The 56,994-nt window shown below is 65.2% G+C and carries 55 protein-coding genes (2 of these 55 cut by a window edge); 29 read left to right on the plus strand and 26 right to left on the minus strand.

The features are described 5' to 3' along the window. The 4 genes in view from kdsA to KDG50_11160 are tightly spaced (at most 23 nt apart) and all read right to left on the minus strand, a layout consistent with a single transcriptional unit that may run on beyond the window. Positions 1-262, minus strand: the start of a protein-coding gene (kdsA, locus tag KDG50_11145; protein ID MCB1865978.1) for a 3-deoxy-8-phosphooctulonate synthase. It extends 581 nt beyond the left edge of the window; 262 of the gene's 843 nt are visible here — the first part of the coding sequence; it begins with the start codon at positions 260-262; its stop codon lies off the left edge, out of view. Beyond that, positions 262-2,103, minus strand: a complete 1,842-nt coding sequence (locus KDG50_11150; GenBank protein MCB1865979.1) for a CTP synthase — start codon at positions 2,101-2,103, stop codon at positions 262-264. Before KDG50_11150 ends, kdsA begins: the two co-directional genes overlap by 1 nt. A gap of 23 nt (positions 2,104-2,126) precedes the next feature. After that, complete coding sequence (tilS, locus tag KDG50_11155) at positions 2,127-3,440, minus strand: tRNA lysidine(34) synthetase TilS (protein ID MCB1865980.1); 1,314 nt, start codon at positions 3,438-3,440, stop codon at positions 2,127-2,129. 2 nt (positions 3,441-3,442) lie between these two features. Beyond that, entirely contained in the window at positions 3,443-4,402 is a 960-nt protein-coding gene (locus tag KDG50_11160; protein MCB1865981.1) for an acetyl-CoA carboxylase carboxyltransferase subunit alpha, read from the minus strand. A 171-nt stretch (positions 4,403-4,573) separates the two neighbouring features. Here KDG50_11160 and KDG50_11165 point away from each other — a divergent pair, with 171 nt between their 5' ends. Genes KDG50_11165 through KDG50_11175 form a run of 3 tightly spaced genes read left to right on the plus strand, consistent with a single transcriptional unit; the run spans position 4,574 to position 7,265 of the window. Then, entirely contained in the window at positions 4,574-5,845 is a 1,272-nt protein-coding gene (locus tag KDG50_11165) for an HlyC/CorC family transporter (protein MCB1865982.1), read from the plus strand. After that, the gene (gene galE / locus KDG50_11170) at positions 5,842-6,831 is read left to right on the plus strand and encodes a UDP-glucose 4-epimerase GalE (GenBank protein ID MCB1865983.1); all 990 of its coding nucleotides are present in this window, start codon (positions 5,842-5,844) and stop codon (positions 6,829-6,831) included. Before KDG50_11165 ends, galE begins: the two co-directional genes overlap by 4 nt. Further along, positions 6,825-7,265 carry a VanZ family protein gene (locus tag KDG50_11175; GenBank protein ID MCB1865984.1) on the plus strand — a complete coding sequence of 147 codons (441 nt, stop codon included), beginning with the start codon at positions 6,825-6,827 and terminating at the stop codon, positions 7,263-7,265. The genes galE and KDG50_11175 overlap by 7 nt, the downstream gene beginning before the upstream one ends. Positions 7,266-7,367: 102 nt before the next feature. Here the strand turns inward: KDG50_11175 and KDG50_11180 are convergent, their stop codons facing one another. Genes KDG50_11180 through KDG50_11190 form a run of 3 tightly spaced genes read right to left on the minus strand, consistent with a single transcriptional unit; the run spans position 7,368 to position 10,590 of the window. Continuing rightward, positions 7,368-8,501: a sodium ion-translocating decarboxylase subunit beta gene (locus KDG50_11180; protein ID MCB1865985.1), complete on the minus strand. Its 1,134-nt coding sequence runs from the start codon at positions 8,499-8,501 to the stop codon at positions 7,368-7,370. Between the two features lie 12 nt (positions 8,502-8,513). Continuing rightward, on the minus strand, positions 8,514-10,322 hold the full coding sequence (oadA, locus tag KDG50_11185) for a sodium-extruding oxaloacetate decarboxylase subunit alpha (GenBank protein ID MCB1865986.1): 1,809 nt from the start codon (positions 10,320-10,322) through the stop codon (positions 8,514-8,516). A 22-nt stretch (positions 10,323-10,344) separates the two neighbouring features. After that, on the minus strand, positions 10,345-10,590 hold the full coding sequence (locus KDG50_11190; GenBank protein ID MCB1865987.1) for an OadG family protein: 246 nt from the start codon (positions 10,588-10,590) through the stop codon (positions 10,345-10,347). Positions 10,591-10,848: 258 nt separating this feature from the next. Between KDG50_11190 and maf the strand changes: the two genes are divergently transcribed. Next, positions 10,849-11,439 (plus strand): septum formation inhibitor Maf, encoded by a 591-nt coding sequence (gene maf, locus KDG50_11195; GenBank protein ID MCB1865988.1) that lies wholly within the window; start codon positions 10,849-10,851, stop codon positions 11,437-11,439. Between the two features lie 7 nt (positions 11,440-11,446). Here maf and KDG50_11200 read toward each other — a convergent pair whose 3' ends face one another. From KDG50_11200 to KDG50_11225, 6 genes are all read right to left on the minus strand, one after another. Then, positions 11,447-12,268 (minus strand): sterol desaturase family protein, encoded by an 822-nt coding sequence (locus KDG50_11200; GenBank protein ID MCB1865989.1) that lies wholly within the window; start codon positions 12,266-12,268, stop codon positions 11,447-11,449. Positions 12,269-12,311: 43 nt separating this feature from the next. Next, positions 12,312-12,491: a hypothetical protein gene (locus KDG50_11205; protein MCB1865990.1), complete on the minus strand. Its 180-nt coding sequence runs from the start codon at positions 12,489-12,491 to the stop codon at positions 12,312-12,314. 194 nt (positions 12,492-12,685) lie between these two features. Next, positions 12,686-13,690 carry a S49 family peptidase gene (locus tag KDG50_11210; GenBank protein MCB1865991.1) on the minus strand — a complete coding sequence of 335 codons (1,005 nt, stop codon included), beginning with the start codon at positions 13,688-13,690 and terminating at the stop codon, positions 12,686-12,688. Between the two features lie 35 nt (positions 13,691-13,725). Continuing rightward, a complete protein-coding gene (locus tag KDG50_11215) occupies positions 13,726-14,421 on the minus strand; it encodes an HAD-IA family hydrolase (protein MCB1865992.1) in 696 nt (231 codons plus the stop codon). Beyond that, positions 14,411-15,391 (minus strand): RluA family pseudouridine synthase, encoded by a 981-nt coding sequence (locus tag KDG50_11220; GenBank protein MCB1865993.1) that lies wholly within the window; start codon positions 15,389-15,391, stop codon positions 14,411-14,413. The genes KDG50_11215 and KDG50_11220 overlap by 11 nt, the downstream gene beginning before the upstream one ends. Beyond that, the gene (locus tag KDG50_11225; protein ID MCB1865994.1) at positions 15,357-15,905 is read right to left on the minus strand and encodes a Smr/MutS family protein; all 549 of its coding nucleotides are present in this window, start codon (positions 15,903-15,905) and stop codon (positions 15,357-15,359) included. Before KDG50_11225 ends, KDG50_11220 begins: the two co-directional genes overlap by 35 nt. 199 nt (positions 15,906-16,104) lie before the next feature. Here KDG50_11225 and surE point away from each other — a divergent pair, with 199 nt between their 5' ends. From surE to KDG50_11260, 7 genes are all read left to right on the plus strand, one after another. Then, complete coding sequence (gene surE / locus KDG50_11230; GenBank protein MCB1865995.1) at positions 16,105-16,857, plus strand: 5'/3'-nucleotidase SurE; 753 nt, start codon at positions 16,105-16,107, stop codon at positions 16,855-16,857. Further along, positions 16,854-17,516 carry a protein-L-isoaspartate(D-aspartate) O-methyltransferase gene (locus tag KDG50_11235; protein ID MCB1865996.1) on the plus strand — a complete coding sequence of 221 codons (663 nt, stop codon included), beginning with the start codon at positions 16,854-16,856 and terminating at the stop codon, positions 17,514-17,516. The genes surE and KDG50_11235 overlap by 4 nt, the downstream gene beginning before the upstream one ends. Continuing rightward, a complete protein-coding gene (locus tag KDG50_11240) occupies positions 17,516-18,097 on the plus strand; it encodes a DedA family protein (GenBank protein ID MCB1865997.1) in 582 nt (193 codons plus the stop codon). Before KDG50_11235 ends, KDG50_11240 begins: the two co-directional genes overlap by 1 nt. 5 nt (positions 18,098-18,102) lie before the next feature. Next, positions 18,103-18,891 carry a peptidoglycan DD-metalloendopeptidase family protein gene (locus KDG50_11245; protein ID MCB1865998.1) on the plus strand — a complete coding sequence of 263 codons (789 nt, stop codon included), beginning with the start codon at positions 18,103-18,105 and terminating at the stop codon, positions 18,889-18,891. Positions 18,892-19,065: 174 nt separating this feature from the next. Then, positions 19,066-20,103, plus strand: coding sequence for an RNA polymerase sigma factor RpoS (gene rpoS / locus KDG50_11250; protein ID MCB1865999.1), 1,038 nt, complete (start codon positions 19,066-19,068; stop codon positions 20,101-20,103). Between the two features lie 760 nt (positions 20,104-20,863). Further along, positions 20,864-22,093 (plus strand): LbtU family siderophore porin, encoded by a 1,230-nt coding sequence (locus tag KDG50_11255; GenBank protein ID MCB1866000.1) that lies wholly within the window; start codon positions 20,864-20,866, stop codon positions 22,091-22,093. A gap of 31 nt (positions 22,094-22,124) precedes the next feature. Further along, positions 22,125-23,384: a hypothetical protein gene (locus KDG50_11260; GenBank protein ID MCB1866001.1), complete on the plus strand. Its 1,260-nt coding sequence runs from the start codon at positions 22,125-22,127 to the stop codon at positions 23,382-23,384. A 349-nt stretch (positions 23,385-23,733) separates the two neighbouring features. Here KDG50_11260 and bfr (KDG50_11265) read toward each other — a convergent pair whose 3' ends face one another. Beyond that, positions 23,734-24,201, minus strand: a complete 468-nt coding sequence (gene bfr / locus KDG50_11265; GenBank protein ID MCB1866002.1) for a bacterioferritin — start codon at positions 24,199-24,201, stop codon at positions 23,734-23,736. 12 nt (positions 24,202-24,213) lie between these two features. Further along, positions 24,214-24,678, minus strand: coding sequence for a bacterioferritin (gene bfr / locus KDG50_11270; GenBank protein ID MCB1866003.1), 465 nt, complete (start codon positions 24,676-24,678; stop codon positions 24,214-24,216). A gap of 218 nt (positions 24,679-24,896) precedes the next feature. Here bfr (KDG50_11270) and KDG50_11275 point away from each other — a divergent pair, with 218 nt between their 5' ends. From KDG50_11275 to KDG50_11290, 4 genes are all read left to right on the plus strand, one after another. Next, positions 24,897-25,103 carry a (2Fe-2S)-binding protein gene (locus tag KDG50_11275; protein ID MCB1866004.1) on the plus strand — a complete coding sequence of 69 codons (207 nt, stop codon included), beginning with the start codon at positions 24,897-24,899 and terminating at the stop codon, positions 25,101-25,103. A gap of 262 nt (positions 25,104-25,365) precedes the next feature. Further along, entirely contained in the window at positions 25,366-26,826 is a 1,461-nt protein-coding gene (locus KDG50_11280) for a hypothetical protein (GenBank protein MCB1866005.1), read from the plus strand. Continuing rightward, positions 26,827-27,900, plus strand: a complete 1,074-nt coding sequence (locus KDG50_11285) for an imelysin family protein (protein ID MCB1866006.1) — start codon at positions 26,827-26,829, stop codon at positions 27,898-27,900. Next, on the plus strand, positions 27,890-28,987 hold the full coding sequence (locus KDG50_11290; protein ID MCB1866007.1) for a DUF1513 domain-containing protein: 1,098 nt from the start codon (positions 27,890-27,892) through the stop codon (positions 28,985-28,987). The genes KDG50_11285 and KDG50_11290 overlap by 11 nt, the downstream gene beginning before the upstream one ends. 100 nt (positions 28,988-29,087) lie before the next feature. Here KDG50_11290 and KDG50_11295 read toward each other — a convergent pair whose 3' ends face one another. Then, entirely contained in the window at positions 29,088-29,549 is a 462-nt protein-coding gene (locus tag KDG50_11295; GenBank protein ID MCB1866008.1) for a DUF302 domain-containing protein, read from the minus strand. 94 nt (positions 29,550-29,643) lie between these two features. Continuing rightward, complete coding sequence (locus tag KDG50_11300; protein MCB1866009.1) at positions 29,644-32,184, minus strand: diguanylate cyclase; 2,541 nt, start codon at positions 32,182-32,184, stop codon at positions 29,644-29,646. 105 nt (positions 32,185-32,289) lie between these two features. On the opposite strand from KDG50_11300, the gene KDG50_11305 reads away from it, so the two are divergent. The 7 genes from KDG50_11305 (at position 32,290) to KDG50_11335 (ending at position 42,296) form a co-directional block, all read left to right on the plus strand. After that, complete coding sequence (locus KDG50_11305) at positions 32,290-33,015, plus strand: hypothetical protein (protein MCB1866010.1); 726 nt, start codon at positions 32,290-32,292, stop codon at positions 33,013-33,015. A 10-nt stretch (positions 33,016-33,025) separates the two neighbouring features. Then, a complete protein-coding gene (locus KDG50_11310; protein MCB1866011.1) occupies positions 33,026-34,471 on the plus strand; it encodes a deoxyribodipyrimidine photo-lyase in 1,446 nt (481 codons plus the stop codon). 172 nt (positions 34,472-34,643) lie between these two features. Continuing rightward, positions 34,644-35,780, plus strand: coding sequence for an efflux RND transporter periplasmic adaptor subunit (locus tag KDG50_11315; GenBank protein ID MCB1866012.1), 1,137 nt, complete (start codon positions 34,644-34,646; stop codon positions 35,778-35,780). 136 nt (positions 35,781-35,916) lie between these two features. Further along, positions 35,917-39,276, plus strand: a complete 3,360-nt coding sequence (locus KDG50_11320; GenBank protein ID MCB1866013.1) for an efflux RND transporter permease subunit — start codon at positions 35,917-35,919, stop codon at positions 39,274-39,276. Positions 39,277-39,585: 309 nt separating this feature from the next. Beyond that, positions 39,586-40,326 carry an ATP-dependent zinc protease gene (locus tag KDG50_11325; GenBank protein MCB1866014.1) on the plus strand — a complete coding sequence of 247 codons (741 nt, stop codon included), beginning with the start codon at positions 39,586-39,588 and terminating at the stop codon, positions 40,324-40,326. A 24-nt stretch (positions 40,327-40,350) separates the two neighbouring features. Further along, entirely contained in the window at positions 40,351-41,256 is a 906-nt protein-coding gene (gene rimK, locus KDG50_11330; GenBank protein MCB1866015.1) for a 30S ribosomal protein S6--L-glutamate ligase, read from the plus strand. Further along, on the plus strand, positions 41,253-42,296 hold the full coding sequence (locus tag KDG50_11335; GenBank protein ID MCB1866016.1) for a succinylglutamate desuccinylase/aspartoacylase family protein: 1,044 nt from the start codon (positions 41,253-41,255) through the stop codon (positions 42,294-42,296). Before rimK ends, KDG50_11335 begins: the two co-directional genes overlap by 4 nt. Before the next feature lie 203 nt (positions 42,297-42,499). On the opposite strand, the gene KDG50_11340 is transcribed toward KDG50_11335, so the two are convergent. From KDG50_11340 to KDG50_11360, 5 genes are all read right to left on the minus strand, one after another. Beyond that, positions 42,500-42,781 (minus strand): acylphosphatase, encoded by a 282-nt coding sequence (locus tag KDG50_11340; protein ID MCB1866017.1) that lies wholly within the window; start codon positions 42,779-42,781, stop codon positions 42,500-42,502. Further along, positions 42,778-43,557, minus strand: a complete 780-nt coding sequence (locus KDG50_11345) for an efflux RND transporter periplasmic adaptor subunit (GenBank protein ID MCB1866018.1) — start codon at positions 43,555-43,557, stop codon at positions 42,778-42,780. The genes KDG50_11340 and KDG50_11345 overlap by 4 nt, the downstream gene beginning before the upstream one ends. Continuing rightward, complete coding sequence (locus tag KDG50_11350; GenBank protein ID MCB1866019.1) at positions 43,554-44,798, minus strand: TolC family protein; 1,245 nt, start codon at positions 44,796-44,798, stop codon at positions 43,554-43,556. Before KDG50_11350 ends, KDG50_11345 begins: the two co-directional genes overlap by 4 nt. 127 nt (positions 44,799-44,925) lie before the next feature. Beyond that, positions 44,926-45,486 (minus strand): thioredoxin family protein, encoded by a 561-nt coding sequence (locus KDG50_11355; GenBank protein MCB1866020.1) that lies wholly within the window; start codon positions 45,484-45,486, stop codon positions 44,926-44,928. Further along, on the minus strand, positions 45,483-45,986 hold the full coding sequence (locus tag KDG50_11360) for a TlpA family protein disulfide reductase (GenBank protein ID MCB1866021.1): 504 nt from the start codon (positions 45,984-45,986) through the stop codon (positions 45,483-45,485). The genes KDG50_11355 and KDG50_11360 overlap by 4 nt, the downstream gene beginning before the upstream one ends. A 440-nt stretch (positions 45,987-46,426) precedes the next feature. On the opposite strand from KDG50_11360, the gene KDG50_11365 reads away from it, so the two are divergent. Further along, positions 46,427-48,265 carry a hypothetical protein gene (locus tag KDG50_11365; protein MCB1866022.1) on the plus strand — a complete coding sequence of 613 codons (1,839 nt, stop codon included), beginning with the start codon at positions 46,427-46,429 and terminating at the stop codon, positions 48,263-48,265. On the opposite strand, the gene KDG50_11370 is transcribed toward KDG50_11365, so the two are convergent. After that, the gene (locus KDG50_11370) at positions 48,187-49,497 is read right to left on the minus strand and encodes a virulence factor BrkB family protein (GenBank protein ID MCB1866023.1); all 1,311 of its coding nucleotides are present in this window, start codon (positions 49,495-49,497) and stop codon (positions 48,187-48,189) included. The two genes, KDG50_11365 and KDG50_11370, sit on opposite strands and share 79 nt — an antisense overlap. Positions 49,498-49,532: 35 nt before the next feature. Between KDG50_11370 and arsC the strand changes: the two genes are divergently transcribed. From arsC to hda, 3 genes are read left to right on the plus strand one after another with little or no spacing between them, the layout of a single operon-like run. Further along, positions 49,533-49,886 carry an arsenate reductase (glutaredoxin) gene (gene arsC / locus KDG50_11375; protein MCB1866024.1) on the plus strand — a complete coding sequence of 118 codons (354 nt, stop codon included), beginning with the start codon at positions 49,533-49,535 and terminating at the stop codon, positions 49,884-49,886. Continuing rightward, on the plus strand, positions 49,883-50,485 hold the full coding sequence (gene wrbA, locus KDG50_11380; protein ID MCB1866025.1) for an NAD(P)H:quinone oxidoreductase: 603 nt from the start codon (positions 49,883-49,885) through the stop codon (positions 50,483-50,485). Before arsC ends, wrbA begins: the two co-directional genes overlap by 4 nt. Continuing rightward, positions 50,482-51,195, plus strand: coding sequence for a DnaA regulatory inactivator Hda (hda, locus tag KDG50_11385; protein MCB1866026.1), 714 nt, complete (start codon positions 50,482-50,484; stop codon positions 51,193-51,195). The genes wrbA and hda overlap by 4 nt, the downstream gene beginning before the upstream one ends. Before the next feature lie 209 nt (positions 51,196-51,404). Here hda and KDG50_11390 read toward each other — a convergent pair whose 3' ends face one another. Further along, on the minus strand, positions 51,405-51,977 hold the full coding sequence (locus tag KDG50_11390; protein ID MCB1866027.1) for a CDP-alcohol phosphatidyltransferase family protein: 573 nt from the start codon (positions 51,975-51,977) through the stop codon (positions 51,405-51,407). Then, positions 51,974-53,044: a DUF2066 domain-containing protein gene (locus KDG50_11395; GenBank protein ID MCB1866028.1), complete on the minus strand. Its 1,071-nt coding sequence runs from the start codon at positions 53,042-53,044 to the stop codon at positions 51,974-51,976. The genes KDG50_11390 and KDG50_11395 overlap by 4 nt, the downstream gene beginning before the upstream one ends. A 127-nt stretch (positions 53,045-53,171) precedes the next feature. On the opposite strand from KDG50_11395, the gene purM reads away from it, so the two are divergent. The 3 genes from purM to KDG50_11410 are packed head-to-tail and all read left to right on the plus strand — an operon-like array spanning position 53,172 to position 55,575. After that, a complete protein-coding gene (gene purM / locus KDG50_11400) occupies positions 53,172-54,218 on the plus strand; it encodes a phosphoribosylformylglycinamidine cyclo-ligase (protein MCB1866029.1) in 1,047 nt (348 codons plus the stop codon). Continuing rightward, positions 54,215-54,862, plus strand: coding sequence for a phosphoribosylglycinamide formyltransferase (locus KDG50_11405; GenBank protein MCB1866030.1), 648 nt, complete (start codon positions 54,215-54,217; stop codon positions 54,860-54,862). Before purM ends, KDG50_11405 begins: the two co-directional genes overlap by 4 nt. Then, positions 54,859-55,575 (plus strand): DUF3108 domain-containing protein, encoded by a 717-nt coding sequence (locus KDG50_11410; protein ID MCB1866031.1) that lies wholly within the window; start codon positions 54,859-54,861, stop codon positions 55,573-55,575. Before KDG50_11405 ends, KDG50_11410 begins: the two co-directional genes overlap by 4 nt. A 394-nt stretch (positions 55,576-55,969) precedes the next feature. Here the strand turns inward: KDG50_11410 and KDG50_11415 are convergent, their stop codons facing one another. Beyond that, on the minus strand, positions 55,970-56,994 hold the 3' portion of the coding sequence (locus tag KDG50_11415; protein ID MCB1866032.1) for a cbb3-type cytochrome c oxidase subunit I. It continues 433 nt past the right edge of the window; the window shows 1,025 of its 1,458 coding nt (coding positions 434-1,458); its start codon lies off the right edge, out of view — the gene reads right to left on this strand; its stop codon occupies positions 55,970-55,972.

Here is a 56,994-nt window from a genome sequence, read left to right on the forward strand (position 1 = left end):
GCACCGGCACGCCGACCTGGCGCTTGACCTCGGCCAGGATCCGCAGCCCTTCTTCGATGCCCGGGCCGCGAAAGCTCTTGTGCGAGGAGCGATTCGCCTTGTCGAACGAGGACTTGTAGATGAACGGCACGCCGAGCCGGGCGGTGATTTCCTTGAGCTGCCCGGCCGTGTCCAGCGCGAGCTGCTCGGATTCGATCACGCACGGCCCACTGATCAGAAACAGCGGCCGGTCCAGACCGACCTCGAACCCGCACAGCTCCATCAGCTTGCCTTGGCGGTGCGCTGGGCCTTCGCGTCGAGCGCCGCGCGCACAAAGCCCTGGAACAGCGGATGCCCGTCGCGTGGCGTGGAGGTGAATTCCGGGTGGAACTGGCAGGCCACGAACCACGGATGGTCGGGCAGCTCGATCATCTCGACGAGGCGTCCGTCGACCGAGGTGCCGGCGATGCGCAGGCCCGCGGCAAGCAGGCGGTCGCGATAGCCGTTGTTGAATTCATAGCGGTGCCGGTGACGCTCGACGATGCGCTCGCGGCCATAGAGTTCGCGCGACAGTGAATCGGCGGCCAGCACGCACTCCTGACCACCCAGACGCATGGTGCCGCCAAGCTCCGATGCGGCCGTGCGCTGCTCCACGCTACCGTCGGCACTGGTCCATTCCGTGATCAGGGCGATCACCGGATGCGGCGTCTCGCGTCTGAATTCGGTGCTGTGCGCGCCAGCGAGTCCGGCGACGTTACGGGCAAATTCGATCGCCGCGACCTGCATGCCGAGGCAGATGCCCAGATACGGCACACCGTTGCGTCGCGCGTAACCGGCGGTACGGATCTTGCCCTCGACGCCGCGCTCGCCAAACCCGCCGGGGACGAGGATCGCGTCCACGTCCGCGAGGCGCTGTTCGCCGTTGCGTTCGATCTCCTCGGCGTCCACATAGTCGATCACGACCTTGGTGCGGGTGTGGATGCCGGCGTGCGTGAGCGCCTCGGACAGCGACTTGTAGGCCTCGGTCAGGTCCACGTACTTGCCGACCATCGCGATGCGCACGCGATCGAGCGGATGCGCGAGCGCCTCGTTGACGGCGTCCCACTCCGACAGGTCCGCGGGCATCGTGGTCAGGCCGAAGTGCTCGACCACCAGCCGGTCGAGATTCTGCTCGTGCAGCAGGCGCGGAATCTTGTAGATGCTGTCGACGTCGACTGCCGAGATGACGGCCTCCTGACGCACGTTCGTGAACAGCGCGATCTTGCGCGCTTCGTCGTCGGGCAGACGCCGGTCGGCGCGGCACACGAGGATGTCCGGCTGGATGCCGATCGAGCGCAGTTCCTTGACCGAGTGCTGTGTGGGTTTGGTCTTGATCTCGCCGGAGACCGCGATGTAGGGCAGCAAGGTCAGGTGGATGAACAGCGTGCGCTGCGGCCCGAGCTCGATGCGCAGCTGGCGGATCGCCTCGAGAAACGGTTGCGATTCGATGTCGCCGACCGTGCCGCCGATCTCGATCATCGCAATCTCGGCATTGCCCGCGCCGGCGCGTATGCACGACTTGATCTCGTCGGTGATGTGCGGAATGACCTGCACGGTGCCGCCGAGGTAGTCGCCGCGCCGCTCCTTGCGGATCACGCGCTCGTAGATCTGCCCGGTCGTGAAGTTGTTGCGCTTGGTCATCGTCGTGCGCACGTAGCGTTCGTAATGACCGAGATCGAGATCGGTTTCCGCGCCGTCTTCGGTCACGAAGACCTCGCCGTGCTGGAACGGGCTCATGGTGCCCGGATCGACATTGATGTAGGGGTCGAGCTTTACGAGCGTCACACGCAGACCGCGTGCTTCGAGGATGGCGCCGAGGCTCGCGGCCGCGATGCCCTTGCCCAGTGAGGACACGACCCCGCCGGTTACGAAGACGAAACAGGTTTGAGTTTCGGTCGTGCTCAAGGTTGCGGCGCTACGCTCGGACGTCGGTTGCGGACGGGCCCGAGCGAGGCCTTGTGAGCGTGCTGGAAGCGGCACGATCCGGGTGTCTCGACAGGCGGAAAGGACGGGGGCGAACGCTAACAGATCGGCCGTCCGCAGACAATCGCAGGGGTGCTTCGAGACGCTCACAAGCAAGCGCATCAATGCGGTGCAAGTCCTTGTCTTTACGCAGCTTCAATCCGCAGCGTCAGACCGGTTTGCTGCGCCGATTTTTTTTGGAATGCGGCCGCGGTTGCAACATCGCCGACCAGGGCCAGCCGCTTGCCGACAAACACCAGTGGAACCGCATCGCGCAACCACGGTGCAACGCCGGCGGCCGCGAGCACGTGGCGCACGCTGCGCGATCCGCGACCCGCGAGTTCGATGTGCTCACCGCCGCGTGCGCTCCGCACGTGAAGCCGACCCTGACGAATCAATGCCGGATCGATTTCACCGTCGGGCGAAGACCGCAGCTCAAGGCGTCGGCCACCGGGCAGCGGCAGGGGATCTCGCGTGTCCCATTCGAGTGCAAACGGTTCGCCGACCCTGCGGGCGATGGCAAACACCCGGCCGCGCCAGATTGCGACCCCCGTGTCGTTCCAATCCACACGCGCCCAGCCACATTTCGGCACCTGACAGACCGCCGCGTCGATCTGCTGCAGGCGCTCGCGATCAGGCGTCGGGAGGCGCTGTTGCGCCAGCCAGTGGCGAATGACCGCATGGCGCAGCGCGGCATCCAGACCCGCGAGCGGCTCCACCCGCAGCGTGTCAGCATCGCGACATTCGGCGAGGGCCCGCTCGGCCGCCTGGGTGATGACCGTCGCCGCCTCGGCCAGATTGTCGGCGACCCGGGCCAGGGTCTGGATCACGCCGGGGCGGCGTTCGGTCAGAACCGGCAACACCGCGGAACGCAGCCATGCGCGTTCGCGCGTGGGGTCCAGATTGTCCGGGTCGGTCACATGCTCGATTCCGTGCGCTGCCACATAGTCGGCCAGGGTCGAACGCGGCCAGTCGAGCACCGGGCGCAGCAACCAGCCACGTCCGAGCCGGCGTTCGGCCGGCATGGCGCGCAGGCCATCGACTCCGGAACCGCGCAGCAGCTGCATGAGCACGGTTTCCGCCTGGTCGTCACGGTGATGCGCGAGCAGCAGGCATTCGTCGGTGTCCAGCATCTGCTCGAAGGCCGCGTAGCGCGCGGCGCGGGCGGCGGCCTCGCGACCACCGTTGCCGGAATCGACCCGCACGCGTTCCAGCGCGAACGGAACGCCCCAGGCCGCGCAGTTGCGCCGGCACAGGTCTGCCCAGGCGTCGGCGGACGGGTCCAGACCGTGATGGATGTGTACGGCCCGGATCGGCCGGTCGAGCCCGGCGTGGGCCAGTGCGTGGGTCAATGCGGCGGAGTCCGCGCCACCGGAGTAGCCAACCAGGATGCGCGGCGCATCCAGATGTGCGCCGAGGCGTTCGAGAAGTTCGCGCGGGCCGAACGGGTTGCCGCTCAAGCCTACTCGCCGGTAAACCGCCCGAAGCCCTGCAATCGTTTGTATCGACGCTCGACCAGGGCGTCCAGACCGAGGTTGTCGATTGCCTCGAGCTGTTCGAGCAGTGCGTGTTTGAGATTACGTGCGACGGTGGCCGGATCGCGGTGCGCGCCGCCGACCGGCTCGGCGACCACGGCGTCGATCAGGCCAAGTTCCAGCAGGCGCCCGGAGGTCAGACCCATTGCGTCAGCGGCCTGCGGGGCCTTCTCGGCACTCTTCCACAGGATCGAGGCACAACCCTCGGGCGAAATCACCGAATAGGTCGAGTACTGCAACATCAGCACCCGGTCACCCACGCCGATGGCCAGCGCGCCGCCGGAACCGCCCTCGCCAATCACCGTGCAGACGATCGGCGTGCGCAGGCCCGACATCACGAACAGGTTGCGGGCGATGGCCTCGCTCTGTCCGCGCTCCTCGGCACCGACGCCCGGATAGGCCCCCGGGGTGTCGATGAACGTCAGGATGGGCATGCGGAACTTCTCGGCGAGTTGCATGGCACGCAGGGCCTTGCGATAGCCCTCGGGCTGCGGCATGCCGAAGTTGCGGCGCAGCTTTTCGTTGGTGTCGCGGCCCTTGTGGTGGCCGATGATGGTCACCGGGCGGCCGTCGAGCCTTGCGAGCGCGGTGACGATGGCCGGGTCGTCCGCGTAGGTGCGGTCGCCGTGCAGTTCGTCGAAGTCCTCGAAAATGTACTGGATGTAGTCCAGCAGATACGGGCGCAGCGGATGGCGCGAGAGCTGCGAGACCTGCCAGGCCGTCAACGACGAGAAGATCTGCTCGGTCAGCGCGCGGCTCTTGGCCTCCAGCCGCTCGATTTCCTCCTGAATGTTGATCGCATTGCCGTCACTGACCAGGCGCAGCTCGTTGATCTTCGCCTCGAGTTCGGCGATCGGCTGCTCAAAATCCAGAAAATTCAGATTCATATCGCTGACTGGAACCGGCGGGTCCGGCTGCGTCGCTGCGGCTGCTTGGATCGGTCCAGTATACTTCCTGCCCCGAGCCTGCCGCACGGCGCCGCAGTCTGACCTCTCGCTTGAACGGTTTCCCAACACCCGGCCACGACCGCGTGGCGATCGCGCGGACCCCGCCCGCGCATGACTGAACTCTCGCTCACCACGCTGGGCATCCTGCTCGGGGTGCTGCTGTTGCTGTCGGCGTTCTTTTCCGGTTCGGAAACTGCGCTGATGACACTGAACCGCTACCGCCTGCGGCACCTGGCGCAGGCCGGTCACCGCGGCGCGCGGTTCGCCCAGCGGCTGCTGGATCGGCCCGACCGGCTGATCGGCCTGATCCTGCTCGGCAACAACTTCGTCAACATCCTGGCGTCGTCCATCGCAACGCTCATGGCGCTGCGCATCGGCGGCGAGGAGGCCATCGCGCTGGCGACGGGTCTGCTGACCTTTGTCGTGCTGATCTACGCCGAGGTCACGCCGAAGACCGTTGCGGCGCTGCATCCCGAGCGCATCGCGTTTCCGGCGGCGATGATCTATGTGCCGCTGCTTGCGCTGATGTATCCGCTGGTGTGGGTCATCAATCTGTTCGCGAACACGCAGCTGCGACTGATCGGGGTGCACATGGATCACGCGGGCGCCGAAACGCTGAGCCGCGAGGAACTGCGCACCATCGTCAACGAGGCCGGCGCGATGATTCCGCGGCGCCACCAGAAGATGTTGGTGAGCGTGCTCGACCTCGAAAAGCTCACCGTCAACGACATCATGGTGCCGCGCGGGGACATCGAGGCGATCGATCTGAGCGCGGAACCGACCGCGGTCATGGAGCAGCTGCGCAATCTGCCGTATTCACGCGTGCCGGTCTACGAGGGTTCGTTCGACCACGTGCTCGGTGTGCTCGTTGCGCGCAGCCTGGTTGGCGTAGCGTTCGATGGCAGCTTTGATGTCGCCAATGTACGCGCGCTCCTGCATGAACCGTATTTCATCCCGGACGGCACGCCGCTCTACCAGCAGATGCAGAACTTTCAGCGCGAAAAGCGCCGCAGCGCGCTGGTGGTGAACGAATACGGCGACGTCATCGGGCTGGTCACGATGCAGGACCTGCTCGCCGAGATCGTCGGCGAGTTTGCCAGCGATCCCTCCTCGCTGGAACAGGAGGTGCATCGCCAGAGCGATGGCAGCTTCATCGTGGATGCCTCGGCATTCGTGCGTGAGCTCAACCGACTCATGCACTGGGAACTGCCGACCGACGGGCCGAAGACGCTGAGCGGCCTGATCGTCGAGTACCTGGAACACATTCCGGAGGCCGGCACCAGCCTGCGGCTGGCCGGATACCCGATCGAAATCGTGCAGACCAAGGACAACATGATCAAGACCGTGCGAATCAGTCCGGAGCAGCGGAGGATCGAGGAGTGACACTGCTCGTGACCGGTGGTGCCGGCTATATCGGCAGCCATGTCGTGCAGCAGCTGCTCGCGGCAAACGAAGAGGTCGTTGTGCTCGACGATCTGTCGACCGGCTTTCGCGAGGCGGTCGGCGATGCGTCGCTGGTGGTCGGCAATGTCGGCGATGCCGCCCTGCTCGACCGTCTGTTCGGTGAACATCGCATCGAGGCGGTGCTGCATTTCGCCGCCCGCACCATCGTGCCGGAGTCGGTTGCCGACCCGCTGCGCTACTACGGAAACAACACCTGCAACACCCGCACGCTGCTGGATGCCTGCGCGCGCGCGGGCGTGCAGCGCTTTGTGTTCTCGTCGACCGCGGCCGTCTATGGCGTGCCCGGCGATGGTCGGTGCCATGAAGACTCGCCGACCGAACCGATCAATCCCTATGGCCGCTCGAAACTCATGAGCGAGTGGATGCTGCGCGATCTGGGCGCGAACGGCGCGCTGCGCTTTGTCACATTGCGCTACTTCAATGTCGCGGGTTGCGATCCGCACGGGCGCATCGGCCAGTCCACCCCAAAGGCCACCCTGCTGGTCAAGGTGGCCTGTGAGGTTGCGACCGGTCGGCGCGGGCGTCTGCTGGTGTTTGGAACCGACTACCCCACCCGTGACGGCACCGGTGTGCGCGACTACATCCACGTCGTGGACCTCGCCCGCGCGCATCTGGATGCGCTGGCCTATCTGCGCTCCGGCGGCGCATCGACGACGCTGAACTGCGGGTATGGCCACGGCTTTTCCGTGCGCGAGGTCATCGCCGCCGTTGAATCCGCGCACGGCGCGCCGATCGCGGTCGAGGAAGTCGGGCGACGTCCCGGCGATCCGCCAGAGCTGATCGCCGATGCCGAGCGCATCCGGCAGGAGATCGGCTGGGTGCCGCGGCACGACGATCTGGACCTCATCTGCCGCACCTCGCTGGCCTGGGAACGCCGGCTCGCCGCCGGTGGCGGCTATTGCTGAGGCCGAGCATCGCCACGGCCGCGACGCGCGCCGCGGTCATCGCGCCGCTTCTCTACATGGCGTTGCTCCATGCGCTGTCGTCGATTCCGGGCGTGGCCCAGGGCGATGATCCTCTGGACGTGCGGGTCTTTGTCTGGCTCGCGCCGGAGTTGCAGAACCTTCTGCACATCCCGGCCTATGCGCTGCTCGCCTGGGTCTGGTGCTGGAGCCTACCGGCATGGGGGCCGTCGCGAGCCGTGATCATGATCGCGGCCGTGGTGCTTGCGGGCCTGTTCGGACTGGTCGACGAATGGCACCAGACCTTCGTGCCTGGCCGTTATGGTTCGGCGACGGATCTGGCGCTTGATCTGCTGGGTGCGATTCTGGGCGTTTGGCTCGCGAGCCGCGTGCTGCTGCCGTCCGGGCGGATGTCGGCGACAACCCACCGCGTCTGAGTCGGGGTTCAGTTCGCCAAGGAAGCTCTGAACAATTCAGAGTTTGCCGCGGCACATGGAGGTGCCGCCCTGGCAATCCTGGAAGGATTGATCAGGGCTTCCCTAACCCAGTACCGACAAGAGCACGCCGGCCGCGACGGCCGAGCCGATGACCCCCGCGACATTCGGCCCCATCGCGTGCATGAGCAGAAAATTGTGCGGATCGGTCTCGTGTCCGACCTTGTTCGCAACGCGCGCGGCCATCGGCACCGCGGACACGCCGGCCGCGCCGATCAGCGGATTGACCTGCCCCTTGCTGATCCGGTACATGATCTTGCCCATCAGCACGCCGGTTGCGGTGCCGATCGTAAACGCCACGGCACCGAGCGCAAGGATGCCCAGGGTCTCCAGGCTCAGGAACTTTTCGGCCTGCAATTTCGAACCCACGGCCAGCCCGAGAAAGATCGTCACGATGTTGATGATCTCGTTCTGTGCGGCCTTGCTCAGACGCTCGACGACGCCGGATTCGCGCAACAGGTTGCCCAGCGTGAGCATGCCGATCAGCGGCGCGGCCGAGGGCAGGAGCATCGCGCACAGCAGCAGCACCATCAGCGGAAACAGGACACGTTCGGCGCGGCTCACGGGCCGCAACTGCTGCATGACCGTGGCGCGTTCCTTTTTCGTCGTCAGCAGCCGCATGATCGGTGGCTGAATCAGCGGCACCAGCGCCATATACGAATACGCAGCAACGGCGATGGCACCGAGCAGGTCGGGCGCGAGTTTTGACGCGAGAAAGATCGCGGTCGGGCCGTCCGCGCCGCCGATGATCGCAATGGCCGCGGCATCCTTCAGGGTGAAATCGAAGCCCGGCACCATGTTGAGCGCCAGCGCGCCGAGCAGCGTCGCGAAGATGCCGAACTGCGCGGCGGCGCCGAGAAACAGGGTCGATGGCCGCGCGATCAGCGGCCCGAAGTCCGTCAAAGCGCCGACGCCCATGAAAATCAGCAGCGGAAACACCCCGCTGCCGATACCGACGTCATAGAGATGCCCGAGGAGCCCACCCGGCTCCGCGATGCCGGCGAGCGGAATGTTGCTGAGCACAGCGCCGAATCCGATCGGCAACAGCAGCAGGGGTTCGAAACCGCGGGCAATCGCGAGCCACATCAGCAGACAGCCCACGCCGATCATCAGCGCGGCATCCCAGCCCAGGTTCGCAAGGCCGGTGGACTGCCACAGATGCAGGAGTCCGAGTTCCATCGGGCAGTGTTCTCAGGCCAGGGTCAGCAGCGTATCGCCGACCTGCACGGTCGCGCCTTCGCGTGCGGCAACGGAACGGACCACACCCACGCGCGGCGCGCGAATCTCGGCTTCCATTTTCATGGCCTCCAGAACGACGAGCACATCGCCGCTGTCGACCTTCTGGCCCTCGCGCACATGAACCTTGAAGATGTTGCCGGCCAGCGGCGCGGTCACGGGTTCACCGGCTGCGGAGCCCGCTGGCGTGGCCGTTGGCGCGGCGGCTGCGGCCGGCTGGACGCCCGTCACCTGCCCGGCCGGGCTGACCGTGACGTGATAGACACGGCCGTCGACTTCCACGTCATAGCGTTCGGGACTGCCCGCTGGCGCGGTGACAGCCGCCGGTGCGGCTGCTGGCGCAGGAGCAGGCGCATTGTCCGGATGCGGCTCGAAGGCGTCCGGGTTGTCGCGGTTTTCCAGGAACTTGAGCCCGATCTGCGGGAACAGTGCGTAGGTCAGCACATCGTCGACCCGCGCCTTGGCGACACGGATTTCGCGCTCGTCGACCTCGCGCTCGAAGTCGGCCGTGAGCTTTTCCAGCTCCGGCGCCAGCAGGTCGCCCGGTCGAACCGTGATCGGTGCCTTGCCCTCCAAGACGCGTGCCTGGATTTCCTTGTTCACGGGCGCGCACGTCGCACCGTACTCGCCCTTCAGGACACCACTGGTTTCCTTGGTGATGTTCTTGTAGCGCTCGCCGGTCAACACGTTCAGCAACGCCTGGGTGCCGACGATCTGCGAAGTCGGTGTGACCAGCGGGATATAGCCGAGATCCTTGCGCACGCGCGGGATCTCCTCGAGCACTTCATCCAGCCGGTCGCTGGCGTTTTGTTCGCGCAGCTGATTCTCGAGATTCGTGAGCATGCCGCCTGGCACCTGCGCGACGAGGATGCGCGAATCCACACCGCGCAGAGCGCCTTCGAAGCGCGCGTATTTCTTGCGCACGTCGCGGAAGTACGCGGCGATTTCTTCGAGCAGATCCAGATTCAGGCCGGTGTCGCAGCCGGTGTCCTGGAAGATCGCCACCACGGATTCAGTCGGCGAGTGACCGTAGGTCATGCTCATCGACGAGATCGCGGTATCGACCATGTCGAGTCCTGCCTCGACGGCCTTCACGGTCGTTGCCGTGCTCAGGCCCGTGGTTGCATGGCTCTGCATCGCGATCGGGATGTTAACGGCCTCCTTGAGTCGCGACACCAGTTCGAATGCGGTATATGGGCGCAGCAGCCCGGCCATGTCCTTGATGCAGATCGAGTGGCAACCGAGGTCTTCCAGACGCTTCGCCATGTCGACCCACATCTGGATGTGGTGCACGGGGCTGACGGTGTAGGAAAGCGTGCCCTGCGCGTGCTTGTCGCAGTCGATCGTCGCTCGGATCGCGGTTTCCAGATTGCGCACATCGTTCATCGCATCGAAGATACGGAATACGTCCACGCCATTGACCGCCGAACGTTCCACGAAACGCTCGACCACGTCGTCGGCGTAGTGGCGGTAGCCAAGCAGATTCTGGCCGCGCAGCAGCATCTGCTGGCGCGTGTGCGGCATGGCGGCCTTCAGCTTGCGCAGGCGTTCCCACGGGTCTTCGCCGAGGTAGCGGATGCAGGCGTCGAAGGTTGCCCCACCCCAGGACTCCAGCGACCAGTAGCCGACCTGATCGAGCTTTGCGGCAATCGGCAGCATGTCGTCGATGCGAAAGCGCGTGGCCAGCAGCGACTGGTGAGCATCGCGCAGGACCACGTCGGTGATCAGCAGACGCGGGCGATCCGTGGGCTTGTTCTCGGACATAGGCAGCTCGTTCGGAATCGGATCAGGCCGCGCTGTGCTCGGCCCGGTAACGGGTGACGGCGGCGGAGATCACAGCGGTGAGTTCGGCATCGGCCGCCGGCACCGGAGCGGCAGTGGGGCTGGCGACCGGTGCGGCGGGCGCGAAGCGCGCGGTCAGTTTGGAGAGCCCCATGACCAGCCAGACCAACAACAGCAGAAACGCGAAAACCGTGCCCATGCCGAGCGCAAGAAGTTCCAGCCCCGTTTGCATGAGGTCGGCGATCTGCATGCCGTTAACCCTGAGTGCTTGCGGAATGAATTGCCGGCGGACCGCGCTGGGCGGCGTGCGGCCGAACAATGAGGCGCCGGGGGCCAATCCGGCCGGCGGGGCATTCTACACAGCGGCCGCGCCGGGTGTCAGCGCAGGCCCCATCGCGCGGCGGGCGGCACGGCAGGCGGCGCGGTCGGTTTTGCACCGCGCCCGCTGGAAACGCAGAATGCCCGACATCATCGCCCAGCTGGCAGACCGCCACCAGCGTCGAAAATCATGCAAACGCGCCTCGTTCTGGCCTCGACCTCGCCGTATCGCCGCGCCCTGCTGGAGCGGCTGGGGCTGACGTTCGAGGTGGCTTCGCCCGATATTGACGAACAGCGCCTGCCCGGCGAGGCACCGGTGGCGCTGGTTGCACGCCTCGCGCAGGCCAAGGCCCGCGCCTGTGCGCCGGCGTTTCCCGATGCGCTGATCATCGGCTCTGACCAGGTCGCGGCCCTCGGCGACGCGGTGCTCGGCAAGCCCGGCGATCGGACGCGTGCCATCGCGCAGCTCGAAGCGGCGAGCGGGCGGACGGTGGAATTCCACACCGGCCTGTGCCTGCTGAATGCCCGCACCGGTCGCGCGCGCATCGTGGTCGAACCGTTCAGCGTGCACTTCAGGTCGCTGACGCGTGCCCGGATCGAGAACTACGTGGACCGTGAGCAGCCGTTCAACTGCGCCGGCAGCTTCAAGAGCGAGGGGCTCGGGATTGCGCTGTTCGAATCACTGCAAGGCGATGACCCGAACGCCCTGATCGGCCTGCCGCTGATCCGGCTCATTGACCTGCTCGCCGCCGAGGGCGTGCACGTGCTTGCCGCTCAGTGAGCGTTCGTCACAGTTGCGGGAAGTGCCGTGCCGTGACGGGTGTTCCCACCAGCCCGAGCACCGTCTGCCATTTGGTTTCGCGCAGGCGCGGCAGTCCATAAACCGGCGCGCGGCCCGCTTCGGCCTCCGAGTAGGTGCCGAACAGGCGGTCCCAGATGCTCAGCACCTCGCCGAAGTTCGTGTTGTTCTCGGCCGGCTCCGGCGAGTGGTGCATGCGGTGCAGGGCCGGCGTGATGATCACGATACGCAGCGCGCGGTCCAGCCAGTCCGGCCAGACGATGTTCGCGTGCTGCAACAGCGAGCAGGCGCCCATGACGATACCGCGCAGACCGACGATCCAAAACGGGATCCCCATCAGGCCGCAGACCAGCACCTTCCAGCTGATGTTGGCGATGACCTCGCCCGGGTGAAACCGCAGCGAGGTCGTGGCATCCAGATGCGGATCGCTGTGGTGAACGGCGTGCACCAGCCACAGCGGTCGAATACCGTGGCTCAACCGGTGAAAGACGTACTCGCTTAGATCGACGATCAGCAGCCCGGCAGTCACCTCGAACCACCACGGCAGGTCCAGCCAGTGAAACGGCCCGAACCAGGTCTCGGTCAGGTGATTCTGCAAGTCCAGAATGCCGATGCCGAAAGCCAGATCGCCGACCGTGAAGGTCACGAGCCACAGGCCGAAGTTGCGCGCGATATGCCGGATGCGTTCGGCCTCGCCCGCAAACGGCAGGGCCGGTCGCAGCGATTCGGCGATGATCAGGAAAAAGAAGCCGAGCCCGGCGACCCAGTAAAAAACCCGACCGACTTCGGCAAGCGCCTCGTTGGTGATCACGGATCAGGGCACGCGGGCGCGTGCCGGCGAAAGTGCACCGGGGTTAGCGACGGTTCCGGAAACGGCGGATGGCCCACGCGCCGGCCAACCCGGCCGAGATGGACAACCCGAACAGGCCAACCTCGGTCAGTGCCGGGACGTTGTGGAAGTCAATCATGTCCAGATGGCCGGCAAACGCGGCCGAAGCGAACGGAAGGCTCAGCAGAGCGACAAGTCGTTTCATTTCAGTACAGTCCCCGGGGTTGCGCGGCATCGCAACAATAGTACACCCGGGTTGTTGGATCAATTCGGAGCCCCGGTCTGAAAGGACTAATCGCTTGGCGTCCTTAGACGTCTTGGCGGTTCAAACGACTGTCTTGGCTTCGGTACGTTGGCGCGCGGTGCGCACCGTGCGCGACTGACGCTCGCTTCCTGCCACTATCGCAATTCGGGCGCCACACTCTGCGCGGCAAAACCGGCAAAGCTGCGGGCTGCTGCGGCGCCGAGGCGGTCGGCGAGGCGTTCGAGCAGGTCGGTCTTCTTGGTGAACTTCACGATGTCTTCGGCGCCGATCACATCGCGCGCAACCTGGCCGGCCGAGCCAATCTCGTCGACCAGCCCCATGGCGACCGCCTTCTCGCCGCTCCAGATCAGACCGCTGAACAGATCCGGATCGTTTTTCAGACGCTTGCCCCGCCCTTCACGCACGGCGCTGATGAATTGTTCGTGCAATTCGTTGAGGAGCCCCTTCGTGTAGCTGACTTCGTCCTCGCGCAGTGGTGAGAACGGATCAAGAAAGCCCTTGTGGTCGCCAGCGGTCAGCAGGCGACGTTCGACGCCGAGTTTTTCCAGGGTGTCGACGAAACCGAAGCCGTTCATGAGTACGCCGATGGAACCGACGAGGCTCGCCTTGTCCGCGTAGATTTTGTCGGCTGCCGCGGCGATGAAATAACCGCCGGATGCGCACAAGTCCGTGACGACGGCATACAGCGGAATGTCCTTGTGTTTTTCGCGCAGACGGCGAATCTCGCGGTAGACCATGCCGGCCTGCACCGGGCTGCCGCCGGGACTGTTGATGCGCAGAATCACGCCCTTGGTCGCCTTGTCCTCGAAGGCGTCGCGCAGGCTTTCAACCAGATGATCGGCGTCGGCCTTCTCCCCGGCCGCGATGACGCCGTCGAGTTCGACCAGGGCCGTGTGCTTGTCGCCGGTCATGGTCAGGCCGTCGCTCCAGAGATCCGGCTTCAGCAACAGCAGTGCGAACACGAGATACGCGAGTGTCAGCAGTTTGAACAGAATGCCCCAGCGACGAGCACGGCGCTGCTCGACCAGTGCGCCGGTCGCGAGCTTCGTGATCAGGTCGCGCTCCCAGCGGCTGGGCGCGTCGGCGCCGGCCGATGATCCGGAGGCACTCTTGTCGATGGTCGGTTCGGTTCGGTCCATGGCCTGTTCGCTTGAAAATCGTGGGAAAAATGAACCTATGTGCCGGAAGCACGCGTACGCGCCAGTCCACCGGGTACTGCGGCATTGTCTGCAAACCAGCCCGGGAGTTCCGCGACGTGGTTCAGCAGGATGATCGGTTTCTGCGCCGCGAGCCGCTCACGCTCGTGCGCGCCGCTCAACACACCAATGGCGGCGGCACCCGCGGCATTCGCCATGGCGAGATCGAAGTCCGTGTCGCCGATCACGAGCGCACGTTCGGGCGCGATCGCAAGTTCGGTGCACAGTTCCAGCACCATGTCCGGCGCGGGCTTGGATCTGGTTTCGTCCGCGCAGCGCGTGGCGGCAAAGCGCGCATGCAGGCCGCTTTCGCCGAGCGCGCGATCCAGCCCGCGACGACTCTTGCCGGTCGCCACCGCAAGCACAAAGCCCTGCTCGGCACCCCAGTCCAGCGTTTCGCGGGCGCCGGGGAACAGCGTCTGCGGGGTCTGGTCGGCATTGAGCCAGGCGTGACGGTAGCCTTCGCCGATGCGCGCCAGGGTTTCGCTGTCGGCCTCGGGAAACAGCGCGGCAATGGCCTCGGTCAGGCCGAGGCCGATGATGGAACGGTAGTGTGCGTCAGGCAGACGCGGCACCCCGACCTGATCGCAGGCGGCGCGAAAACACGCCACGATCTTGCGCTCGGAATCCATCAGCGTGCCGTCCCAGTCGAATATCAACAGGTCAAATTCCATCGCGTCGCAGTCTGTCCAGGGTCTGTTGCAGTTCGTCGGGCAGGGGCGCCTCGATCTGGTGGCGCCGGCCGCGCAGTTCAAAGGCCAGCCGCTCGGCATGCAGGAACATGCGTTTGAGGCCGATCCTGCGCAGGCGTGCGTTGAAATCGCGATCGCCATATTTGGGATCACCGGCGAGCGGTCGGTCGATCGCTGCCGCGTGCACCCGGATCTGGTGCGTGCGGCCCGACATCAGGGTCGCCTCGACCAGCGTCGCCGCGCCAAAGCGTTCGCGCGGTGTGAAGCGCGTGCGCGCCGCGCGTCCGTCCGGGTCGGTGCGCACGATGCGTTCACCTCCCGCGAGCACATTCTTCGCGAGCGGTGCATCGACCTCGACTGCCCCGCCTTTCCAGCGCCCGCCGAGCAACGCGAGGTAATGCTTGTCGATGCCGCCGTCGCGCATGCCGGCATGCAGTTCGCGCAGACTTGCGCGATCTTTCGCGATGAGCAGACAGCCGGAGGTTTCGCGATCGAGTCGGTGCACGAGTTCCAGCGTTTCGCAGTCCGTGCGCGCGGCGCGCAGCAGTTCGATCGCGCCGAACGACAGGCCGCTGCCGCCGTGCACGGCCATGCCCGCGGGCTTGTCGAGCACGATCAGGTGCCGGTCCTCATGAATGATCGCGGCACGGACGCGCTCGATCGCGGTCGGTGGCGGGCCGCTGCGGGAAGGCGATTCCTCGGGCCTGCGCAGCGGCGGCAGGCGGATTTCATCGCCGGCCGCGACCCGATAGTCGGCCTTGACCCGACCGCGGTTTACGCGCACCTCGCCACGCCGCAGCATGCTGTAGATGCGTGTGCGCGGCACGCCCTTGAGCAGGCGCAGCAGAAAGTTGTCGATGCGCTGACCAGCATGATCGGGGCCGACACGTTCGAAGCTTGGCGTCGGAGCGGCGGTTTCAGCGACCACTCGAACTGCTCCGCAGCAACACATAGACCGCGCCGGAGCCGCCATCGCTGCGCGGCGCGGTGATAAAACCAAGCACGGAATCGATGCGCCGCAGCCATTCGTCGACACGCGCCTTGAGCACCGCGCGCCCCTCGAACGAGCCGAGACCCTTGCCGTGAATGATCCGCACCGCGCGCCAGTGATAGCGGCTCGCATCGAGCAGAAACGCCGCGAGTCTCACGCGCGCCTGGGCCTGCGTGAGCCCGTGCAGATCGAGCTCGCCCTGCACGCGAAAACGTCCGCGGCGCAGATCCCTGAGCAGGCGCTCGTCGACGCCGGGTCGGCGGAAGTACAGCTCGTCGGGACTGTCGAAGCCGCTCGGGTCAGGACGGTCGCGGCGCGATTCGTCGAGCGCGCGCAGTTCGTCGGCGATCCGCTCGCGCGCCCGGGGTGCCGGTCGCGGACGCGCATGCCGCACCCGGTCATGCCCGAGCGGGCGCACATCGCGCATGGCGTTCGCGAACAGCTCGCTGTCGTTCGGGTCTACGGGTTTGGACATGGCGATTTCGATGCAACGGGCTTCGGCCATTACGAGCGGCATACATGGCATGGAGCGAAGCGCTGCCAGTATAGTGGCGCCGCGTCCGCGACCGCAGGCCTTGGGGGGCCGCGCGGGTTACGCGTCCGGCGGACGACCGGGTCAGGCGTTTCGACGCCGGGACCCGATTTGCGTTCCACCTGAAGAAGCGCTCGCCTCGATGCACATCCTGATCAGCAACGACGACGGCTACCAGGCGCCGGGCCTGCGTGCGCTGGCCGATGCGCTCGGCGTGCTGGGTCGCGTGACCGTCGTGGCGCCCGAACGTGACCGCTCGGGCGCGTCGAACTCCCTGACCCTGGATCTGCCGATCCGCGCCCAGACCATGCCCGACGGCTTCATCCGCGTGGACGGCACACCGACCGATTGCGTGCACGTCGCGATCACCGGCCTGCTGGAAACCGAGCCCGACATGGTGGTCTCCGGCATCAACAGCGGCGCGAATCTCGGCGATGACGTGCTGTATTCCGGCACGGTTGCCGCCGCGATGGAGGGTCGCTTTCTAGGCCTGCCGGCGATCGCGGTCTCACTGGCCTCGCATCAGCCGAAACATTACGAAACGGCCGGCGTGGTCGCACGACAGCTCGTCGAGCGGCTGCGTCACGATCCGCTGCCGTCCGACACGCTGCTCAATGTGAACGTCCCGGATCGTCCGTTCGGCGAACTGGCGGGCTGGAAGGCGACCCGGCTCGGCAATCGGCACAAATCCGAGCCGGTGGTGCAATCGCGCGATCCGCGCGGCCGGCCGATCTACTGGGTCGGACCGCCCGGTGCGGAACAGGACGCCGGTTTGGGCACGGATTTCCACGCCGTGCGCAGCGGGTTCGTGTCCGTGACACCGATCCAGGTCGATCTCACCCGGCATTCGAGCGTCGAACCGCTGGGCGCGTGGCTGCGCAAGTGGAGCGAATGACGGCGACGCGCTGGCCCGGCGCGGGCATGACCTCCGAACGCGCGCGCGACCGCCTGCTGGAACGTCTGCGCGAGGAGGGCATCCGATCTGAAGTCGTGCTCGAACGCATCCGCACCCTGCCCCGACACCTGTTCGTCGACCAGGCGCTCGCGCATCGCGCATACGACAACACGGCCCTGCCGATCGGGCTTGGCCAGACGATTTCGCAGCCGTGGGTCGTCGCGCGCATGACCGAACTGCTGGTCGAATCCGGTCCGCTGCGTTGCGTGCTCGAGGTCGGCACCGGGTCCGCGTACCAGACGGCGATCCTTGCGCCGCTGTGCAACCGGTTGTACAGCGTGGAACGCATCGAGGCCCTGCATCTGCGTGCCCAGACCAGGCTGCGTGAACTCGGTTTCAGACGCGTGCGGCTGTTTCATCGCGACGGTGGTGAAGGACTGCCCGAATATGGCCCGTACGACGCGATTCTGGCGACCGCCGCACCGCGCGAGGTGCCGGCAGGCTTGCTCGCACAGCTCGAGGTCGGCGGGCGTCTGGTGTTGCCAAGCGGTCCCGACGAAGGGCAGCGGTTGTTGCGCATCACGCGCGGCGCGCAGGGTTATCGCACGGAAACCTTCGACGCCGTCAGTTTCGTGCCACTGGTCGCCGGGCTGGTCTGATGCGCATCTTCTCGCCGCTGTACGAGCGCGCGCTGGTCTGGTCGCGACATCCGCACGCGCCACGCTATCTCGCCGGCCTGAGCTTCGCGGAATCGTCGTTCTTTCCGGTGCCACCGGACGTGATGCTCGCGCCAATGTCTCTGGCGCAGCCCGGCAGGGCTCTGCGGTTCGCGTTGCTGACGACGGTCGCATCGGTGCTCGGCGGCGTTGCCGGTTACTGGATCGGCGCGCTCGCGATCGGCAACATCGAGCCGCATCTTGCCGAATGGGGCTATCTGGACGCCTATCGCACCGCGCACGACTGGTTCGGGCGCTGGGGCTTCTGGGCGGTATTTCTCGCGGGTTTCTCGCCGATCCCGTACAAGGTTTTCACGATCTCGGCTGGTGCCGCGCAGATGGCCTTCGCCCCGTTCGTGCTGGCGTCGCTGATCGGACGCGGCGCGCGGTTTTTCCTGGTCGCGGGGCTGATCGCCTGGGGCGGTGAACGCCTCGAGGCGGGTCTGCGCCGCTGGGTCGACTGGCTGGGCTGGGCGCTGGTCGTCGTGATCGTGCTGCTCGTCGTGTACCTGCGTTATATGTGAACGATCTGAAGCGGACCTGGCTACGGCTGTGCGCGGTGTGTCTGGTGAGCGCCGTGCTGGCGGGCTGCGGCTCCGCGCCGCGTCGAGATTCCATCCCGGCGACATCCGCCACGCAGACGACGCGCTATTCGACCCCGCCGACGCACTACGTCGTGCGCACCGGCGACACCCTCTACAACATCGCCTGGCGCTATGGGCTCGACTACAAGACCGTCGCTGCGCTCAATGCCATCGCTGCGCCCTACACGATCTTTCCCGGACAGCGGCTGCGTCTGCTGCCAAATGCCGCGGAGAAGCCTCGCGGGCGCCGCGTTGCATCGGTGAAGCAGCCGCCACAGCCGACCCCGGCGCCGCGTCCAAAGATTCAGAAATCCGCACCGAGACCGCCCGCTCCGTTGCCAAAATCCGCCCCGATTTCCAGCCCGCTGCGTTGGCAGTGGCCGATCAGCGGAACGGTCATCGAAGGCTACGATCCGCGCGACGCCGAGCGAAAGGGCATGCGAATCCGCGGCAGCGAGAACCAGCAGGTTTTCGCGGCCGCGACCGGCATGGTCGTCTACAGTGGCACCGGCCTGGTCGGTTACGGTCGGGTGGTGATCATCAAACATGACGAGACCTGGCTCAGCGCCTACGGATTCAACAAGCGTCTGCTGGTGCGCGAAGGCGACCGCGTGCAACAGGGCAAAGCGATCGCGGAACTCGGCGCGAGCGGCGATCGACCCGCGATGCTGCATTTCGAAATCCGGCGTAACGGTCAGCCGGTCGACCCTCAGCAGTTGTTGCCCCGCCGCTGATCCGCGGCATAGCAACGCGCGTATGGCTGACTTGCGCGCTGGTAAAAAAATCGAATTCGACCGCCTTGACAACGCACGCGCATTGTCGCAACAAACGGCGTACACTGTGCTCGCATAAACACGCGGCGTCGACAGGCGACCACGAGCGAAAAGCCACCGAACGGAGACCGTGCAATGCGTGCGAGCGACCGCATCGTCGAAGACGATTCGCCCGATCACGAAGATTCCGACTTTCACGAAGAATTCGAGGCTGCCGACGCGGCCGATGACGAAGACGCCGATTCCAAGGCCGACGCCCAGGAAGACAGCAGCAACGACGACGACGATGACGATGACGACGCGGAACCCGTCGTCTATGAAGCCGGCACAATCCCCTCCTCCCAGCTCGATGCCACCCGCCTGTATCTCGCCGAGATCGGCCATTCCGAGCTTCTGACGCCCGAAGAAGAGCGCTACTACGCACGCAAGGCGCAGCGCGGCGAAGAGGCCGCGCGCAAGCGCATGATCGAGTGCAATCTGCGGCTGGTCGTGAAGATCGCGCGGCGCTATGTCAATCGCGGGTTGCCGCTGCTGGACCTCATCGAGGAAGGCAACCTGGGTCTGATCCGCGCGGTCGAGAAATTCGATCCCGAACGCGGTTTTCGCTTTTCGACCTACGCGACCTGGTGGATTCGTCAGACGATCGAGCGTGGACTGATGAACCAGACGCGTACGATCCGGCTGCCGATCCATATCGTCAAGGAGATCAACATCTACCTGCGCGCGGTTCGTCAGCTGTCGCAGACCAGCGACCGCGAACCGACCAGCGAGGATGTCGCCATCCTGCTGGACAAGCCGATCGAGGACGTCAAGCGGATGATCGGCCTGACCGAACCAATCGCCTCGGTCGACTCGCCGTACTCGAAGGATTCCGACAAGCCGCTGCTGGATTCAATCGCCGACACCTCGTCGGTCGATCCGGAGGACGAGGTCCAGGACATGCACCTGCATGCCAACCTGGACCACTGGCTGGGGCAGTTGTCCGAAAAGCAGCGCGCCGTGGTTGAACGCCGATTTGGCCTGGGTGGGCATGACAACGCCACGCTCGAAAGCGTGGCCTCGGAACTCGGCGTGACCCGCGAGCGTGTACGCCAGATCCAGATGGACGCACTCAAGCGCCTGCGGCGCATCCTCGAACGCGAGGGGTACTCCGGCGACGCCCTGTTCCGTTGATCCGGCGTTCTACCGCCCGACAACACGAGACAGGCAATCCCTCCCAATCGTCACCACGCAGGTGGTCGGGCTTGCATAGGCAACCGAAAGCCAAGCTGTTCGCTTGTCACGTCGAAAAGGCCATGGATGGGCCTTTTTGAACAACCCGCAAAGCGCCTCGCCGCTTTGCGGCCAAATCGAATCCTTTTTTCTCCGATTGAATTTTCAACCGCTAGGGAAGCTCTGATCCATCCATCCCGGGTTGCCCGAGCGTCGAAAACGAAAAAGTGCGATTTTTCGTTTTCTTTAATTTTTTACGTCTTACACCTGTTGAAAATGGCAGCACTTTCCTTGTCATGTGAAGATCTGAGTCGTTCAGAGCTCATGGCGATCCAATAGGGTTACCGATCTATCGAATACGGGTAGCGAAACCACACGGGCCGCAGGAGAGCCCCGCTAGTGCCACCTCAAGTGGGCTGACCCGGCGCAGCCGCTGGAACAAGACACCAACGCTTGAATGACGTGGCTTCGCCTGTACAACGGCGAGGCGTTCCACCCACCCAGTCAAACTGCGATCAAAGCCACCATCCGGCTCCTTGCCGGCGCAAACATTTCTGCTTGCGTAAAGTAATGCGAATCGTTAGTATTCGCTTCACGGACGATTAGTCCACCCTTCGCCAGCCAGCTTCTCGCCAGCCAGCAAATGGGCCGCCTTGGGCACGCGAATCAGTTTCGCAAGCCTCGGGGGCCCGCATTCCTTTGGCAGACGAGATTGAAAAATATGAGACTCGGATACTCTGCGGCGGCGTGCGCCGTGGTACTGGCTGCCTCGGGGCCGATTTCGGCTTCCGAGCTTATCGAGGCGCGCATGGCACGGATCGAGGCGCATCTGGCGCACATGCAGAACCGGCTGAAACAGCAGGATGAAACCATCCGCGCGCAACAGGCCATCATTGCCGAGCAGCGCGCGACCATCGAGAAGGCCACCGCGCGAACCGACGCCATCGAGGCGCGCGTTGCCCAACCGGAGCCTGAACGCGCCGACGGCAGCGCATGGTATGAACGCGTTGCGATTTCCGGCGTGGTCGAAGTCGAGGCCGGAACCACCTCCCCCTATACCGGAGACCGGGAATCCGATCTGACCCTGGCGACGTTTGAACTGGCGGTCGCCGCGAAGATCACCGACCTGGTGTCGGCCGGTGGCAGCCTGCTCTATGAGGAAGGCGATACCCCGCTCGAGGTCGACACCGCATGGGTGACGCTTGGCAACAGCGAGGAAGGTCCATGGTCAGTCACCGCCGGACAGATCTACGTGCCATTCGGCGTCTATGAAACCAAGCTGCTGTCCGACCCCCTGACACTCGAGCTCGGTGAAACCCGTGAGACGGCTGTGCAGGGCGGCACGGTCTCGGGGCCATTCAACGCGGCGTTGTACCTGTTCAACGGCGACAACGAACACAACGGGCGCAACCGCATTGCCAGCTGGGGCGTGAGCGGCGGATTCTCCCAGGGAGATGATGACGTCGGTTACAGCCTTGGACTCGGTTACATCAGTGATCTCGGTGATTCGGACAGCCTGCAGGGCGTGATCGCCGATTACCTCGGCAGCAACGACACGGATCGGGTCGGCGCCTGGACCGCGAGTGCCGCAGCGCAGTTCGGCGCGTTTACGGTGATCGGCGAATATCTGACCGCCAGTGAATCCTTCGAGGCTGCGGCCGTTCCGTGGAAGGCGGGCGGCGCCAGGCCGTCGGCCTGGAACATCGAGGCCGGTTATGGTTTTGAGCTGATGGGTCGGGAGGCGACGGTGGCGGTCGGTTATCAGGGCACGCGCGAGGCGCTGGCACTGGAACTGCCGCGCCAGCGTCTGCTTACGGCGGTTTCGGTCGGGGTCTACGACGGTACGACGCTGTCGTTCGAGTGGGCGCATGACACGGACTACGACACCGGCGACGGCGGCACCGGCGAATCCGCGAACACCCTGACCGCGCAGCTCGCGGTCGAGTTCTGATTGCACTGCATCGAAACGAAGGAAACAGACCATGAAACGAGTCCTGCTTCTCGCCGGCGCGCTGGCCGTGTCCGGACCTGCCGTCGCCGCGATAGACGCACGTGCCGTGCTGAATCACTACGCCGATCTCGCGCATGCGATGTACGACGACTCGCTGATCGGGGCACACGGTCTGCGGGTGGCGGTCGAACGCCTGGTGGCCGAGCCAAGCACGGCGAATCTACAGTCCGCACGCGAGGCCTGGAAGGCGGCACGTGTGCCCTACCAGCAGACCGAGGCCTTTCGCTTCGGCAATGCCATCGTTGACGACTGGGAAGGCAAGGTCAACGCGTGGCCGCTCGACGAGGGATTGATCGACTATGTGGCAACTGCGTATGGCGAGGAATCCGATGAAAACCCCTATTACCGGGCCAACGTCATCGCCAATCCGCGGCTGGTGCTCTCGGGGCGGACAATCGACGCGCGCGAGATCACCCCGGAGCTGATCTCCGACACTCTGCACGAGGTGGACGAGATCGAGGCCAACGTGGCGACCGGCTACCACGCGATCGAATTCCTGCTCTGGGGGCAGGACCTGAACGGCACCGGGTCCGGCGCGGGAAACCGGCCGGAGACCGATTTCGACCCGAAGCGGTGCACGGGCGGTCACTGCGAACGTCGTGCCGCCTACCTGCGTGCCGCCACGAGTCTGCTGGTCAGTGATCTCGAATGGATCGTTGCGCAGTGGTCACAGGGCGGTCCGGCGCGTGACTCCCTGCTGGGTGCGGGCGCCGACCAGGGGCTCGCGACGATCTTCAAGGGGATGGGCAGTCTCTCGTACGGTGAACTCGCCGGCGAACGCATGAAGCTCGGGCTCATGCTGCACGACCCCGAAGAGGAACATGACTGCTTCAGCGACAACACACACTGGTCACACTTCTACGACGCGCTTGGTATCCGCAACGTCTACACGGGGCGCTACGTGCGTGCCGACGGTTCGACCCTTGCCGGCCCGGCGGTTGCCGATCTGGTTGCCGCACGGGACGCAAAGATCGATGCCGATCTGCGCGCGCGGCTGGAGGCGACACAGGCGCGCATGCAGATCCTGGTCGACAGCGCCGAGCGCGACGGGGTCGCCTACGATCAGCTGATCGGCGCCGAAAACCTGGCCGGGAATGCCAAGGTTCGCGATGCCATCGACGCCCTGCTCGCGCAGACCAAGGCCATCGAACGCGCGGTTTCCGTCCTCGGACTGGATGCGATCGCGTTCGAGGGTTCCGACAGCCTCGATGCGCCGGATACCGTCAAATAAGGCCTGATTGCATCAGGATCGCCCGCGGCACATGGACGTGCCGCCATTTTCAACGGATGTAAGCCGTTGAAAATGAGAGAAAAAGGAAAATCGCACTTTTTTCGTTTTCGCTGCTCTGGCAATCCTTCGACGGATTGATCAGGGCTTCCGTAGCAGGTTGTTGAAAAAGGCCCATCCATGGCCTGTTCAACATCGCAACCGAAGAGCGCGGTTTTCGGTCGCTCACGAACATCAGCCACTTGCGTGTCCGGGTTTCGGGCGAGACATCCCTGTCTCGCGATATCAGCCTGTTGAAACGAGATTTTCGACAGCCTGCCAAGCAAAATGCCGGGGCGACCCCGGTCCATGACTACATCTGGGACTGCAAGTAGTTTTTCAGCCCGATCTTTTCGATCAGGCCGAGCTGCTTCTCCAGCCAGTAGGTGTGATCTTCCTCGGTGTCGTCGAGGAGCTTTTCGAGGACTTCGCGACTCTGGTAGTCGTGCTCCTGTTCGCAGACCTTGATGGCATGCCGCAGTTCGGCGACGACCTGACACTCGACCGCCAGATCGTTGCGCAGCATTTCTTCCACATCCTTGCCGACGTTCAGGGCGCGGGGTTCGGCGAGGTCCGGTTTCCCCTCAAGAAACAGGATCCGCTGGATCAGCCGGTCGGCATGCTGAGTTTCCTCTTCCATCTCGTGGATCGTGTGCTCGCTGAGCTTTGTGAGCCCCCAATCGTCGTACATGCGCGCATGCGTAAAGTACTGGTCGCGCGCCGCCAGTTCACCGGTGAGGAGCTTCTGTAGCTGTTTCAGAACCTTGTTGTTGCCTTTCATGGTTGCGCCCCTCTAGATCTGCGCTTGCAGGTAATTTTCGATGCCGCTGTGTTCGATCAGCCAGAGCTGGGATTCGAGCCAGTCGATCTGCTCTTCGGTGTGTTCCAGTAGGTCTTCCAGCAAATCGCGGCTGACGTAGTCGGAAGCGCCTTCGCTGAGGCCGACGGCGTCGACGAGCTGCCGTCGCAGATCGGTGCCGAGCTTGAGATCGGCGGACAGGATTTCCGCCGCGTTCTCGCCGATCAGGAGCTTGCCCAAGTCCTGGAGGTTGGGCAGGCCTTCGAGAAACAGCACCCGTTCGATCAGATCGTCGGCGGCCTTCATGGCCCGGATCGAGTGTTTGTATTCGGCCTCGTTGAGCTTCTCCAGCCCCCAGTTCTTCAGCATGCGGGCATGCAGAAAGTACTGATTGATGGCCGTGAGCTGATTTTTCAGCGCCAAGTTGAGCGCCGAGACCACTTGCGGATCGGATTTCATTTTCCACCTCGCGATGAATCGGAAAGTGCACCGGGGCTGGCGATCCGAAACAGGCGGAGTGGCTGGGCCCAAAAGTGTGTTCGCAACCAAATTATTGCAGATGTGCCGCCCCCTTTTTTGTTGGCGACGTTGACCTGGGTCAACGTAACAGCTATTGCGAATCGTTCGTATCTCGTATACGATGCCTCCCCAACGTGTCTGCCGAAGGCTGGCCCACCATGTATGTGTGCATTTGCAATCGGATTACCGACCGGGACATCCGACGCGCCGTCAGCCAGGGCGCTGTCTCGATGTCGAGCCTGTGCGCCCAGCTCGAGATCGCCAAAAACTGCGGGCGTTGCGCCGAGTGCGCCTGCAATATCCTGAACGAGGAACTGCAGGCACAATGGTCGATAACGGGCGCCGCAATGCTGGCCAGTGCCTGAGCCCCGCGGACTCGAGATCACCGGCTCGGTCAACAGATCCGTGCTCGCCTGGCTCCAGCGACACCCCCGGGTATTGCACTGGTTCCTGCGCCGGTCCAATGCGGCGCTTGAGAGCCGCCGCGCGCGACGTTCCCGCAATCTCCGCGAGCTGTTCGCCCGGACCACGCTTCGGAACTAGCTGCCTCGCGCGTTCTCGCTTCTGATTGCGCCGGATTCGACCGGCTCCGGACTCCGCCCGCCCAACGTTCTGGTCCGCTCAAAGATGAATCTCTTCAAACCCACTGCAACGGCGACGGCGCTCGGACTGATCGTGATCCTGCTCAGTCCGCCGGGGCTGTCGACGACGGATTTCACCCGCGCCGAACCAGGCGAGGCACGGCCGGGCGGCGACACGACGCATGCCAAGCAGCTGAACAAGGATGCGTTCTCGCACGCCTCGGCGAACATGAGCTTCGAACGCGAGCTCGACTTCAAGATCGGCAACGGGTTCTTCAAGCGGCTGTGGGTCAGCGCGCCGTCGTCGACCCAGGCCGCGGACGGGCTCGGTCCGATCTACAACGCCCGCTCCTGCCAGCGCTGTCACCTGAAGGACGGCCGCGGCCATCCGCCGGAAGGCGTGGACGACAATGCCGTTTCGATGTTTCTGCGTCTGAGCGTGCCACCGCGCAATGACGAACAACGGCAGCGCTTGGCCGAACATCAGGCGAAATTCATTCCCGAACCGACCTATGGCGCGCAGTTGCAGGATTTTGCGATTGCCGGGCATGCCGCCGAAGGCCGCATGCAGATCGAATACTCAACGGAAACGCTGCAATTCGCCGACGGGAGCGTGGCTGAATTGCGCAAACCGGCCTACTCGGTGGCGGACCCGGCCTACGGCCCGCTCGACCCGCAGGTGATGCTTTCGCCACGCATCGCGCCGCAGATGGTCGGTCTGGGGCTGCTTGAGGCCATTCCGGCCGAAGCGATTCTTGCGCTCGCCGACCCGGACGACACCAACGACGACGGCATCTCCGGGCGCGCAAACCGCGTCTGGAGCCTTGCCGAGCAACGCGTGATGCTTGGCCGCTTCGGCTGGAAGGCCGGCGAACCCAGCGTCGACGAACAGTCCCAGGGCGCGTTCGCCGGCGATATCGGAATCTCCGTGCCGCTGCATCCGGCCGGCGCGGGGGAATGCACCGCGCGACAGACTGCATGTCAGGACGCACCCAATGGCAACAGCGAGCAATATCACGGGCTGGAAGCGGACTCGACCATTACCGATCTGGTCGGCTTCTACTCCCGCAACCTCGCGGTACCGGGCCGCCGCGATGTCGACGATCCCGAAGTCCTCGCCGGCAAGCGGCTGTTCTACGAGACCGGCTGCACCGGCTGTCATCATCCGCAGTTCAAGACCGCCGCATTGCCCGACCGGCCCGAGCAGTCCAGCCAGCTGATCTGGCCGTACACGGATCTGCTGCTGCACGACATGGGCGAGGGTCTGGCCGACCACCGGCCCGAGGGCGAGGCGAGCGGCCGCGAATGGCGTACCGCGCCGCTATGGGGAATCGGACTCACGCCGGTGGTCAACGGTCACAGCTACTACCTGCACGACGGACGCGCACGAAACCTGCTTGAGGCCATTCTCTGGCACGGCGGCGAAGCCGAAAAGCAGCGTGATGCGGTACTGCGCATGTCTGAACTCGAGCGTGGTCGCCTGCTGCGATTCGTGGAGTCCCTGTAGATGAACGCGACGACGCGCGTGATCATCACCCTCGCGCTGCTGGCACTGGCGCCGGCGGCCAGACCGAACAGCACGCTGAGTCCCGACCTTGCGCTGGTCGACCGGCACATCGTCCCGGGTTATCAACGGCTTGCCGGGGCGACCGCACGGTTGGCCGAGCGCTCGGGACGTTTCTGTGCAGCCACGAACGAAGCAGAACTGCAGGCCCTGCGCGCCGACTACCACGCCGCCGCCGACGCCTGGCAGTCGATCCAGCACGTTCGCATCGGCCCCGTCGAGCTGTACACGCGCCGGTACCGTTTCGAAATGTGGCCCGACCGAAAAAATGTGCTCAGCCGGCATCTCCTGGCTCTGCTGGCCACGCGCGATGAGGCCGCATTGCAGACCGAGCGCTTCGCCCGCGCAAGTGTCGCGGTGCAGGGCTTCCCGGCGCTGGAACGCCTGCTGTACCCGGGTGACGAAGTACTTTCGGAGTTCGGCCCCGATGAGGCCGGACGCTATCGCTGCCGGGTGCTGAACGCCATTACGGCCAATCTGCACGGGATGGCCAGCGAAATCGTGGTGGAGTGGACCTCCGGCGAGGACAGCCATCGCGGCCTCGTCGCCGCTGCGGCGAAGGGCAACCGCTTCTACGCCGATGGCCGGGATGTCAGCGGAAAACTGCTCGGCAGCCTGAATACGGCCCTGCTGTTCATGATCGAGGACAAACTTGGCAAGCCGCTCGGCGAATCGATCGAATCGGCCGCACCGAAACGGACTGAATCCTGGCGCAGCCAACGCTCGGCTCGCGACCTGATCCTGAATCTCGACGCCGTTGCCGAGCTGTACCGGGCGCGCTTCGCCCCGCATCTGGACGCGGCGTTGAACGGGCGCATGGAGCTGGAGATCGAGCGCGCCTCATCGCGGCTTCGCGCCGTCGAAATGCCGCTGTTCAAGGCCGTGTCTGACGCCGGTCAGCGCGTTTACCTCGACGACGCGCGAGGCGCCCTGGGCGCGATGCGTGAGCTGGTCGCGGGTCCGATTGCGACCGCACTCGATCTTGCCATGGGATTCAACGCCCGCGATGGCGATTAGTCGGCGTTCCCTGCTCGGCGCCGGCCTGGGGAGTTTTCTGGTTGGACCGCTGAGCGCGTTCGGCGGCGCCGGATCGTATCGATTCGCCTGCGGCACCGACCGGGCCGAACAACACTGGTTTGTTGCCATCGAAAGCTCGGGCGAACCGGGGATCATCATCGCGCTGCCGGCGCGTGGACATGGCTTCGGCGTACGTCCTGGCGGTGATGAAGTTGTCGTTTTTTCACGGCGACCCGGCACTTTCATGAGTGTGGTCGACCTCCGGACGCGTGCGGTGGTCCGCACGATCGAATCCCCGCCGGGCCGACACTTTTACGGGCATGGTGTTTTCGATCCGCCCGGGCGCCATCTGTTTGCCAGCGAAAATGCCTACGAGACCGGCGATGGCGTAATCGGCATCTACGACGCCACGGACGACTTCCGGCGACTCGGCGAGTTTCCCAGCCACGGCATCGGACCGCACGAAGTCGCCTTGCTTGCCGACGGCCGCACACTGGTCGTGGCCAATGGCGGGATCCGCACGCATCCCGAAACCGGGCGCACCAAGCTGAATCTCGACAGCATGGATCCGAGCCTGACGTATCTGGCGGTCGACGACGGCAGCCTGCTCGGCGCATGGCGGCCACCGTCCCCGTGGCATCAACTGAGCCTGCGCCATCTTGCGGTCACGCCCGGCGACCGGGTCACCGTGGTCGCGCAATACGAGGGTCCGGCGAACCGTCATCCGCCGCTGGTCGCCTTTCATGCCGGTGAGGAAGCGCTCGATCTGCGCCCGATTCCGCCCGGAATGTCGCAAAGTCTGAGGAACTATTGCGGAGGCGTGTGCGCGGACCGCTCCGGGCGCTGGCTCGCGGTCAGCGCGCCGCGTGGCAACCGCGTGCTGTTCTGGTCGGCCGCGCAGCGTGAATGCCTGGACGCGATCGAGGCGACCGACGCCTGCGGGCTGTGCGCGGGCGACAGCGACGGCGAATTCATCGTGAGCGCCGGAACCGGCACCTTAGTAGAGGCGAATATCGCCGTGGGCGGAGCGACCAGTTCGGAACTTCGCAAACCGGTCGGTCTGCGCTGGGACAATCACATGGCATAGCAGGCCGCCGGGGAAACTCTGATTGAATCAGGGATTCGAGCGGCACACGGAGCTAACGCCGCTTTCGACGGCTACAAGCCGTTGAAGAATCGACCCGTCATCACCAGGCAACAACCTCTTCAATGATCTCCGCGAGCAGCGCCGCGATCGGCTCCACGACCGGATCGCCTGCATAAGGTCTTGGAATCGACAGGTACACCCGCCCGGGTTCCGTGGTCAGCGTATAGATCGCGACGGAATACGGACACAGCACGATGTTGTGCGGATTCGACTCGACCAGCCGGTACGACAGGTCGGATTTGCAGAACAGCACGATCTCCGCTTCGTCATAGATGCGCCGAGTCGCACCGACCGCCTCGGCCGTGCGGTCGAGCATCGTCGCGGCGTGCGAGACATAGCTCACGACCAGCCCGCGCGCGGCAATCGCCTGATTCAGGGTGTCCCTGGTCTCGGCGAAGCTTGCGGTCTTCGACCACACCAGGGCGGGCCCATTCGGTTCGCCGTCCGCCTGGCTGGTCGCTGCGGCACACAAGGCCAGCAGAAAGATTAGAACCCGTTGCATTTCTCGGTACTCCTGCATTCAAAACCGAAATCTCACGCTCGACGCAACCGACCTCCAGCACGTTGCCGCCGACAACCCACGAACACGCGCCGCGTCAGGCGACGTTCGCCCTGCTCTCCACCGGTTTGCCGGCGGCGGCACCCAGCGCCCAGCCCACGCCAAGGCCACCGAGCAGATCGAGGGTCGTCTTGGATTCCACCCCCGTGGCGATGCACTGGCCCGGTCCGGCGCAAAGCCCGCGCAGCCAGTGCGTCGCCTGGGTGCGCGTCGCGGGATCGGTCAGCAACTCGGTCCACTGCGACTCGATCCGCACGAAGTCGAACGGCCAATGGGTATCGCCACCAACGATTCGCAGCCAGCTCGGCGCCGGCGAATCGAGCAGCAGTCGATAGCCGCGCGCGTGCAGGCGATCAAACCGTTCGCGGTCCGGATTGCCCGCGCGTTCGAGGTCGACCGCCGCCAGCCCGATGATCAGCCGTCGCCGGTCGAACGCATGGTGGCGTTCCAGATCGTCCAGGGTGTCGAGCAGTTCATCGCGCAGGAACAGGTCCACGCCGATGCCGACAATGAACGAGCGCTCGCGATCGGTGCCAGCGGCAAGTTGCCGGAAGGCCTGATCGAGCAGCCACTTGTCCAGCATGGTGCGCAGACCGTAGCGCACCGCGGCGCTGAGCAGCAGATCCGCGCTGGCCACGCCGCCGTCGTAGACCAGCCCAGGCGTCAGATCGAACAGGTCCGGTCCGTTCGGATCGAACAGCGGCCGCGCCGGCGCCAGCCAAGTGCGCAGACGCTGGTCGCTGATCGCCGCCCGCAGTTCGGTTGCCCAGCGTAGTCCGCCGGAGGTGCCCGAGCCGTGTTCGGCGCTGGCGCGTGCGACGCAAATTCCGGTGCTCTTCAGCGACTTTGCCTCGTAGCAGGCGTTGTCCGCGCGCGCGACGACATCCTGCGTGGAGTCGTCCGGGCCAAAGGTCGCGATCCCGATGCTGACGCCCAGGGCGATCGAGCGCCCTTCCTCGACGTAGCGGAAGTCCCGCACGCGCTCGCGAATCCGCTGCGCGAGCGACAGTGCGTCGTGTTCCGGTGCGGCTGGCAGCAGGATCGCGAACTCGTCCCCGCCCATGCGCGCGAACAGCGCCTGGGCGGGGACGATTGTCGCCACCGACTGCGCGATCTCGCGCAGCACCCGATCGCCGACCCGGTGACCCATGCTGTCATTGATGAACTTGAACTGATCGAGGTCGAGGTACAGCAGCGCATGCATGCCACTGTCCTTGTCCACGCGCAGATCGCGCATCCGGTCGTGAAACGCGCGGCGGTTCGCCAGCCCGGTCAGCGTGTCGTGATAAGCGAGGTAGCGAAGTCGGTCGAGCAGCGCGAGTTCCCGGCTGCGGTCGTGCAGCACCACGACCACGCCAAGGCCGCTGCCGTCCGCGTCCAGAATCGGCGTGGCCTGAATCCTGACGGGCGTGTGCCGGCCCTGATGATGAATGAGCTGGGCGTGTTCGATCCGCTGCGGCTCGCGCAGACCCAGCCAGCGCTCCACGCCGACCTCGCTGCGAAAATGCAGCACACTGCCGATCGGCTGCCCGACGATGCGCTCAGGCGGCTGACCGATCAGGGCTTCTGCCGCCGAGCTGACGAAGGCCAGCCGCCCGTGTTCATCGCTGACGAACACCGCCTCTCCAAGCGAGCGCAGCGTGATCAGTGCGCGGCGTTGCAGATCGCCAAACTCGCGCTGTGCGTCACTGCGTTCGCGCGTGACGACCGCGAGCAGATAACCGACGGCTGCGGTCACGCCGATGAACGAGATGCGTACGATTGCCTCGATCTGTCCTGTGTTGCCGGCGCTGTAGTCATGCGCCAGCACGACCGTGGCGAGCACGACGGCCGCAAGGGCCGCGCCGGCGACGCCGCCATAGAGCGCGACAAAGATCAGTAGTGGCGTGAGCAGAAAGAAAAACTGCTCGGCGACGGTGTCCGGCAGTGACCACATCACGACTGCGCCGGCACCGAGCACGGCGATGCCGACGGCAACCCGTGCCCATGATGCGCAGCGACGCGAATCACGCCCGAGCAGATAGACCAGCAGCGGTGCGACGATCAGGATGCCCATCGCATCGCCCAGCCACCAGGTCACGGCGGCCGCGGTGAAGCGCTGGGCCGCAACCAGGTCCAGGCCCACCAGTGTCGTCACGCCGATCAGCGCCGAAAGAACCGGTGGTATCGCCGCGCCGGCCACGATGAACGCCAGCACGTCGCGCGGATGTTCGAACGGTACGGCGGCCTTCAGGCGCGTGAGCAGTGCCGTCGCCAAACCGGCCTCGACGAGCTGCGCCATGCCGCCGATGACGCCGGCGAGCACCGGCTGCCCGAGTGACCAGGCGATCGCGAACTCGCCGATCAGGATCACCGGAACAAACCGCAGACCGAAACACCAGATCAGCGCAAAACCCAGTCCCGCCGACGGCCATAGCGGCGATAGTCCGCCGGTATGCACCTGTGCGAGCAGGCCAAGACGCGCGAGGCCGTAATACGCGACCGCGAGCGCCAGCACTGCCGGCGCCCACACCAGCGGGTGTGACGACTCAAGCCAAGACGCAATGCCGCCTGATGTTCGTCCCTGTGTTTCTGTCATCGAACCTTTCCGCCGTTGTTGCTGCGGCCTCAGTCGTCCTGCATAGCGCGTTCCGCGACAGATGTCCAGCCGCCGTGCGGCGATCACGCTTCCCGCGCGGGAAGCGTGAGCGACCTATCAACCGTTCGCCTGAATGCGGGCGGATCGGACCGGCAGGCGCGTAGTACACTGCCGGCGCCGTTCTTTCCGGGGGCGCGCGCCTTGCCCAATCCCAACGCACGACGACTGCTCGCCGAACGCCTCGCCGCGATTTCCGCGAAACCACTGATGGCAGTCGCGCTGCTTGCCATCGTCGCGACCGCACTGCTGGCGAACCACATGAACGGCTTCGATCGCGCGCTCAAGCGCGGACGACTCGAAGCCGGCATCGTGCAGATGGAACTGGCGTTTACGACCGAACGCGCGGTCGCGCTGGCACGCGACTGGGTCGGCTTGCGCGCCGCCGTTCCACCGCAGCCCGGGGCGATGGGCTGGCAGTGCGCGGGCCTGAACAACGGGATCGAGTGCGCGCGGGCTTCGCTGCGCTGGGACTGGCTGCTGATCGTCCTCTACGCCTCAACGCTGATCCTGGTCTTCGCGGCGGGCCTGCGCCTGCGCGGGATCGCGCCGTCGGAACGCCATCTGTCATGGATGCGTCTGCCGGTACTGGCCGGTCTTGCCGATATTGTCGAGAACGTGCTGATGGTCGCCCTGCTGACCGGCGCGCTCTCGGCCGGGGCCGTCGCGGCGATGGGGGCGTTCGCGGTCGTCAAGTTCACGCTGATCGCGGTCTACCTCGTGGGTATGGCGTACTTCCTGACGCGCCGGTCCTCGCAGCGCCAGGCCCTCTGACGCGCCTGTCATGACCAAACGTGTCGCAATCGTCTGGTTCCGCAACGATCTGCGCCTGACCGACAACCCCGCACTGACCGCGGCCGCCGCAACGGTCGATGCGATCCTGCCCGTATACGTGCATCAGCCGACCGAGCACGGCGCCTGGGCGCCCGGCGCCGCATCGCGCTGGTGGCTGCACCACAGCCTCACGGCGCTGGATGCCGCACTGCGCGAGCACGGCAACGCGCTGTGCGTGCTGCGCGGCCCGACGCTGACGGCGCTAGAGTCGCTGATCGAGGCGCACAGCGTGGTGGCCGTGCATTGGAACCGCGTCTACGAACCGGCGCTGATCGAGCGCGACAAGCTCGTCAAACAGGCCTTGCGGGCACGTGGGGTCGAGGTTCACTCGCACAATGCCTCCCTGCTGCACGAGCCCTGGGGACTGCTCAAGGCCGACGGCAGCGCGTACCGCGTGTTCAGCGCGTACTGGAAGGCCGCCCTGCGCAAGGGCGTCGATCTGCCGCCGGCCGCGGCGCCGCGCCATCTTCAGACCCTCGCGAAGCCACCGGCTGGCGTGGCGCTGGCATCACTCGAACTGCTGCCACGCATGCCCTGGGATGCCGGGCTGGCCGCGCGCTGGGCGCCCGGTGAACGCGGCGCGGAAGACGTCCTCGGGCGGTTTTTCGCCGCGGGCTTCTCCGGTTATGCACAGGGTCGCGACCATCCGGCCCGGGCGCTCACCTCGCGGCTGTCGCCACACCTGCATTTCGGCGAAATCGGGCCTCGGCGCGTGATCGCGGCTCTGCGCGCGCATGAGGCCGGGGCGCCGACCGGGGCCACTCCCAACGTCGAGCGGTTTCTGGCCGAAATTGGCTGGCGTGAGTTTGCCCATCACCTGCTCTATCACTTCGCGCATACGCCGCAGGCGCCGCTCGACCCCCGCTTCGCCGCGTTTCCCTGGACCGGCGGCGCGACGGATCGCGAGGTCTGGGCGCGCGGACGGACCGGAATACCGATCGTCGACGCCGGCATGCGTGAGCTGTGGGAGACCGGCTGGATGCACAATCGCGTGCGCATGATCGTCGCCTCGTTCCTGACCAAGAATCTGCTGATCGACTGGCGCGAGGGCGCGCGCTGGTTCTGGGACACCCTGGTCGACGCCGATCTCGCAAACAACACCCTGGGCTGGCAATGGACCGCCGGCTGCGGCGCGGATGCCGCGCCGTATTTCCGCGTGTTCAATCCCGTTCTGCAGGGCCGGAAGTTCGACGCGAACGGTGACTACGTGCGCCGCTTTGTGCCGGAGCTGCGCCGTCTGCCGACCCGACATGTCCACGCGCCCTGGCAGGCGCCCGCGGCTGAACTCGCGCAGGCCGGCGTTCGGCTGGGCGAAACCTATCCGCGAGCGATCGTGGACCTGAAGGCGACGCGTGAACGCGCCCTCGCCGTCTGGGCCGCGCTGCGTGCAGATTGACTCACGTCATGCCCTGCCCTGTTTCGGTACATCCGACGCATCGCCATGATAAAATTGAGGAAACTCCGAAACGTTCCGAGTTTGTAGAACGACAACGACTGCGTAGCTCCGCATGGGCATGCATTTTTCACGTACCAGGCGGCCGATTTCCTTCCAACGAGGTGACAGACCCATGACCCGGAGCCGAACCTTCTCGACCCTCGTGGCGTTGGCACTTGCGGCGTCGGCCGCGGCCAGTGCGCAGGAGCCCGCTGCCAGCACCGAGGTGATCACCGTGCAGGCGGCCAAGATCGGCGGCACCGTCACCGTGGGCGGCACGGTATTGCCCGAGAAGATCGTGAACCTGTCCGCGCAGATTCCTGGCGAGGTCGAGCAGCTGGCCGGACTCGAGGGCGACGCCTTCAAGGCCGGCGACGTGCTGATCGTGCTGGATACCGACACGCTGATGGCCAAGCGCAAGGCCGCGGTGGCCGGCTACAACAGCGCCCTCGCGGGTCATCAGAACGCCGTCGTCCAGTTCAACCGCGAGGTGCAGACACCCAACTCACAGGCCAATGCCATGACCGGCGGCATGCCCGGCATGTTCAGCATGTTCACCGACCCGATGCGCAGCATGATGGGCCAGGGCAACCCGACCTACGAGCGGCACTCGAACCTGGTTGGTCAGGGCACGCAGATCCAGGTCGCCCGCGACCAGATCGCGCAGGCCGAGGCCGCGATCCGCGAAGTCGACGAGGCGATCGAGAACGCCGCCAGCAAGGCGCCGTTCGATGGCGTGATCGTCAAGAAGATGGTCGAGGTCGGCGACATCGTGCAGCCCGGCATGCCGCTGCTGTCGTTCGCGGACACCAACAAGATGCAGATCCAGGTCGAGATGCCGAGCCGCCTGATCAGTGCGATCAGACAGGGCGACCAGGTCCAGGCCCGTCTGGACCGTGGACGCGGCACGCTGACCGCGACCGTTTCGCGCATCTTTCCAATGGCCGAACAGGGCGGCCATACGACCACCGTGAAGTTCGATCTGCCGGACGAGTCCGGCGCGGTGTCCGGCATGTATGCCGAGGTCCAGATCCCCGACCCGTCGGAATACGCGCAGGACATGGCCGTGGTTCCGGATTCCGCCATCGTCTGGCGCGGCAGCCTGCCGGCGGTGTTCCTGGTCGGCGACGACGGCGCGCTGTCCATGAAGGTCGTCCGTATCGGCGAGCGTGCCGCCAGTGGCAAGGTCAGCATCATTTCGGGGCTCAAGGTCGGCGATCGCATACTCGCGCAACCGGGTGCCTCGACCCGTTCCGGGCCGCAAGGCTGATCCGCACCGCCGTTCTGCCGTGCTCTCGCGGCATCGAGCCGGCCCTGAGCTTTCACTGCGGCCCGCGCCTGCGCGCCGCCCCACCCGTACGCTCCCCTGCGGCGGGTACCTATAACGACAATCGGGTGTACAGCGCATGACCATCGCGAACCAACAAGACATCCTCACGCGCGAAAATCTCGGCTTCGCCGGCAAGCTGGCGGACTCGTTCATTCATTCGCCGCTCTCGCCGATGCTGTTCATCGCGTTCATGCTGATCGGGTTCTACGGTCTGTATGCCACGCCACGTCAGGAAGACCCGCAGATCGAAGTGCCGATGATCGACATCATGCTGCGCATGCCCGGGGCATCGTCGCAGGAGGTGTCGCGGCTCGTGGTCAGCCCGCTGGAGCGTCTGGTCAGCGAGATTCCCGGCGTCAAGCACGTCTACTCGGTCAGCGACGAGGAGATGGGCATCATCACGCTGGAGTTCCATGTCGGCGAGAAGATCGAATCCGCGATCGTTCTGACACACAACAAGGTGCAGTCCAACCTCGATCACATTCCGCCGGGCGTGGAGATGCCCCTCATCAAGTCCAAAGAGATCGATGACGTCCCGGCCGTAACGCTGACTCTGTGGTCACAGGAACAGGACGACGCCGTATTGCGCACGCTGGCCGTCAGTGTCATGCAGCGCCTGACGGCCCTGCCGAAGACCGGCAACGCGTTCGTCTCCGGTGGTCGCGCCGAGCAGGTGCGTGTGGATGTGTTCCCGGAACGCCTGTCCGGGTACGGCATCTCCATGGGCCATATCGCCAAGACCATCGAGGGCTTCAACTCCGAACAGACCGTCGGTGGCATCGAACAGGGTGGCCGCTACTTCTGGGTGGAAACTGGCACCTTCTTGAATTCAGCCGCGGATTTCGGCCGCCTGGTCGTCGGCATGAACAACGGCCGGCCCGTGTACCTGCGCGATGTGGCCGAGATCACATCCGGTCCGGAGGAGCCGCGCCAGTCCGTCAACCACTTCAGTGGTCCTGCCAGCGACGGGCCGGACGTTTACGCCGCACCTGCCGTGACCATCGCCATCGCCAAGCAGCATGGCGCGAATGGAGTGGAAGTCGTTCGCAGCGTGCTGGCCGAGGTCGAGCGGCTGAAAGGTTCGCTGATTCCCGACGACGTGCACGTGGAAGTCACCCGCGACTACGGCAAGACCGCGAACGACAAGGTCAACGACCTGTTGTTCAAGCTCGTCGTCGCGACCGCGGCCGTCACTGTGCTGGTATGGCTGTCGCTGGGCTTCCGCCCGGCCATCGTCGTTCTGCTGAACATCCCGGTCGTTCTGGTCGTGACCGTTTTTATCGCGATGCTGATGGGCTACACGATCGATCGCGTCAGCCTGTTCGCGCTGATCTTTTCGATCGGGTTCCTGGTCGACAATGCGATCGTCATCGTGGAGAACATCTACGCGCGCTGGCTGCGCGCGAACAACACGAGCACCGAAATCGCCATCGATGCGGTGCGCGAGGTCGGCAACCCCACCGTATTGGCAACCTATACGGTCGTCGCTGCGCTCCTGCCCATGGGTTTCGTGCGCGGGATGATGGGGCCGTACATGGAGCCCATCCCGGCACTGGGTTCCGTCGCGATGGTGTTCTCGCTGATCGCCGCGGTGATCTTCGCGCCCTGGCTCGCCATGCGCATGATTCCGCCGATGAAATCGCTGCACAAGATGCACGAGCGCGATCAGAAGATCGACAACGCGCTGGAAGGGTTCTACCAGAAGGTCATCGGCCGGCTCGCCAACGACGCCAAGGCCGGCTGGATTTTCATGATCGGCCTGATTCTGGCGTTCGCACTCACGATCCTGATGTTCTTCACCTATGCGGTGACGGTGAAGATGCTGCCGTTCGACAACAAGGCGGAGTTCAGTCTGGTGGTGGACATGCCGGATGGCTCGGCGTTGTCCGAGACCGTCAGCGCCCTGTACGAAATGGCCGATCAGTTGCGCGAGATGCCCGAAGTCGTCGGCATCCAGACCTACGCCGGCACGGCCAAGCCCTTCGATTTCAACGGCATGGTGCGACATTACTACCTGCGCATGTTCCCGTGGCAGGGGGAAGCACAGATTCAGCTGCTCGACAAGGGTGATCGTGACCGTACCAGCCACGACATCGCGGTCGATGCGCGCAAGCGCCTTGCTCCGATCGCCGAACGCTATGGCGCGGTCCTCACCGTTGCCGAAATGCCGCCCGGTCCGCCGGTGCTGCAAACCGTCGTGGCCGAGGTGCACGGGCCGGATGCGGCGACACGTGCGCAGGTTGCGCGCGATCTCACGCAGATCTTCAAGGAATCGGATCTGATCGCCGATGTCGACAACTTCATGCGCGACGGGCTCGAGACCTGGCGTTTCGAGGTCGATCTCGACAAGGCGGCGAATACCGGCGTCACCGTCGAGACCATCAACCAACACCTCGCCATGGCCATGGGCGAGTTCAAGGTCGGCGACATCAAACAGCCGCTGGTATACGAGCCGACCTACATCCTGTTGCAGGTCCCGCTGGCGCAGCGCTCGAATCTGCAACGGCTCTCGGACCTGCCCGTCATCACGCCGGACGGGCGTTCCATCCCGCTGGCGCAGCTCGGCCATTTCGTGCGTTCCAAGCGTGATCCGCTGATCTTCCACAAGGACCTGCGACCCGTGGAGTTCGTCGTCGGCGATGCCGTCGGAAAACTGGCCGCGCCGGTCTACGCGATGTTCGACGTCGAGGATCGCCTGGCCGACTACGTTGCGCCGGACGGCGTCAAGCTGGAGAGCTTCTATACCGATGCCCCGCCCACGGATTTCGTATCGGGCTTCGAGTGGTCCGGCGAATGGACCGTGACCTACGAAACCTTCCGCGACATGGGGATTGCGTTCGCGGTGGCTCTGGTCGGCATCTACATGCTGGTTGTCTGGCAGTTCGGCAACTTTTCGATCCCGGCCGTGATCATGGCGCCGATCCCGCTGACCATGCTCGGCATCGTGCCGGGACACTGGCTGCTGAGTGCCGACTTCACTGCAACCTCGATGATCGGCTGGATCGCGCTGTCGGGCATCATTGTGCGTAACTCGATCCTGCTGATCGACTTCACAGTGCACCAGGTCGGTCGCGGCACCCCGCTCTACGAAGCCGTGCTGACGGCTGCGAAGGCCAGAACCCGGCCGATCATGATTACGGCGCTCGCCCTCGTGCTGGGTTCGGCGGTGATCCTCACCGATCCGACCTTCCAGGGCATGGCGATCTCGCTGCTGTTCGGAGTATTCGTTTCAACCCTGCTGACCCTGATCGTGATTCCGCTGGGCTGCATTTCGCTGGGCGAGCAGGTGTTCCGTCAGTGCGCCTGCATGGAGAATCCGCAGGGCTGCGATCCGGAGCGGATCAAAGCGGCCGCGGCGGAAGCAAAGGCCGCGAAGAAGGCACGCCGCAGTCGTCGCAAGGCGAAGCCGGATTCCGACGCGCCGGCGGCCGAATAGCACCACCGATCCGACCGGCTGAAACTGGGGTAACCTGCGGATGTATGTCGATGCCCTGACTGTCGGCGCACTGGTGCTGATCGGCTCGGTGATCGCGATCATGTACGGTGCGTCGCGCAAGTCACAGGCCGAGGCGCAAAAGCGGATCGAGGAACTCGAAGGCCGGGTCAGCAACATCTCGGCAACGGCGTTCCGGCCGACCAAGAGCATGCGCGAACTGTGCATCGCCGTGCACCGGCTGTTCCCGAACGCCGTCGCCTGGGTGGACTTCCAGATCGTCGACGAGGGGAACGGCGCCTTCCTCTCGGAATGGTTTTTGCCGGCGCCGAAACCCAGCGCGGACCAGCTCCGCGCGGCACTCGCCGACTACAAGGCCGAGGAAGACAGCACCGAGTATCACGACGCGCGTCTTTCCGAATATCCGTCGATCGGCGACCAACTCGATGCGCTGTACAAGGCCCGCCAGGGCGACGCCACCGAACTGCGCGAGATCGACGCCCGTATCCACGCGACGAAAAACCGGCACCCCAAGCCCGGCGGTTCCTGCTGAATTCGACGCAGCGCAACAGAGCGGATCGCGCGCCGGAAAGGGGCGCGGATTCCAGACGCGAGAGAAGCGTATCCGGGCATGGCGTGCTTGGCTGGCGCGAGTGGCTTGCCCTGCCCGCCCTCGGCATCGAACGTATCAAGGCCAAAGTCGATACGGGGGCCCGCACCTCCGCGCTGCACGCGTTTTATGTAGAACGCTATGAGACGCCGAATGGGCCACGCGTGCGATTCGGCGTACACCCGGATCAGCGCGATAGGTCAATCGAACGCCACTGCGATGTCGCACTGCTCGACGAACGAATGGTCACCGATTCCGGCGGCCATGCGGAACTGCGTGCGGTGATCCTTACAACCGTCACAATCGGTGTGAACACGCACGAGATCGAACTCACCCTTACGAACCGGGATACAATGCGCTTTCGCATGCTGCTGGGACGAACGGCGATCCGCCATCGTTATTTCGTCGATCCCGGCCGTTCCTACCTGATCACGCCGGCGTAGCCGGCCGGACCCCAAGGGCTCCCAATGAGAATCGCCATACTTTCGCGCAATGCGAAGCTTTATTCGACGAAACGACTCGTGGAAGCCGCACGCGAACGCGGTCACGAGGTGCGCGTGGTCGACGCGCTGCGCTGCTACATGAACATCACCTCGCACCGTCCGACCATCCACTACAAGGGCGAGTCGCTGTCCGGATTCGATGCAGTCATACCGCGTATCGGTGCCTCGGTGACCTTCTATGGCACGGCCGTGCTGCGCCAGTTCGAGATGATGGGTGTTTACCCGCTGAACGAGTCCGTAGCGGTAACGCGGGCGCGCGACAAACTTCGCGCCTCGCAGCTGCTCGCCCGAAAGGGCATCGGCATGCCGGTGACCGGCTTCGCGCACAACCCCGATGACATCTCCGACCTCATGCAACAGGTTGGCGGCGCGCCGGTGGTGATCAAGCTCTTGGAGGGCACGCAGGGCATCGGCGTGGTGCTGGCGGAAACCGACAAGGCGGCCGAAAGCGTCATACAGGCCTTCATGGGCCTGAAAGCGCATATTGTCGTGCAGGAGTTCATCAAAGAGGCCGGCGGCGCCGATCTGCGCTGTTTCGTGATTGGCGAGAAGGTCGTTGCGGCGATGAAGCGTCAGGGCCCCGAGGGCGAATTCCGCTCGAACCTGCACCGCGGTGGCAACGCATCGCTGGTGAAGATCACGCCGGAGGAGCGCACGACGGCCGTGCGTGCCGCGCGCGCCATGGGTCTGAACGTCTGCGGCGTGGACCTGCTGCGCTCCAACCACGGTCCGGTGGTCATGGAGGTCAACTCCTCTCCCGGGCTGGAGGGCATTGAGGCGGCTACCGAGAAGGACATCGCAGGCATGATCATCCAGTTCATCGAAAAGAACGCCGGCCCGGGACGCACCCGGACCCGGGGTGAGGGTTGACACGAATCGCATTTGAGATTGGCGACGCAGCGGTCGCGCCGGGCGAACGGGCGCGGCTGGCCATACCGGTTTCAGAACTCTACACACACACGCCGGTTACCCTGCCCGTCTATGTGATGCACGGGCGCCGCCACGGACCGGTGGTGTTTGTCAGTGGCGCGGTCCACGGTGACGAAATCAACGGCGTCGAGATCATTCGCCGCCTGGTGCGCCTGCCGCTGCTTGACCGCCTGCGCGGGACCCTGATCGCGGTGCCGATCGTCAACGTGTTCGGCTTCGAAAACCGCTCGCGCTACCTGCCGGACCGGCGCGATCTCAACCGGTCCCTGCCCGGCTCCGAGACCGGATCGCTGGCCGGGCGGCTTGGGCACGCATTCTTCGACACCGTGGTGCGCCAGGCCACGCTCGGCATCGACCTGCATACCGCCGCGCAGCACCGCGACAACCTTCCACAAATTCGCGCCGACCTGGAAAACCCGCAGCTGCTCGAGCTCGCCAGCGTGTTCGGCACGCCGGTGATGGTGCACAGCGGTTTCATTGAAGGTTCACTGCGCAAGGCCGCGGCCGACCACGGAATTGCGGTCATGGTCTACGAGGCGGGCGAGGCGCTGCGCTTCGACGAGATGTCGATCCGGATCGGCGTGCGCGGCATCGTGCATGTGCTGCGTGCGATGGAGATGCTGCCGACGCGCAAGCAGCCAAAGCTGCGACGTCCCACGCTGCTGCGTTCGACGACCTGGGTGCGGGCCGGCAACAGTGGCATCCTGCGCGCAACGGTCCGTCTCGGCGCAGCCGTGCGGCGCAACGACCTGCTCGGGCTGATTGCCGATCCGTTCGGTGAGACTGAGACCCGCGTGGTTGCGCCCGCGTCCGGTGTGGTGATCGGCCGCACGAACCTGCCGCTGGTCTATGGCGGCGAGGCGCTGTTCCACATCGGCCGCACCCAGAATGCCGACGCCATTCAGCAGCGCATCGGCGCCATGCAGTCGGCGATCGAGGAACCCGCGCCGGAATTGCCCGAGGAACCCCCCATCGTTTGAGCTCTTAGCCGGTTGTTGAAAAAGGCCCATCCATGGCCTTTTTGACATCGAAACCGAAAAGCGTGGTTGTCGGTTGCTCTAGAAAATCAAACACTTGCGTGTTCGACTTTCGGGCGAGACGTCCCTGTCTCGCGATACCAGGCTGTTGAAGTGAGAATTTCAACAGCCTGTCAGGGAGCCTCCTAGCCAGCCGGGCCGGACCGTCAGTCGGTTGTGAACCGCTCGGGCGAAACAAGATCCACGGGGCGGCAAACCACCTGATCCGCCCGCGCATGAGGCGGTCCGGTCCAGAGCCATTCGCACAGCGCATCAACGGCGTCGGCAGTACCGCAGGCGAGCACCTCGACCCGCCCGTCGGGCAGGTTGCGGGCATGTCCGCTCACACCGAGACGCAGCGCCTCGCGCCGGGTGCTGGCGCGATAGAAGACCCCCTGCACCCGACCCGAAACCAGACAGCACCGACAGATGCGATCGGCCGTGGTCACGGCCCCAGATCGACGATGGCGTTCTGGCCTGCGCGCAGCAGCGCATCACCTGGAGCGAATTCGACGACCAGCGCATAGCGCTGTCCGTTGTCGGCAATCGGTTCCAGACCGATCTCGCTGACCGCGCCGCGGAACGTCCGTTCGCCGATGCGCACCGTTGCCGGCATCCCGATGCGCGCGCGTGCCGCCTGTGTGCCGTCCACGGCCGCGACGGCGCGCATGCGGTCCTTGGCAGCCACGATTGCCAGCGGTTCGCTGCGCAGGCGCGAGACGATGGTCTGGCCCGGGGCAACCTTTACTGCCAACACCCTGGCGCTGTATGGCGCACGCAGTTCCGCGTATTCGAGATCGAGTTGCGCGCGATCACGATCCGCCTCGGCCTTTCGCAGTTCGGCAGTGGTCTTCGCAAGGCCCACTTCCGCGATCTGCAGGTCATGCATGGCCAGGACCGCGCGATCGAACAGCTCACGGGCCCGGTCGAGTTCGCGCTGCGCCTCCTCGGCGACCGGCTTGAGCCGCTCGACCTCGGCTGTCGCAGCCGCCAGCGTGGCCTCGAACCCACGAGCGTCGAGTCGAACCAGGGGCGCACCGGCCGCAGCCTCATCTCCGGCGCGGACCAACACCTCGCGTACGACGCCCGAAACCGGCGTTCCGAGTTCCGTGCGCGCGGCCCACTGCAACTGCGCCGGCAGCTCGGCCGACCGCACGTTGGCTGCGCCTAGACTCAGGGCCAGCGCAGCGAGCGTGCATGAGATGCGGGAACCGATTGTTGTCATTGCCTTGCCTCCGAAAACGCCGCGGGATCCGGCGCCTGACCAACCAGGGCGTCCAGACGCGCCCAGTTCATGGCGAGCTCGAATTCGGCCTGTGCCTGTTTCAGCCGCGCGGCCGAGATCTGTGTCATGGCGGTGCCCAGATTGGGCCGCACCTCGAGTTCGTACATTGCGCGTGCACGGTCCAGCGCGGCTTCGCGATACTGTGCCTCTAGATTCGCCTCGCGCAGTTGCTGCTGGGCGTTGTCCAGCGCGAGCCAGAGGTCGAGCGCCTGATTGCCGACCTCGAGTTCGGCCAGCGCAAGTTCGGCCCGCGTCGCCGCGAGCTGTGCCTGCGCGGCACCGATGCGTGCATCGCCCGCGCCACCGTCCCAGAGCGGCAGCGCAAATTCGAGCCCGATGCGCGCCCGATCACGCCCGCCGAGCAGTCGATCATACCCATAGGCCTCGGCAACGCCGGTGACCGTCAAACCGCGGTCGGCGCGCGCGGCTTCAAGGCCTCGCTCGGCGGCATCCACCCGCGCCCGCAGCCGTGCGAGGCGCGTATTGCCGTCGAGTGCGCGGCTGCGCCAGGGTTCGAACTCGCCGCGTTCGCGCTTGATCCAAGCCCCCAAGTCGGGCCGCAGCAATTCCGCCGGAAGCTGTCCGGGCCGGTTCAGCAGCGTTGCCAGGCGTGTTCTCGTTGCGCGTCGGGCTGCGTCCGCGGCGAATCGCTGGCGGCGCACAGACTCGAAATTGGATTCGGCCTCAAGCACATCGACGTCGGCGACGAAGTTCAGGCTGCGCTGCTGCTGGATGCGGTCGAAACGCACGAAGGCGTTGGCCATCGCTTCGTTTTCGCGCGCATAGGCGAGATCGGCCTCGATCACGTCGAGAAACGCACGCAGCACCGCCAGCAGATGCGCGCTGCGACGCTCCCCAAGCGCCTTCTCGCTGGCTTGCACCGTGGCCAGTGCGCCATCGACGCGCGACTTCGACACGCCGCCGTCGTAGAGCGATTTGCGCAGCACGATGCCGGCCTGATGATCGGCGTTGCTCTGGTCCGTTGCTACATCCGGCGGGTCGACCCAACGCAAGGCCGCCGTGGCGTTGATCGTCGCGGCTGAGGCGGATCGGGCGAGCGCCACATTGGCGCTGGCGAGATCGCGCTCGGCTTCGGCTACAAGGAGTGTCGGGCTGTTCTGCACGGCCAGACGCAGTGCCTCGTCGAGCCTGAGCGGATCCGGCAGGGGCTCCAGCGCCAAACACAATGCCGGGAGAACCGCGAAGGCCTTGATTGCAAGGGCACGCAGAACCCGTGGCCCTTGACCCGCCCAGCGAAACCCCACCGGATGCATGATCGGCGCGTAACGAAGCATCCTCGTCACCGAGCTACTGCGCCTGCGCCGATTTGGGCTGCATGCGCTCGCGTTTGTACTGGTTGAAATTCGTCGTCTTGTGGGCCCCGCTGACCACGAACTCACCAAGCAGCATGAACTCCTCCTTGCTGGAGGTGGCCCCGGTGAATCGCTCGATGCGGTTGCCGTCGAGATCGAAGAACGCAAAAACCGGTGTGGCCCGCACCCGGTTCAGCTTGAACGCGAAATCTTTCTCGAGCACCGGCTGGCCGGTGAAGTCGGTGATCGTCACATCACCCTCGACATCGACCTGGAACGCCAGAAAATGCTGCCGAAAGTAGTCCTGTACATCGGGCTGATTCAGGATCGTGGTCTTCATCCGGTGACAGTACGGACATTCCTCCTGCTGGAACATCAGCAGGATGCCGAGCTTGCCCTGCTCGCGTGCCACCGCGAGTTCCTCGTGAAAATCGCCGAGGCTCTGGCTGAAGAAATGCGTGAGCGGATCGCGCGCGTTCGTTGTCGCGGCCTGCACGGACATTGCAGCGAGCGCAATGCAGATCGCTGCAACATGCAACCTGGCGGTGATGATCATGGTGTCGTCTTCGCAGTGGTGTTGGTGGATGGTTCAGACGCCGCGATGAACTCTTCGAGCAGCTTGGCGGTTACCGGTCCGATCTGCCGCGCGACCAGCCGGCCCTGCGGGTTCACGATGTAGGTGCTGGGCAGGCCATGGATGCGCCCGAGTTCGGTCTCGCCGCGCGGGCGATCGCGCAGGATGGGAAAACTCAGGAACTGGTCATCGGCCCACTTCTTCAGTTTTTCCGTCGCGATGTCCTCCATGTTCAGGCCGAGCACGACGGCGTTTGTGTCCTTGTGATTGTTGTAGAAGACCTCGAGTTCCGGCATTTCCTCCAGGCACGGCGGACACCAGGTCGCCCAGTAGTTGACGATCACCCACCGTCCCCGATAGTCGGACAGCGAGTGATCCCGACCATCGAGGTCTTTCAGGGTGAATTCCGGCCAGATGCCGTCGCGTGCGGCGGCTGAACCGGAAATCAGCAGGCAGAAAAGCAAAAAAATGTATCTACGCACTTTGAACACCTGGACGCTCCCACGGCGACCCCGGCAGGATGGCCACCGGGCGCTGGCGAGTCAGCTGCCGGGCGAAAAATCATAGCGTTGCCCCTGCAACGACGCATCATTTTTTCGGGAACGCTGATCCGGCGATCCCGGCCCAGTAACAGCGGCGATAACGAAAGATGCGGTTTGATGTTCACCCGGATTGTCGGCGGCTCGCCGCTGACAACAGCGATGGCGCACCGGTGTGCCGCAGGCATTGCAGTTTGCAGCCGTTGCGACAATCAGACGTTTGAACCGTCCGGCGGCTGGGGGTTCCCGTTGGGCGCTCCGGGCGCGGGCAAAATCGGGCCGCACGGTATATCCTTGAATCGATAAGCGCGCCCTCCGGACGCTGGAGGATCCTGCCGGCCGGTCGTGCAACGACCGCACCGGCGCCTGAAACGCGAGCAGACATGGCTGTGAGTTCTATGCACGACCTTCCCGACCTGCCGGAACTGCCCGACACCGAGGACTCCGAGATCGTCGCCATTGCGGGCTGCGGCGGCCTTACACAACGACTGACCGTGGCCAACGCCAAGTCGGCCTCGGCGATCCAGTGGGCCGGGCGCCTGCCGCGTATTCCGGCCGATTCCGGCGCCGAGTCCGATCCGCTCGAGGTGCTTGCCCGCCTTGGTCTGACGGTGTTTCTGCACAACCGGCAGTCGATGCCCGGTCGCCTGCGCCGCACGACACTGAACAGCCTGCGGCTTGCCGTCCAGGCAGTGCGCGCGGACATCGCAAGCGACGAGGCCGAGCACGACAATGGGGCAAACTCGGCGCGCTACCTCAGCCTCGCGCGGCGCGCGGCGCATGAACTCGGCCTGGGCTACAAGGCGCTGGCGATCGAGTTCTGTGCCGCCGACAGCGAAGAAAGCGCCGCGGCCCGGCTCGAATCGGTTGCCAATGCCATTGAGCAGCTGGTCCAGGAGCTGTTCCTGGCCTGGGAGGACTACAGCGAGGCCCCGGCGCATGTCTGGACCGAGGCCTGTGCCCTTTATCGTGAGGCCGAGCGTCAGGGCTTCGAAACCGTTCCGATCGAAACCGGCAAGGGAGCGAACCGTCCCCGTACCAGCGTGCAGAAGCGTTTTCTGACCCTGGCGATGCTGCGCCTGGCCGATCCGTATCACATGCCGCGCGGGGAACTCGCGCAAGTGCTGCGCTATCTCGATCGCTGGGTCGAAGACGTCATTCTGTTGCCGACGAGTGGGCTCGCCGCGGCGCCGAGCCGGTTCTATGTCGCCCTTGACCGCGATCAGCCGCCCCACCCCAGCACCGAGTTCAAACTCGAGGAGCCCGGCGAAAACTGGCGTGTGATCGAAACCCGCGGACTCCTGGATCGCATCGCCGGGCACATTGATCAGCTCGTGCGTGACCGCGATATCTCCGATGCCTGGCGGCCCGATGGTTCCCGCCGCGAGGCCGTCCAGATCCTGCGCCGCATGCTGTTTTCCTGGCATCGAACCCCACGCGCACGCGCGGCACGTGCGCCCGAACGTGCCGCCGCCCGGGTCGCCTTCGGCCTCGCCGCCGCGCATGCGCGGCTGTCACGAACCTTCGCCCCGCTGCGCAGCTCCGCGTTCGACGTGGACTATCCGCTCGACGACGACGATGCGTTGATTCCGATGACCGGCGATCTGAACCTCGTCCACGTCGAGTCGGCGAACGCGAACGCCAGCGGCATCACCCTGATGGTGCCCGCCGAACATGTCGAGCATGTCAGCCTGGCCGTGGGCACCATCGTTGCCGTCGAAACGGCCAGCGTAGAGGATCATGCGCCGGTACGGGTCGGCATCGTGCGCTGGATGAATGCCGGCGAGCGTGGATCGGTACGCGCCGGCGTGCAGTATCTGCCTCGCTGCACGCGACCGGTTGTTGCGTGGTCTGCCGCCGCCAGCCCGGATCGCGCGGTGACCCGGCTTGGCGTCTGGTGTGCCGTCGCGCGCGAAGCGGGTCGCGAGGTTCGAACCGCGCTCGTGCTGGAACGCGGGCTGTACGACTATGGCAGCGATCTGATCGTGATCAGCACCGAACGCAATGCCGGACGCGTGCGCATGGACAAGCTGATCGAATCCACGCCGGCGGTCGAGCGCTTTTTCTGCACGGTGCTGGATGAGGGCAATACCGACAGTCTGGATCTCGATTCCGCGAGTCGCAGCCGGCTGCTCGATACGCTCTATGGCACGCTCGACCCGGATGTCGATGCGGACGCCGAGTCGGTCGACAAATCCCGCTCCGGCGACAAGCCGGATTGAACCCCCAGCTGCACACCTGACAGCACGTCGGCCACCGGCAGGGACAGGCGGTCCCGGACGGCCGTCCTTGCGTGCGTGACGGCATCCGCGGCCAGCGGATGCCCCGCCAGTCGATCCACGTCCGGCAGTGGCCGATACAGCGACTCCACCAGTTCGGCCAGCGGCGTCTCCTCCAGGCGCCGTGCCAGCGTCCAGCGTTCGTCGGCGGTGCGGTGAATCCACGCGTGAGCGGCAAGCCGCGCCAGGACCTCGGTGAGGTCGGCATCGGAAACCGCCGCCTGCGGGTTCAGCTCAAGCGTCGTGAGCGCCCCGCCCCGGTTCTGCGCGGCGTGCAGACGTTCGAGCACCAGCAATGCCGTCGCGAGTTCCGGGGGGCCGTTCGGCAGTCCGGTGCGGCGGCTCATGAGCGCGCCCGTGAACTCCGCACCGATCAGCGCGATGACCCAGGACAGGTACACCCAGATCAGAAACACCGGAATGGTCGCGAGCGCGCCATAGATCGCCTGATAGGTGGGAAACGTCGTCACATACCAGCCGAACAGCCGCTTGGCGAGTTCGAACAGCAGACCCGCCACGAGACCGCCGGCAAGTGCGTGGCGCATGGGTACACGGCGGTTCGGCACCACCACATACAGCAACGCGAACCCGAGCGTGGAGAACACCAGCGGCGCGATCGCCAGCAGGCGTGCGCGACCGCCGATCGTGGCGGCGGCCTGATCGACCAACGGCGTCGCGAGCAGATAGGAACTGACGACGATGCTCACCCCCATGAGCACCGGCCCGAGGCTGAGGATCGACCAGTAGACGAGAAAACTGGCCACCGCCGAGCGCCGGCCGTGCACGTGAAAGATTCGGCTCAACGCGCGGTCGATGGTCGCCATCAGCAGCACCGCCGTCACGAGCAGGAACACGATGCCGGCGACGGTGAGCGCTTTCGCGTTGCTGACAAAATCCTGCAGGTAGTCGCGCAGCACATCGCCCGACGCCGGCACGAAGTTCTGAAACAGGAATTCCTGAATCTCGGTGCTGAATCGCTCGAACACCGGAAAGGCCGTCAGGCTGGTCAGCGTGACGGCCATCAGCGGTACCAGGGCCAGCAATGTCGTGTAGGTCAGTGCGGCGGCCGAACTCAGGCAGTCGTCGGAAAAGAACCGCCGCACGACGTGCGCAAGCACGGAAAATCGTGCGCCGGCCGGCCGCTGCGGCGGGTTTATACTTTCAGGTTCTGACATCCAGCTGACGATCCGCGACTGACCGAGGCACGACCATGACGGTGACGACGTTGTATCACAATCCGCGCTGTTCCAAATCGCGCCAGGCGCTTGCGTTGCTGCAGGAACACGGTGTCGAGCCACGCGTCATCGAGTATCTGAAGTCCCCGCCGGATGCGAAAACACTGGATGCGCTGCTGAAACAGCTGGGACTCGAACCGCGCGAACTCATGCGCCGCAAAGAGGCCGAGTACCGCGAACTCGGGCTGGACGATCCGGGTCTGGGACGTGACGAACTGATCGCGGCAATGGTCGCGAACCCGCGCCTGATCGAACGTCCGATCGTCGTGCATGGCAGGCGTGCGGTGCTGGGACGACCGCCCGAGCGCGTGCTGGAACTCGTTGGATGAGTGGGGAAATCCTCGTCCTGTACTACTCGGGCGGCGGCGCAACCAAACGGCTCGCCGATCTGATCGCGCGCGGCATCGAGGAGGTTCCGGGCGCCCACGCCCGGCTGCGCACCGTGCCGCCGGTTTCAACGGTTGCCGAGGCCACGGCGGCCGCCGTGCCGGACACCGGCGCGCCGTATGCCACCAACGACGATCTGCGCGAGTGCATCGGCCTTGCGCTGGGGAGTCCGGCACGCTTTGGCAACATCGCCGCTGCGCTGAAGTATTTTCTGGACGGCACGATCGATCTGTGGTTGTCCGGGAGCATGGTCGGCCGCCCGGCCGCCGTATTCACCAGTTCCGGCAGCCAGCATGGTGGCCAGGAGACCACGCTGACTTCGATGATGCTGCCCCTGCTGCACCATGGCATGGTCATCGTCGGCGTGCCCTACACCGAACCGCGCCTGATGGGCACCCGCTCGGGTGGCACACCGTACGGCGCATCGCATGTGGCGGGCGCGGATGCCGGGCAACCGCTGACCGAGGACGAAGCCGCGATTGCGCGCGCGCTGGGGCGGCGGCTCGCCGAGACTGCACTGGCGCTGGACGCCGCGCGGTGAACCCGGCCCAACTCGCACTGGACATCGCGCTGCGGCGCGAATCGAGCTTCGCGACCTATCGTGCGGGACCGAATGCCGGCGTCGTCGCCCTGCTCGAAAATCTCGCGAGCGGCCGGGCACCGGCGCGAGCGTTTCTGACCGGCCCGCCCGGCAGCGGAAAGACACACCTCGTCAACGCGACGGTGCGCGCCGCGCACGCTGCCGGACATGCGTGCCAGTGTCTGTTCGCCGAGCAGATCGTGGGGCTGAACCCGGCGCTGCTCGGCGGGGTCATCGGCGACGGCCTGACCGTCATCGATGCCGCGGAACGGTTCGCGGGCAGACCCGAATGGGAGGCCGCGATGTTTGCGCTGCTCAACCGCGTCCAGGATCGCAACGGTGGTCTGCTCGTCGCCGCAAACGCCGCGCCTGCTGATCTGGGGCTGGGGCTTGCAGACCTGCGTTCACGGCTGCAGGCGCTGGCCCTGCTGCGGCTGCAGTCATTGGACGAGGAGGAAGTCAGACGAACGCTCAGCGAGGTGGCCGGTCAGCGCGGGCTGAGCCTGCCGGAACCGGTGGCGGCCTATCTCATGCGCCGGGAACGTCGCGACCTCGGCAGCCTGCTTGCCCTGCTCGACCGCATTGACCGCGCCGCCCTGGCCGGTCAGCGTGCGCTGACGATTCCGTTCGTGCGCGAGCTGCTTGCCAGGGAAGCTCTAACAGGTCGTTGAAAAAGGCTCGTCCATGGGCTTTTCAACGTCACAACCGAAAAGCGTGGTTTTCGGTTGCTCACAAAAATCAAACACTTGCATGTTCGAACTTCGGGCGAGCCGTCCCTGTCTCGCGTTATCAGACTGCTGAAATGAGAATTTCAACAGCCTGCCAAGGAAGCGCTGATCAATCCGTCCCGGATTGATCAGGGATTCACCAGATGGTCCGGTTAACGTCGGCCGTCGTCGGTGCCGGCGCGCACGGCGCTGAGCGCCCGGTAGCCCCAGATCAGCACATAGCTCACGCCGCTGACGATGGTCGTTGCGGCGACGATCCAGATGCCGCGTTCCAGCCAGATCGGCGCGATGATCCCGAATCCGGCGTGCGCGACCACCGCGAGTACCAGCACGATCTGCGTGAAGGTATTGAGTTTGCTCACCGCCAGCGGCGTCATGTCGACTGCGGCGATGCGAAAGTAGTAGCTCACCGCGCCGATGACGATCACGACATCGCGCACGATGACGGCGGTGACCAGCCAGATCGGCAGCCAGCCCAGCACGCCAAGTGCGATGTAGGCGGATACCAGCAGCACCTTGTCCGCCAGCGGGTCGAGCACCGTGCCCAGCCGTGACTGCCAGCCGTAGCGCTTGGCCAGAAAGCCATCCAGCGCATCACTGACGCCGGCGAGCGCGAACAGCGCCAGCGCGCCGCTGTAGTACTGGTTCAACAGGCACCACACCACTGGTCCGACGAGCAACAGCCGTCCGAACGTGATGTAGTTCGGAAGATCGTGGGCCTTCAACGCTGATAGCGGAAGTAGAGGCGCGAGGGCGCGGTTTCGGTGCCCGGCGATGCCGTATCCACGACAGGCGCCTGAACCTGAAGCCGCCGCTGTAACTTCAGTGTCTGTTCAAGTGCGTTGCGCCCGCCGGTGAACTCGACCGCGTAACGCAGTCGTTCGCCGTCCGCGTACACGGGCCGGAACGCACGAACACCGGCCAGCGATTCGACCAGCGTATTGATCGCGGCAAAGTCATCCAGCGATTTGACGCCATCGAATTCGATCTCGGCGTTCTCCACGGTCAATGAGCTGGCCAGCGGTGCGAACCGCGCCGCGAGCGTTTCGGCCGTGGTGGCGATGCCCTGGGTCAGCAGCGCACCGAGGTCGTAACCCGCGTGGTCCCAGACCGCCGGGTTGTCACCCTGCAGTAAGGTCCAGCGGGTGCGGAAACGCGCGCCGTCGCGTTCGATGCGCACGCTCAGGATGGCGTTCGGCGCATACCGGGTGGAGGCGTTGCCGATCGGCTCGGCGAAACCGCCCCACAGGTCGGCCAGCGCGAGCGAGGCACGATCCTCGACGTCGTTGAGCGGCCAGATCAGCGGCACGCCGCGCGCGTCGGCCGCCGCCTCGATGACGGCCGTGGCCTCGACATCGAGTTCGCGGTCGAACCAGCGCCGGCCGCCGCCGGTTTCGACGCCGATCCACACCAGCACGTCCGGGCGCGTCAGGCCCCAGACCGGAATTCCGAGTTCGGCAAGCCGGCGCTCCAGCGCGGCCGGATCGAAGCGGACCTCGATCAGGCGCTGGGGTGTGTCGCCCGGGGCACCCTCGCGCCACAGGAACCGGTAGGCGCTGACCAAGTCCGCGACCGCCGCACGCATCGATGCCAGGCTCTCGGCCGGCACCTCGCGACCCGTCAGGCGCAGAACCACCTGATCGAGCGCGGCGCCGAGCGCCGCCGTGCGCGCCTCGCGCGAATCGTCGGCGACTTCGGCCCTGGCGACATGGGCATTGGCAATCTCGCTGGCCTCGGCGCGCAGACCGGGCAGCATCAGGATCACGACTGCAAAAAGGCGTCGCAGGGACACGGTGGGTTTTGGTTGGAAGAATCAGGCAGAACCAGTCGGCGGCGTACGATAGCACAGCGCTCGCGCAATCCTCGGGCCGCGGCGCAAGCGCTGGTAGAATCGCCCCCCTCTCCCGCGGAGCCCTCTCATGGCCACGGACCCGAAGTCCAGCAAACTCAGTTATCGCGACGCCGGCGTCGACATCGACGCGGGCGGTGAACTCGTCGACCGGATCGGCCCGGCGGCCGAGCGCACGCGGCGTCCCGAGGTGCTCGGCGGACTCGGCGGATTTGGCAGCCTGTTCCGGGTGCCAATCGAACGCTATCGCGAGCCGGTGCTGGTGTCGGGCACCGACGGTGTCGGCACCAAGCTGCGACTGGCGATCGAACTGGACCGCCACGATACGATCGGCATCGATCTGGTAGCGATGTGCGCCAACGACATCGTCGTATCGGGCGCCGAGCCGCTGTTCTTCCTCGACTACTTCGCGACCGGGCGTCTGAATGTCGCGCAGGGCGCGGCCATCGTCGAGGGCATTGCAAAGGGCTGTGAGCTTTCCGGCATGTCGCTGGTTGGAGGAGAAACGGCCGAGATGCCCGGCATGTACGCGCCGGGCGACTACGATCTGGCGGGGTTCGCCGTCGGCATCGTCGAGCGCGCACGCATCATCGACGGCCAGGCGGTGCGGGTCGGCGATGCGATCATCGCGCTGGCGTCGAGCGGCGCGCATTCGAACGGCTATTCGCTGGTTCGCAAGGTCGTCGAGCGCAGCGGCGTGGCGCTGGATTCGCCATTTGAATCGTCCACGCTCGGCGCTGCATTGCTCGCGCCGACGCGGATCTACGTGCGCGCGGTGCGTGCGCTCGCCGAAGTGGTGCCCGTGCATGCCCTTGCACACATCACCGGCGGTGGCATTGTCGAGAACCTGCCGCGGGTGTTGCCCGACGGCGTCCGCGCGCGGATTGACTCGAGCAGCTGGCAACGGCCCGCGGTGTTCGACTGGCTCCAGCACAACGGCAACATCGACGACGCCGAGATGTGGCGCACCTTCAACTGCGGCGTCGGCATGCTCGTGGTCGTGCCCGCGGATGCCGTCACCAAGGCGCTGGCGGTGCTCGATCGCCATGGCGAAACGGCCTGGGTCGCTGGCGCGATCGAACCGGGTGACGGACCGGCGCACGTGCATCTGGCATGAGTTCCGCCGCGCGCGTCGTCGTACTCATCTCGGGGCGTGGCAGCAACCTGAAGGCGCTGATCGATCAGAGCGCGCTGTTCGGCAGCTATTCGGTCGTGGGCGTGCTCAGCGACCGGGCCAATGCGGCCGGACTCGAACATGCGTACGCCGCGGGCTGTTCCACGATGCCCGTGCCGCGTAGCGACGGCGAATCGCGCGAAGCCTACGAGGAGCGCCTGATGTTCGCGGTCGACGCCTGGCGACCCGACATCGTGGCCCTGGCGGGCTTCATGCGCGTGCTCGGCGACGCCTTCGTTGCCCGGTATGCGGGCCGGCTCGTCAACATCCACCCTTCCCTGCTGCCGAACTTTCCCGGCCTGGATACGCATCGGCGCGCGATCGAGGCCGGCGAGCACGAGCACGGCGCGAGTGTGCACTACGTCGCGAGCGAGGTAGATGCGGGACCGGTGATCGCGCAGGTCGCGCTCCCTATTGAAGCCGAGGACGATGCGACGGTGCTCGCCGCGCGGGTTTTGCATGAGGAACATCGTCTGTACCCGACCGTGCTGGACTGGCTGGCCCGCGGCTGGGTGCGACTGCACGAGGGTCGAGTCTGGTTCGGCAGTGCTCCGCTGGCGACGCCGGTGCGACTGGCGAGCACGTGAAGCGCGCAACGATCCACGCGCTGCTGATCTGTGCAGCGTGCCTGAGCGGCGACGTCGCGCAGGCGGTCGATCCGGTTTCCTACCGCGCGGAATATCAGCTGGTCTGGGCCGGACAGGTCGTCGGCGAGGCGCATCTGGAGGCCCGCTACGATGCCGCCGGCGGTTACGAATTCGGCGCCGAGTCGCAGGCCGTGGGCATGTGGCGATGGCTGCGCGACGACCGCATCGTCGAGACCAGCAGCGGACATTTTGATGCACAGGGTCTGCACCCTGCGCACTATGTCTATCAGCATCAGGTGGGCGAAAACGACAAACGTCATGTGGAGCTGTTTTTCGACCGCGATGCACAGAGCGTTTCCAATCGTGTCGCAGGCGATGAATGGACGATGAGCATTCCGCCCGGCACGCTCGACAAGGCCAGCCTGCAGATCGCGGTGATTGACGGGTTGCGCGAGGGCAAGCGCAGCCAGACGTTCAACGTCGCCGACGGCGGCCGACTGAAACAGTACCGGTTTGACGTGGTCCAGGACGCCCTGCTCGATACGCCGCTGGGCCGACTGGACACGGTGGTCGTCGAACGGCGCAAGGGCACGCGCGCGGTGGACGTGGTGCTGTGGTGTGCGCCGGCGCTGAATTATCTGCCGGTGCGAATCGAGCGACGCCACCAGATTCTCGGCGGCGTCATGGAACTGGTCGCGCTGAAAACTCTATAGGGAAGCTCTGATTAATCCATTCTGGATTAACAGAGCGACGAAAACGAAAAAGCGCGGTTTTTCGTTTTCTTACATTTTCAATGGCTTACGCACATTGAAAATGGTGGCACGTCCCTGTGCCACGGGAAACTCTGAATTGATCAGAGTTTCCATAGCAACGAACAGGCTACACCGGCGATCCGGGGTCTGCGGACCAGCCCCGGCCAAAAAAAACGGGGCCCGCACTCGCTGGGCCCCGCCAACCCCGGCCATCGATGGAGCCATGCCCTCAGGCTCCTGGAACCTTGGCTCTGATCAATCCGTCATGGATCGTCAAGCCGGCACTTCCGTGTGCCGCGGCGCACTCCGAGTTGGTCAGAGTTCTCCGCACAAAAGACCATCGATTGCGTCCGGTCTATACCTTGGCGGCGGCCTCGGCATCGGCGAGGCCTCGTGCCTCGCGGCGTTCGCTTGCGCCGATGGTCAATAGATCCCACACCAGCAACAGATAACCGGCGAACGTCACCCAGCCGAAGATCTGCCGCCACCACATCGCCTGCGTGAACCAGGGATGATTCTGACCGGCGAAATAACCGGCCCAGGTCGACCCTTCAATCGCCCGTTCCACGAATGATTGTTCGTATCCGGCGATGAGCAGCGCGACCGTCATGCCGATCACCCCGATGTTCAGCAAGGCCAGCGCCCACTTCCATTTCCAGCCGTTGTCGGCGAGTCCGCCGGACATCCAAACATTCCCGCGCCACTGCTGCATCGCAAAGTAGAAGAATGCGATGTTGATGGTGGCGTAGGCGCCGAAAAATGCCAGGTGACCATGCGAGGCCGACCACTGCGTGCCGTGGGTGTACAGGTTGATCTGCGGCAGCGTGTGCATGAAGCCCCAGACCCCCGCGCCAAAGAAATTACCGAACGCGTGGGCGATGAGCCAGGCGAGCGCCGGATGGTTCGCATTCCTGAACTTGTGCACGCCCGAGTCGTAGACCGCATGCACGACCATCGCGACCAGCGGTATCGGTTCCAGCGCGGAGAAGAACCCGCCGATGCTGAACCAGTATTCCGGCGTGCCGATCCAGAAGTAGTGATGTCCGAGCCCGAGGATGCCCGAACCGAACATCAGCGCGACTTCGATGTACAGCCAGGTCTGGACGATGCGCCGACGCGCGCCCAGCGTCTTCATCAGTCCCCAGGCCATGATGCAGCCGACCAGCACCTCCCAGGTCGCCTCCACCCAGAGGTGGATGACCCACCACCACCAGTACTGATCGATGGAGATGTTCGGCGTGTAGAACATGCCGGCCAGATACAGGCCGGCCAGGGCGACCAGGTCCAGCGTCAGCACGCCGGAGATGCCGCTGAATCGCCCCTTCATGAACGTTCCGGCCACGTTATAGAAGAAGACGAGCATGACGACCACGATGCCGA

The organism is Chromatiales bacterium (assembly GCA_020445605.1).
Taxonomy (GTDB): Bacteria; Pseudomonadota; Gammaproteobacteria; order JAGRGH01; family JAGRGH01; genus JAGRGH01.

What these genes read in the sequence shown, in the direction of transcription:
- KDG50_11150 (MCB1865979.1), bottom strand. Translation starts at nt 2,103, where the DNA reads ATGCGCTTGCTTGTGAGCGTCTCGAAGCACCCCTGCGATTGTCTGCGG.
- KDG50_11160 (MCB1865981.1), bottom strand. Translation starts at nt 4,402, where the DNA reads ATGAATCTGAATTTTCTGGATTTTGAGCAGCCGATCGCCGAACTCGAG.
- KDG50_11165 (MCB1865982.1), top strand. Translation starts at nt 4,574, where the DNA reads ATGACTGAACTCTCGCTCACCACGCTGGGCATCCTGCTCGGGGTGCTG.
- KDG50_11180 (MCB1865985.1), bottom strand. Translation starts at nt 8,501, where the DNA reads ATGGAACTCGGACTCCTGCATCTGTGGCAGTCCACCGGCCTTGCGAAC.
- oadA (MCB1865986.1), bottom strand. Translation starts at nt 10,322, where the DNA reads ATGTCCGAGAACAAGCCCACGGATCGCCCGCGTCTGCTGATCACCGAC.
- KDG50_11190 (MCB1865987.1), bottom strand. Translation starts at nt 10,590, where the DNA reads ATGCAGATCGCCGACCTCATGCAAACGGGGCTGGAACTTCTTGCGCTC.
- maf (MCB1865988.1), top strand. Translation starts at nt 10,849, where the DNA reads ATGCAAACGCGCCTCGTTCTGGCCTCGACCTCGCCGTATCGCCGCGCC.
- KDG50_11205 (MCB1865990.1), bottom strand. Translation starts at nt 12,491, where the DNA reads ATGAAACGACTTGTCGCTCTGCTGAGCCTTCCGTTCGCTTCGGCCGCG.
- KDG50_11210 (MCB1865991.1), bottom strand. Translation starts at nt 13,690, where the DNA reads ATGGACCGAACCGAACCGACCATCGACAAGAGTGCCTCCGGATCATCG.
- KDG50_11215 (MCB1865992.1), bottom strand. Translation starts at nt 14,421, where the DNA reads ATGGAATTTGACCTGTTGATATTCGACTGGGACGGCACGCTGATGGAT.
- KDG50_11220 (MCB1865993.1), bottom strand. Translation starts at nt 15,391, where the DNA reads ATGTGTTGCTGCGGAGCAGTTCGAGTGGTCGCTGAAACCGCCGCTCCG.
- KDG50_11225 (MCB1865994.1), bottom strand. Translation starts at nt 15,905, where the DNA reads ATGTCCAAACCCGTAGACCCGAACGACAGCGAGCTGTTCGCGAACGCC.
- surE (MCB1865995.1), top strand. Translation starts at nt 16,105, where the DNA reads ATGCACATCCTGATCAGCAACGACGACGGCTACCAGGCGCCGGGCCTG.
- KDG50_11235 (MCB1865996.1), top strand. Translation starts at nt 16,854, where the DNA reads ATGACGGCGACGCGCTGGCCCGGCGCGGGCATGACCTCCGAACGCGCG.
- KDG50_11240 (MCB1865997.1), top strand. Translation starts at nt 17,516, where the DNA reads ATGCGCATCTTCTCGCCGCTGTACGAGCGCGCGCTGGTCTGGTCGCGA.
- rpoS (MCB1865999.1), top strand. Translation starts at nt 19,066, where the DNA reads ATGCGTGCGAGCGACCGCATCGTCGAAGACGATTCGCCCGATCACGAA.
- KDG50_11255 (MCB1866000.1), top strand. Translation starts at nt 20,864, where the DNA reads ATGAGACTCGGATACTCTGCGGCGGCGTGCGCCGTGGTACTGGCTGCC.
- KDG50_11260 (MCB1866001.1), top strand. Translation starts at nt 22,125, where the DNA reads ATGAAACGAGTCCTGCTTCTCGCCGGCGCGCTGGCCGTGTCCGGACCT.
- bfr (MCB1866002.1), bottom strand. Translation starts at nt 24,201, where the DNA reads ATGAAAGGCAACAACAAGGTTCTGAAACAGCTACAGAAGCTCCTCACC.
- bfr (MCB1866003.1), bottom strand. Translation starts at nt 24,678, where the DNA reads ATGAAATCCGATCCGCAAGTGGTCTCGGCGCTCAACTTGGCGCTGAAA.
- KDG50_11275 (MCB1866004.1), top strand. Translation starts at nt 24,897, where the DNA reads ATGTATGTGTGCATTTGCAATCGGATTACCGACCGGGACATCCGACGC.
- KDG50_11280 (MCB1866005.1), top strand. Translation starts at nt 25,366, where the DNA reads ATGAATCTCTTCAAACCCACTGCAACGGCGACGGCGCTCGGACTGATC.
- KDG50_11285 (MCB1866006.1), top strand. Translation starts at nt 26,827, where the DNA reads ATGAACGCGACGACGCGCGTGATCATCACCCTCGCGCTGCTGGCACTG.
- KDG50_11290 (MCB1866007.1), top strand. Translation starts at nt 27,890, where the DNA reads ATGGCGATTAGTCGGCGTTCCCTGCTCGGCGCCGGCCTGGGGAGTTTT.
- KDG50_11295 (MCB1866008.1), bottom strand. Translation starts at nt 29,549, where the DNA reads ATGCAACGGGTTCTAATCTTTCTGCTGGCCTTGTGTGCCGCAGCGACC.
- KDG50_11300 (MCB1866009.1), bottom strand. Translation starts at nt 32,184, where the DNA reads ATGACAGAAACACAGGGACGAACATCAGGCGGCATTGCGTCTTGGCTT.
- KDG50_11310 (MCB1866011.1), top strand. Translation starts at nt 33,026, where the DNA reads ATGACCAAACGTGTCGCAATCGTCTGGTTCCGCAACGATCTGCGCCTG.
- KDG50_11315 (MCB1866012.1), top strand. Translation starts at nt 34,644, where the DNA reads ATGACCCGGAGCCGAACCTTCTCGACCCTCGTGGCGTTGGCACTTGCG.
- KDG50_11320 (MCB1866013.1), top strand. Translation starts at nt 35,917, where the DNA reads ATGACCATCGCGAACCAACAAGACATCCTCACGCGCGAAAATCTCGGC.
- KDG50_11325 (MCB1866014.1), top strand. Translation starts at nt 39,586, where the DNA reads ATGGTTTTTGCCGGCGCCGAAACCCAGCGCGGACCAGCTCCGCGCGGC.
- rimK (MCB1866015.1), top strand. Translation starts at nt 40,351, where the DNA reads ATGAGAATCGCCATACTTTCGCGCAATGCGAAGCTTTATTCGACGAAA.
- KDG50_11345 (MCB1866018.1), bottom strand. Translation starts at nt 43,557, where the DNA reads ATGACAACAATCGGTTCCCGCATCTCATGCACGCTCGCTGCGCTGGCC.
- KDG50_11355 (MCB1866020.1), bottom strand. Translation starts at nt 45,486, where the DNA reads ATGATCATCACCGCCAGGTTGCATGTTGCAGCGATCTGCATTGCGCTC.
- KDG50_11365 (MCB1866022.1), top strand. Translation starts at nt 46,427, where the DNA reads ATGGCTGTGAGTTCTATGCACGACCTTCCCGACCTGCCGGAACTGCCC.
- KDG50_11370 (MCB1866023.1), bottom strand. Translation starts at nt 49,497, where the DNA reads ATGTCAGAACCTGAAAGTATAAACCCGCCGCAGCGGCCGGCCGGCGCA.
- arsC (MCB1866024.1), top strand. Translation starts at nt 49,533, where the DNA reads ATGACGGTGACGACGTTGTATCACAATCCGCGCTGTTCCAAATCGCGC.
- wrbA (MCB1866025.1), top strand. Translation starts at nt 49,883, where the DNA reads ATGAGTGGGGAAATCCTCGTCCTGTACTACTCGGGCGGCGGCGCAACC.
- purM (MCB1866029.1), top strand. Translation starts at nt 53,172, where the DNA reads ATGGCCACGGACCCGAAGTCCAGCAAACTCAGTTATCGCGACGCCGGC.
- KDG50_11405 (MCB1866030.1), top strand. Translation starts at nt 54,215, where the DNA reads ATGAGTTCCGCCGCGCGCGTCGTCGTACTCATCTCGGGGCGTGGCAGC.